General features: G+C 59.8%; 46 protein-coding genes (2 of these 46 only partly in view). 26 read left to right on the top strand and 20 right to left on the bottom strand.

Going from position 1 to position 57,671, the window contains the following annotated elements; all coding sequences use genetic code 11:
* Together ACILSR_RS20685 and ACILSR_RS20680 are read left to right on the top strand one after the other, a co-directional pair.
* Positions 1-140, top strand: partial view of an MIP/aquaporin family protein gene (locus ACILSR_RS20685; protein WP_395751692.1) — the 3' portion only. Its footprint begins 532 nt before the window's first position; only the last 140 of its 672 coding nucleotides appear in the window; its start codon lies off the left edge, out of view; it ends in the stop codon at positions 138-140.
* 34 nt (positions 141-174) lie between these two features.
* Complete coding sequence (locus ACILSR_RS20680; protein WP_395751691.1) at positions 175-612, top strand: arsenate reductase ArsC; 438 nt, start codon at positions 175-177, stop codon at positions 610-612.
* Here ACILSR_RS20680 and ACILSR_RS20675 read toward each other — a convergent pair whose 3' ends face one another.
* Both ACILSR_RS20675 and ACILSR_RS20670 read right to left on the bottom strand, forming a co-directional pair.
* Positions 613-2,265, bottom strand: a complete 1,653-nt coding sequence (locus ACILSR_RS20675; RefSeq protein WP_395751690.1) for a sulfatase-like hydrolase/transferase — start codon at positions 2,263-2,265, stop codon at positions 613-615. It lies immediately after the preceding gene.
* 134 nt (positions 2,266-2,399) lie between these two features.
* A complete protein-coding gene (locus ACILSR_RS20670) occupies positions 2,400-2,723 on the bottom strand; it encodes an ArsR/SmtB family transcription factor (protein ID WP_395751689.1) in 324 nt (107 codons plus the stop codon).
* Between the two features lie 105 nt (positions 2,724-2,828).
* Between ACILSR_RS20670 and ACILSR_RS20665 the strand changes: the two genes are divergently transcribed.
* The 3 genes from ACILSR_RS20665 (at position 2,829) to ACILSR_RS20655 (ending at position 7,087) form a co-directional block, all read left to right on the top strand.
* Positions 2,829-5,021 (top strand): TonB-dependent receptor, encoded by a 2,193-nt coding sequence (locus ACILSR_RS20665; protein WP_395751688.1) that lies wholly within the window; start codon positions 2,829-2,831, stop codon positions 5,019-5,021.
* An 87-nt stretch (positions 5,022-5,108) separates the two neighbouring features.
* Entirely contained in the window at positions 5,109-5,870 is a 762-nt protein-coding gene (locus ACILSR_RS20660; protein WP_395751687.1) for a phytanoyl-CoA dioxygenase family protein, read from the top strand.
* Positions 5,867-7,087: a nitrate/nitrite transporter gene (locus tag ACILSR_RS20655; RefSeq protein ID WP_395751686.1), complete on the top strand. Its 1,221-nt coding sequence runs from the start codon at positions 5,867-5,869 to the stop codon at positions 7,085-7,087. Before ACILSR_RS20660 ends, ACILSR_RS20655 begins: the two co-directional genes overlap by 4 nt.
* Positions 7,088-7,375: 288 nt before the next feature.
* Here ACILSR_RS20655 and ACILSR_RS20650 read toward each other — a convergent pair whose 3' ends face one another.
* The 3 genes from ACILSR_RS20650 to ACILSR_RS20640 form a co-directional block, all read right to left on the bottom strand.
* Complete coding sequence (locus ACILSR_RS20650) at positions 7,376-7,771, bottom strand: ACP phosphodiesterase (RefSeq protein ID WP_395751685.1); 396 nt, start codon at positions 7,769-7,771, stop codon at positions 7,376-7,378.
* 1,118 nt (positions 7,772-8,889) lie between these two features.
* Entirely contained in the window at positions 8,890-9,393 is a 504-nt protein-coding gene (locus tag ACILSR_RS20645; RefSeq protein WP_395751684.1) for a YfbM family protein, read from the bottom strand.
* Positions 9,394-9,499: 106 nt separating this feature from the next.
* Complete coding sequence (locus ACILSR_RS20640) at positions 9,500-10,678, bottom strand: Gfo/Idh/MocA family protein (RefSeq protein WP_395751683.1); 1,179 nt, start codon at positions 10,676-10,678, stop codon at positions 9,500-9,502.
* 433 nt (positions 10,679-11,111) lie between these two features.
* Here ACILSR_RS20640 and ACILSR_RS20635 point away from each other — a divergent pair, with 433 nt between their 5' ends.
* The 6 genes from ACILSR_RS20635 to ACILSR_RS20610 all read left to right on the top strand — a co-directional run bounded on the left by ACILSR_RS20635 (position 11,112) and on the right by ACILSR_RS20610 (position 20,800).
* Positions 11,112-13,724 (top strand): serine/threonine protein kinase, encoded by a 2,613-nt coding sequence (locus ACILSR_RS20635; RefSeq protein ID WP_395751682.1) that lies wholly within the window; start codon positions 11,112-11,114, stop codon positions 13,722-13,724.
* Positions 13,725-14,535: 811 nt separating this feature from the next.
* Entirely contained in the window at positions 14,536-15,873 is a 1,338-nt protein-coding gene (locus tag ACILSR_RS20630; RefSeq protein ID WP_395751681.1) for a metallophosphoesterase family protein, read from the top strand.
* Complete coding sequence (locus tag ACILSR_RS20625) at positions 15,866-16,948, top strand: GTPase-associated system all-helical protein GASH (RefSeq protein ID WP_395751680.1); 1,083 nt, start codon at positions 15,866-15,868, stop codon at positions 16,946-16,948. Before ACILSR_RS20630 ends, ACILSR_RS20625 begins: the two co-directional genes overlap by 8 nt.
* Before the next feature lie 192 nt (positions 16,949-17,140).
* Complete coding sequence (locus tag ACILSR_RS20620; protein ID WP_395751679.1) at positions 17,141-17,950, top strand: TRAFAC clade GTPase domain-containing protein; 810 nt, start codon at positions 17,141-17,143, stop codon at positions 17,948-17,950.
* On the top strand, positions 17,932-18,801 hold the full coding sequence (locus ACILSR_RS20615; RefSeq protein ID WP_395751678.1) for a hypothetical protein: 870 nt from the start codon (positions 17,932-17,934) through the stop codon (positions 18,799-18,801). The genes ACILSR_RS20620 and ACILSR_RS20615 overlap by 19 nt, the downstream gene beginning before the upstream one ends.
* A gap of 13 nt (positions 18,802-18,814) precedes the next feature.
* Positions 18,815-20,800 (top strand): hypothetical protein, encoded by a 1,986-nt coding sequence (locus tag ACILSR_RS20610; protein WP_395751677.1) that lies wholly within the window; start codon positions 18,815-18,817, stop codon positions 20,798-20,800.
* A 24-nt stretch (positions 20,801-20,824) separates the two neighbouring features.
* On the opposite strand, the gene ACILSR_RS20605 is transcribed toward ACILSR_RS20610, so the two are convergent.
* Positions 20,825-22,387 carry a glycerol-3-phosphate dehydrogenase/oxidase gene (locus tag ACILSR_RS20605; protein ID WP_395751676.1) on the bottom strand — a complete coding sequence of 521 codons (1,563 nt, stop codon included), beginning with the start codon at positions 22,385-22,387 and terminating at the stop codon, positions 20,825-20,827.
* A gap of 383 nt (positions 22,388-22,770) precedes the next feature.
* Between ACILSR_RS20605 and ACILSR_RS20600 the strand changes: the two genes are divergently transcribed.
* Positions 22,771-23,244, top strand: coding sequence for an FKBP-type peptidyl-prolyl cis-trans isomerase (locus tag ACILSR_RS20600; protein ID WP_395751726.1), 474 nt, complete (start codon positions 22,771-22,773; stop codon positions 23,242-23,244).
* A gap of 246 nt (positions 23,245-23,490) precedes the next feature.
* Here the strand turns inward: ACILSR_RS20600 and ACILSR_RS20595 are convergent, their stop codons facing one another.
* Together ACILSR_RS20595 and ACILSR_RS20590 are read right to left on the bottom strand one after the other, a co-directional pair.
* Complete coding sequence (locus tag ACILSR_RS20595) at positions 23,491-23,904, bottom strand: HNH endonuclease (protein ID WP_395751675.1); 414 nt, start codon at positions 23,902-23,904, stop codon at positions 23,491-23,493.
* A complete protein-coding gene (locus ACILSR_RS20590; RefSeq protein WP_395751674.1) occupies positions 23,901-24,125 on the bottom strand; it encodes a hypothetical protein in 225 nt (74 codons plus the stop codon). The genes ACILSR_RS20595 and ACILSR_RS20590 overlap by 4 nt, the downstream gene beginning before the upstream one ends.
* 335 nt (positions 24,126-24,460) lie before the next feature.
* On the opposite strand from ACILSR_RS20590, the gene ACILSR_RS20585 reads away from it, so the two are divergent.
* From ACILSR_RS20585 to uvrB, 3 genes are all read left to right on the top strand, one after another.
* Positions 24,461-25,897, top strand: a complete 1,437-nt coding sequence (locus ACILSR_RS20585) for a sulfatase-like hydrolase/transferase (protein ID WP_395751673.1) — start codon at positions 24,461-24,463, stop codon at positions 25,895-25,897.
* Between the two features lie 324 nt (positions 25,898-26,221).
* A complete protein-coding gene (locus ACILSR_RS20580) occupies positions 26,222-27,340 on the top strand; it encodes a fatty acid desaturase (RefSeq protein ID WP_395751672.1) in 1,119 nt (372 codons plus the stop codon).
* A 147-nt stretch (positions 27,341-27,487) separates the two neighbouring features.
* Positions 27,488-29,665, top strand: coding sequence for an excinuclease ABC subunit UvrB (gene uvrB, locus ACILSR_RS20575; protein WP_395751671.1), 2,178 nt, complete (start codon positions 27,488-27,490; stop codon positions 29,663-29,665).
* An 87-nt stretch (positions 29,666-29,752) separates the two neighbouring features.
* Here uvrB and ACILSR_RS20570 read toward each other — a convergent pair whose 3' ends face one another.
* The gene (locus ACILSR_RS20570; RefSeq protein ID WP_395751670.1) at positions 29,753-30,499 is read right to left on the bottom strand and encodes a DUF998 domain-containing protein; all 747 of its coding nucleotides are present in this window, start codon (positions 30,497-30,499) and stop codon (positions 29,753-29,755) included.
* Positions 30,500-31,046: 547 nt separating this feature from the next.
* Here ACILSR_RS20570 and ACILSR_RS20565 point away from each other — a divergent pair.
* The 3 genes from ACILSR_RS20565 (at position 31,047) to ACILSR_RS20555 (ending at position 33,663) form a co-directional block, all read left to right on the top strand.
* On the top strand, positions 31,047-32,087 hold the full coding sequence (locus ACILSR_RS20565) for a hypothetical protein (protein WP_395751669.1): 1,041 nt from the start codon (positions 31,047-31,049) through the stop codon (positions 32,085-32,087).
* Between the two features lie 314 nt (positions 32,088-32,401).
* Positions 32,402-32,764 carry a GntR family transcriptional regulator gene (locus tag ACILSR_RS20560; protein ID WP_395751668.1) on the top strand — a complete coding sequence of 121 codons (363 nt, stop codon included), beginning with the start codon at positions 32,402-32,404 and terminating at the stop codon, positions 32,762-32,764.
* The gene (locus ACILSR_RS20555; protein ID WP_395751667.1) at positions 32,761-33,663 is read left to right on the top strand and encodes an ABC transporter ATP-binding protein; all 903 of its coding nucleotides are present in this window, start codon (positions 32,761-32,763) and stop codon (positions 33,661-33,663) included. Before ACILSR_RS20560 ends, ACILSR_RS20555 begins: the two co-directional genes overlap by 4 nt.
* A 9-nt stretch (positions 33,664-33,672) precedes the next feature.
* On the opposite strand, the gene ACILSR_RS20550 is transcribed toward ACILSR_RS20555, so the two are convergent.
* Positions 33,673-34,095, bottom strand: a complete 423-nt coding sequence (locus tag ACILSR_RS20550; protein WP_395751666.1) for a type II toxin-antitoxin system VapC family toxin — start codon at positions 34,093-34,095, stop codon at positions 33,673-33,675.
* A gap of 7 nt (positions 34,096-34,102) precedes the next feature.
* Positions 34,103-34,315 carry a hypothetical protein gene (locus ACILSR_RS20545; protein WP_395751665.1) on the bottom strand — a complete coding sequence of 71 codons (213 nt, stop codon included), beginning with the start codon at positions 34,313-34,315 and terminating at the stop codon, positions 34,103-34,105.
* 109 nt (positions 34,316-34,424) lie between these two features.
* Here ACILSR_RS20545 and ACILSR_RS20540 point away from each other — a divergent pair, with 109 nt between their 5' ends.
* From ACILSR_RS20540 to ACILSR_RS20505, 8 genes are all read left to right on the top strand, one after another.
* Positions 34,425-36,962, top strand: a complete 2,538-nt coding sequence (locus ACILSR_RS20540) for a hypothetical protein (RefSeq protein ID WP_395751664.1) — start codon at positions 34,425-34,427, stop codon at positions 36,960-36,962.
* On the top strand, positions 36,959-38,704 hold the full coding sequence (locus tag ACILSR_RS20535; RefSeq protein WP_395751663.1) for a hypothetical protein: 1,746 nt from the start codon (positions 36,959-36,961) through the stop codon (positions 38,702-38,704). Before ACILSR_RS20540 ends, ACILSR_RS20535 begins: the two co-directional genes overlap by 4 nt.
* Positions 38,701-41,250: a hypothetical protein gene (locus ACILSR_RS20530; RefSeq protein WP_395751662.1), complete on the top strand. Its 2,550-nt coding sequence runs from the start codon at positions 38,701-38,703 to the stop codon at positions 41,248-41,250. Before ACILSR_RS20535 ends, ACILSR_RS20530 begins: the two co-directional genes overlap by 4 nt.
* A complete protein-coding gene (locus ACILSR_RS20525) occupies positions 41,247-42,950 on the top strand; it encodes a hypothetical protein (RefSeq protein ID WP_395751661.1) in 1,704 nt (567 codons plus the stop codon). The genes ACILSR_RS20530 and ACILSR_RS20525 overlap by 4 nt, the downstream gene beginning before the upstream one ends.
* Positions 42,947-45,577, top strand: coding sequence for a hypothetical protein (locus ACILSR_RS20520; RefSeq protein WP_395751660.1), 2,631 nt, complete (start codon positions 42,947-42,949; stop codon positions 45,575-45,577). Before ACILSR_RS20525 ends, ACILSR_RS20520 begins: the two co-directional genes overlap by 4 nt.
* Positions 45,574-47,166, top strand: a complete 1,593-nt coding sequence (locus ACILSR_RS20515; RefSeq protein WP_395751659.1) for a hypothetical protein — start codon at positions 45,574-45,576, stop codon at positions 47,164-47,166. The genes ACILSR_RS20520 and ACILSR_RS20515 overlap by 4 nt, the downstream gene beginning before the upstream one ends.
* A gap of 159 nt (positions 47,167-47,325) precedes the next feature.
* On the top strand, positions 47,326-47,526 hold the full coding sequence (locus ACILSR_RS20510; RefSeq protein ID WP_395751658.1) for a hypothetical protein: 201 nt from the start codon (positions 47,326-47,328) through the stop codon (positions 47,524-47,526).
* A gap of 214 nt (positions 47,527-47,740) precedes the next feature.
* Positions 47,741-48,760 (top strand): Gfo/Idh/MocA family protein, encoded by a 1,020-nt coding sequence (locus tag ACILSR_RS20505; protein ID WP_395751657.1) that lies wholly within the window; start codon positions 47,741-47,743, stop codon positions 48,758-48,760.
* Positions 48,761-49,175: 415 nt separating this feature from the next.
* Here the strand turns inward: ACILSR_RS20505 and ACILSR_RS20500 are convergent, their stop codons facing one another.
* From ACILSR_RS20500 to ACILSR_RS20460, 9 genes are all read right to left on the bottom strand, one after another.
* Positions 49,176-49,973, bottom strand: coding sequence for an ABC transporter permease (locus ACILSR_RS20500; RefSeq protein WP_395751656.1), 798 nt, complete (start codon positions 49,971-49,973; stop codon positions 49,176-49,178).
* A complete protein-coding gene (locus ACILSR_RS20495; protein ID WP_395751655.1) occupies positions 49,970-50,752 on the bottom strand; it encodes an ABC transporter ATP-binding protein in 783 nt (260 codons plus the stop codon). The genes ACILSR_RS20500 and ACILSR_RS20495 overlap by 4 nt, the downstream gene beginning before the upstream one ends.
* Positions 50,753-51,080: 328 nt before the next feature.
* Positions 51,081-51,314, bottom strand: coding sequence for an addiction module protein (locus tag ACILSR_RS20490; RefSeq protein WP_395751654.1), 234 nt, complete (start codon positions 51,312-51,314; stop codon positions 51,081-51,083).
* Between the two features lie 47 nt (positions 51,315-51,361).
* Positions 51,362-52,120 carry an inositol monophosphatase family protein gene (locus ACILSR_RS20485; protein ID WP_395751653.1) on the bottom strand — a complete coding sequence of 253 codons (759 nt, stop codon included), beginning with the start codon at positions 52,118-52,120 and terminating at the stop codon, positions 51,362-51,364.
* A complete protein-coding gene (locus ACILSR_RS20480; protein WP_395751652.1) occupies positions 52,120-52,773 on the bottom strand; it encodes a phosphopantothenoylcysteine decarboxylase in 654 nt (217 codons plus the stop codon). The genes ACILSR_RS20485 and ACILSR_RS20480 overlap by 1 nt, the downstream gene beginning before the upstream one ends.
* A gap of 200 nt (positions 52,774-52,973) precedes the next feature.
* Positions 52,974-53,663, bottom strand: a complete 690-nt coding sequence (locus tag ACILSR_RS20475) for an SDR family oxidoreductase (protein WP_395751651.1) — start codon at positions 53,661-53,663, stop codon at positions 52,974-52,976.
* 208 nt (positions 53,664-53,871) lie between these two features.
* Positions 53,872-54,366 carry a hypothetical protein gene (locus ACILSR_RS20470; RefSeq protein ID WP_395751650.1) on the bottom strand — a complete coding sequence of 165 codons (495 nt, stop codon included), beginning with the start codon at positions 54,364-54,366 and terminating at the stop codon, positions 53,872-53,874.
* 67 nt (positions 54,367-54,433) lie between these two features.
* Positions 54,434-56,047 carry a peptide chain release factor 3 gene (locus ACILSR_RS20465; protein WP_395751649.1) on the bottom strand — a complete coding sequence of 538 codons (1,614 nt, stop codon included), beginning with the start codon at positions 56,045-56,047 and terminating at the stop codon, positions 54,434-54,436.
* A 718-nt stretch (positions 56,048-56,765) separates the two neighbouring features.
* Positions 56,766-57,671, bottom strand: the 3' portion of a protein-coding gene (locus tag ACILSR_RS20460) for a glutathionylspermidine synthase family protein (RefSeq protein ID WP_395751648.1). The gene runs 210 nt beyond the window's last position; the window shows 906 of its 1,116 coding nt (coding positions 211-1,116); its start codon lies off the right edge, out of view — the gene reads right to left on this strand; the stop codon is at positions 56,766-56,768.

Genomic DNA, 57,671 nt, shown 5'->3' with positions numbered 1-57,671 from the left:
TCGCACCAGCCCTCGTCTCCGGCCATCTCTCCCACCTCTGGCTCTACCTCATCGCCCCCACGCTCGGCGCCCTCCTCGCCGTCCCCCTCTGCCTCTGTGTCCGCGATTCCACCTGCTGCTCCCCGCCTCCGGCTTCATAAATCATAATTCATCATTCATCATTCATAATTCTCCGTGAAGCCTCTCGTCCTCATCCTCTGCACCGGAAACTCCTGCCGTTCCCACCTTGCCGAAGGTATCCTGCGCTCCGTGGCAGGAGACATCCTCGAAGTCGCCAGCGCCGGCTCGAAGCCCGCCGGTTACGTCCATCCGCTCGGCATCGCCGCCATGCAGGAAATCGGCATCGACATCTCCTCACATCACAGCAAGCACATGAACGAGTTTCTCGACCGCAAAGTCGAGACCGTCATCACCGTCTGCGGCAATGCCGATCAGGCCTGCCCTCTCTTCCCGGGCCAGCTCAACCGCCACCACTGGCCCTTCGACGATCCCGCCCACGCCACCGGCACCGACGCCGAAATCCTCGCCGTCTTCCGCCGCGTGCGCGATGAGATCAAAGCCGTCTTCACCGCCTATGCCGACGGCCGGCGCGACCAGATGAAGCAGCGCTGATCACTTCTTCCCGCCCTTGATAAACTCCTCACGGCTCAGCACTCCGTTGCCATCCGTGTCAAATTTCGGAAACCTCTTCGGCGCTTCCTCCGGATCCGGCTGCTTCAGCAAAAACTCTTCCTTCGTCAGCTGCCCGTCTTTGTTCTGGTCCCGCTGGTCAAACATCTTGCCGCGGTCCTGCACCGGCCTCGTCGGCGCCGCCTCCGGCTTGCTGGCGATCTGCGGCCGCGCCTCCGGATGTTTCGCCAGAAACTGCCGCAGCACTTTCACGATCGCAGGCTGCTCCATCGCGAGATTCTTCGTCTCTGCGGGATCCGCCTCATAGTCATACAGCTCCAGCACTGCTGTCTCTGGCGCAGCCCCCGGCTTCTTCCATTCCACCAGCCGATGCCGCTGCGTGCGGATCGCGCGCCCAATGAGTCCCTGGCCGCGAGGATAAACATGGATCACATGATCTCGCACGCTCGTTTCTGGCTTTTGCAGAACCTCCGCAAAGCTGCGCCCGTCCCCCTGCGGCGGCGCTGGCAGCTGCGCCAGTTCCGCCAGCGTTGGATAGATGTCACAGGACTCAATCAGCGCCTGCGTCCGCGCCGGCGAGATCCCGGGCCCCGCCACGATCACCGGGATGCGCGCCGCCTGCTCATAGTTCGTATGCTTGCACCACATCCCATGGTCCCCCAGGTGCCAGCCGTGGTCACCCCACAGCGCGATGATCGTGTTTTCGGCCAGACCGCTCGCATCCAGTGCATCCAGCACTTTGCCCACCTGCGCATCCATGTAGCTCGTGGCCGCATGGTAGCCGTGGATGAGATGCAGCGCCTGCTCCTTCGTCAGCGGCCCCGTTTCCGGAATGTCGCGATACTGCCTCAGCTCACCCCAGGTCGTCGGTGCAAATTCAGGCGCGCCTGCAGGCGCCGTTTGCAGCGCGGGCAGCTTGAAGGCGCTGGGATCATACAGATCCCAGTACTTCTTCGGCGCCACAAACGGCAGGTGCGGCTTTAAAAATCCCACCGCCAGAAAAAGCGGCTCGCCCGGCTTCTGCTTCGCCGCCGCGATCCGCTTCACCGCCTCATCAGCGATCATCCCATCCCCATATTGATTGTCCGCCACGTCGGCAGACTCCGCTGCCGCGCCCCGCGGCAGCTTCCACGCCTCCTTCTTGTTATCAAACAACGCCTGCTCCCGGGTGGATTCCGGCGGATTGTTCTCCTTCAGCGCATAGCTGATCGTCTTCGGTGTGAAATGCGGCACGCTCCAGGAAGCCTCGTCATTCACATTGCCATGCCCCACATGGAAAATCTTGCCCAGTCCTTCCGCGCGATAACCGTTCGCCTTGAAGTGCTGCGGCAGTGTCACCGACTCCGGAACCGATTTCCGAAAATTTGTGCTCAGCTCATAGATCCCCAGCGACTGCGGCCTCAGTCCCGTCAGCAGCGCATTGCGCGAGGGCGAGCACACCGCCTGGTTGCAAAACGCCTTTTCAAACATCACCCCGCGCTTCGCCAGCCGGTCAATGTTCGGCGACTTCACCACATTGTCCCCATAGCACCCCAGAAGCGGTTTCAAATCATCCACGCAGATGAGCACTACATTGGGCTTGGCGGCAAAAAGCGAAGAACCACAGAGAAGCAGGAAGGTAAAAGAGCGGAACATGGGAAATAGAGACCGAGTCAAAAGGTCAGGCAGTCAAGACGTCAAGACCACGATATTCTGTCTAAAAGAACCCCGCTTGACAATACTTGACCGAGTCTTGACGGCGCAGCCACCTTGATCCGGCTCCTTCTCTCTCACTCCGGCAGCTTGTCGAAATGAAACTGGCAGCACCCCAGGTCGAGGGTGTTGGAGTTGCGCACCAGCTTCTCGCTGAAGGCCGCTGCCAGCGCGTAGATGCGCTGCTGGCCCTGCTTCTCCACCTGCAGAAGCCCCGCCTCCTTCAGCACCCTCAGGTGCTTGGACACATTGTAGGGCGTCACCTGCAGCGTTTCACACAGCTCGGTCACTGGCTTTGCTCCGCCGATCAGCGCTCTTACCAGGCGCAGCCGTGTCGGCTCGCCCAGCGCGCGCATGGCGGTCAGGCAGTCGAAGGAGCGTGTCACGGTGCGTGATGGCATGCAAAAAGGTTTAGCAGATCAGCCTCTATCCGCAAGAACCCCTCTGGTCCCAATGGCGAAATAATAATTGCCAATTTGCGCAAGTAAGATAAAACACGCGCCGCCATGACTCTCCCGAATCATTCCCTTCGCCGTGCGCTGCCGCGCCTCCTTGCCGCCAGTGCTCTCATGTCCGCCTGCTCCGCCTTCGCTCAGCAGGCAGACGAGAAGAAGGACGATCCCTCCAGGCTCATCGATCTCAATGAGATCGTCATTTCCGCACCGAAGCTCTCGGACAAAACCCTGCTTGAGGCGCCCATCAGCGCCACCGCCGTCCCACGCAGGACCCTGCAGGACGCCGCCATATACACCGTGAAGGACGCCGCCATGTACGCGCCCAATACCGTCTTCACCGAGTTCAGCGCACGCGCCATCAGCACTCCGCGCTTCCGCGGCATCGGCGGCTCCCCCACCAATCCCGGCGTCACCACTTACATCGACGGCGTGCCCCAGTTCAACGCCTACTCCGCCAGCATCATGCTGATTGACGTTGACCAGGTCGACATGGTGCGCGGCCCCGTCGGCGCACTCTACGGCCGCAATACCGCCGGCGGTCTCATCAGCATCACCAGCCGCAAGCCGCTCATGAGAGGCTGGGAAGGCGAAGCCCAGACCATGATCGGCAATTACAATCTCCAGGACTACCGCGCACGCGTCAGCGGCGCCCTCATTGATGACGTCCTCGGCGTCAGCGCCATGTTTGGCTACAATCAACGCGACGGCTACACCAAGAACACGGTCAATGGCCAGCCCATCGACAACCGCGGCTCCTGGTTCGGCAAGACCCAGTTCCTCTGGACTCCGTCCAAGGAGCTGGAAGTCCGCCTCATCATCGCCGGTGAATCCGCTCGCGATGGCGACTACGCCCTCAATGATCTGGCTTCCCTCCGCGCCACCCCGCGCCAGTCCGCCCGTGATTTCGCCGGCGGCACCAAGCGCGATGTCCTCATGCCCACTCTCCAGGTCACCTGGCATGGCAGCAAGTTCGACCTCACCTCCACCACCGGCCTCGTCTGGTGGAAAGAAGAAGACACCACCGACCTCGACTACTCCACCTTCAACTTTGTACCCGGCAGCACCTTCCTCCTGCGCAACAACCGCCAGCAGCAGACCACCTGGAGCCAGGAGTTCCGCTTCTCCAGTCCCAAGGGCGCGCCCATCGTCATCAATGAGCAGGCCACCCTCGCCTGGCAGGCCGGTGCGTTCTTCTTCGATCAGACCTTCCAGCAGACCACCTTCCAGAATCAGGACAACGTCTTCTTCCCCGTCTTCATTCCGGCCAGCACCACCAACACTCGCGCCAATCTCCACGACCAGGGCATGGGCATCTACGCCCAGACCACCCTCACCGCCTGGAAGAAGCTCGACTTCACCACGGGTCTGCGCTGGGACCTTGAGCACAAGCAGGCGGACCTCTCCGCCAACCGCGGCCCGGTGGCACCGCCCTTCCTCCCTTCGCTGGACGCCTCCTCGCGCGGCTCCAGGTCGTTCAATCAGGTCACCCCTCAGTCCTCCATCGCCTATCGCTTCACTCCCGGTCTCATGGCCTACTTCGGCTTCGCCGGCGGCTACAAGGCGGGTGGTTTCAACACAGCCTCCGTCACCGGCCGCAACAGCTACGACCAGGAGCGCACCTGGAACTATGAATTCGGTGTCAAAGGCAAGGCCCTGCAGGACAAGCTCGGCTTCCAGCTCGCCCTCTTCTACACCGACTGGCGCAATCTCCAGCTCAATACTCCCAACGGCGCCTCCCTCGCCACCTTCGACATCATCAATGCTGGCAATGCCGCCTCCAAAGGCATCGAGCTCAACTTGAACTACCAGGCCACTTCAAGCTGGACCCTCTTTGGCAGCGCCGGTCTTCAGACCGCCCGCTTCCTCTCCGGCAGCATGGACAACGGTGCCAACATCGGTGGCAACAAAGTCCCCTACACACCGAACTACACCGCCGCCGTCGGTTCACAGTACAACTGGGAACTCCCCCGCGGCTGGACCGTCTATGCACGTGCCGATGTGCAGTTCCTCGGCGGCTTCGTCTATGACAGCACCAACGCCGCCGGTCAGAACGCCTACACCCTCGCCAATTTCCGCCTCGGCCTGCGCCGTCAGTCCTGGTACTCGGAGTTATTCATGAACAACGCCTTCAACACCCGCTACGTCCCCATCGCCATCCCGTTCCCCGGCCTCGCAGCCTCCGGCTACGTCGGCGAAAGCGGCGCCCCCATGACCTTCGGCGTCCGCGCCGGCATCAAGTTTTAGTCCACCCACCCACACAGCAGTTTCATCGGCGGTTGTTGGCTCTGAAACGCCATCAGCCGCCGTTGTGCGTTCCCTTTCTTCTTCCCCATGCCTCTCTCCCCAGATCAAATCGCCGCCTATCACCGCGATGGCTTCGTCACCGCCCCAGGCATCTTCGCCGCTGAAGCCGCCGAGCTCCAGACCGAAGCCGCGCGCCTCACCGGCCTCACTCACCTCATCGACGTCAACAACATCCGCTGCCGCTGGCAAAACCATGCCGAGACCGGCGAGTGCCGCTTCGACTGCTTCGACCCCGTCATCGACATCAGCCCCGTCTGCGAGCGCATCGCCCGCTCCCCTATCCTCAGCGAGATGGCCGCGCAGCTCTACGGCGAGCCCGCCTTCCTTTTCAAAGACAAGCTCATCTTCAAGCCCTCCGGCGCCAAAGGCTACGACATGCACCAGGACTACATCTCCTGGGACAGCTTTCCCGAGTCCTTCCTCACCGTCATCGTCGCCATCGATCCCTCAGACGCCAGCAGCGGCGCCACCGAAGTCTTCCCCGGCTACCATCAGCAAGGCTGCATGAGTCCGCGCGATGGCATGTATCACACGCTAAAAGACGACCAAGTGGACCGCAGCAAAGGCGTCGTCCTCGAACTCCAGCCCGGAGACGTCGCCTTCTTCAGCGGATTCACGCCCCACTGTTCCGCCCCCAACACATCCCCCCACTCCCGCCGCCTCCTCTACCTCAGCTTCAATGCCGCCCGTGACGGCGGAGATCTCCGCACCGCGCACTACCAGTTCTTCCACGAGTGGCTGCAGGAGCGCTATGCCGAGTACGGAAAAACCGAAACCTACTTCCGATGAGCGAGAACAACGCAAGCGCCGCATCCCGTTCCCCCGCCGTCTGGACCCAGGTCATCGCCGGGTCCTTCCTCATGCTCGCCACCTTGCCGGGCCGCACACAAGGTCTCGGACTCATCACCGAACCGCTGCTGAAGGAGTTGCAGCTCTCCAAAGCCAGCTACGCCCACATCAATCTCTGGGCCACCCTCCTCGGCTCTCTCGCCTGCCTCCCCGTCGGCTGGTGGCTCGACCGCCGCGGCCCCCGCCTCGCCACTGCCGTTCTGCTCGTCGGATTGTCAGCCGTCGTGTGGGCCATCAGCGCCTATCCCTCGCCGCCACCGCAGTCCGTCGTCATGCAGCTCTTTGGCCTCATCCTCCTCACTCGCGCATTCGGTCAGAGCGCCCTCTCCGTCGTCAGCATCGGCGTCGCTGGCGCAGCCTTCCGCCAGGGCCGCAGCGGTGCCGCCGCCACCTACACGATCCTGCTCTCCGTGCTCTTCATGGTGGCCTTCGGCATTATTGGCAAAATCATCGTCCTGTCCGGCTGGCGCGTTGCATGGGCAGACATCGCCATCGCCTTGCTCGTCCTCACCCCGCTCATCTTCATTTTGCCGAATCGGATACACAAAGACGAATCCCAGACCACATCCGAGTCCGGCTTCACCCTGGCAGAATCCCTCCGTCAGCCCGCCTTCTGGCTCTACAGCGCCGGCATCGCCCTCTTCGCCGGAGTGCAGGCAGGCATCGGCCTCTTCAATGAAGCCCTCCTCGCCGAGCGCGGATTCGATCGCGCTACTTATCATCAGTTCCTCGCCGGCACCGCCATCATCTCCCTCATCGGCCAGGGCCTCGGCGGCGGCACACGTTGGATGCCATTGCACAAATGGCTCGGCCTCGCCCTCATCGCGCAGGCCATCGGTCTCTCCTCCTTCTCCATCATTTCCGGTACCACCCAGCTTTGGGTCCTCGCCGCCATCATGGGCATCTCCGCCGGCATCATCACCGTCGCCTTCTTCGCCATCTGGCCCGAAGTCTTCGGCAAGCGCCACCTCGGCCGCATCATGGGCGTCGCCCAGACCCTCACCGTCCTCGCCTCCGCCCTCGGCCCCCTCCTCCTCGAACGCGGAGCCTCCCTCACCGGCACCTTCACCCACACCCTCCTCTACCTCGCCGCCCCCATCTCCTTCTTCTTGGGCCTCCTCACCCTCTGGCTCCGCCCCCAGTCTCCACCCCCCTGACCCCGCAGCCAACCAGCCCCATTTGGAACCGAAGCGCAGCTAGTGCTTTCCGCAGGCCTCTCCGCCTGTCTCCCTCTCCTCCGCATCCGGCAGCACTACGCCTCGCCCCCCTCTGAAATTCTCTGCGGTGTTGCAATCCGGTCATCACTTCCTCAAGCCCTTCGGTTCCTTGATGAGTGCCCCATGAGTGTCCGATGAATGGTCCAAAATCCGGCCCATCAAGCTTGCCGGCGCAACAACGGCCTCCTCATCAGGCCAGGATGGAAATCGTCCTGATCCCCATCCCCACTAAGCGATCAAACACTCCTTCCGCACCTCCGGAAAAAACGCCTCAAAGTCCTCCCTGAACCCCTCATACTCCTTCTCCAGCACCTCCACCGCCGCCGCCAGATCAAACGGCCTCCTCAGCCTCCTGCTCATCCTTCTCAGCGTCATCTCAATCCCCGTCACCGTCGCATAAGACCCCAGCCAGTCCGCCCGCCGCATGTGCTCCAGCACCTCCCACGCCTGCGCCGGCACACTCTCCCGCACCGCCTCCACCGACTCATAGAATCCGCTCACAAACTCCCCCAGCGGCGGCGCCTCCGCACAATGCCCGCACCATCCCGCCGCCAGAAAGTGATCATAAAACACATCCGTCAGCACCGCCCCATACCTTCGAAACGGCCGCTCAAACCTCCTCACACTCCTCCTCACCATTGGATGCGCATCCGTAAACGCATCAATCCTCCGATGCCTCTTTATCCCCCTCTGAAACCCCTCCCCCAACCCCACCAACTCCAAAGGCCCCACCCAGTCCGGCAACAAATTCCCCACCCGAAACTCCACCCCCGCCTCCGACAAGTAAAGATGCGCCAGCCAGTTCATGAAAACAAAGTGCCCTCATTCTCCCAAAAAATCGAGCACCTCTTCAATAGCCCCACGCTCACGAGAGCGCGACAGCGTTTTGGAGTGCGGTGGGAAGCGCAGCGCCACACCGCTTTTCGCAGGCCGGACGGTGGTCTGCATCCACAGACCGCCGCACCAGCACAGATAGACACTCTTGTCTGTCACTCAGCACTCCCCCATCCTCCCCAGCCCTTCATCTTCCACAATAAACATCAATGCGCTAAGGAATCGACGAAATGTCGATCTCACCTCGGCCAAGACGGCCTCCCGCATCCCGACCATCCCAATAAGCTAGCTTTCTGGGATCCGTAGGCCTCCCCCACACGCAAAAAACATCAGGCTCAAAATAGCCGTCGATCACCCCTTTCCGATACCTCCGCGCCACGCGGCGTTCAGGGTAGAGCTTGGAGATCTGCTTCAGCAACTCATGGCGGGAATAGGGAAAACGAACATCCCGATAGACCCTTTTCACTGCCATCCTGATAAGTGCCGCAGGCAGCGTGATGGGGAATGTAAGACAATCCCTCAAAATGTAAAGCCAGTAAGCCACCTCCTCGCGCACCCGCACAGACAAACGGCGTTTCCAGCAAGGCGCGCAGCGGCCATGATAAATCGATGCCGTCATAGCCATAATCGACGTGCCACACTTGCAACAGACTGTCTTCTCGGATCTCATTTTTTAATCTTGGATCTACGCACGCGCCCCAATCTTGCCCCCATCTCTATCCGAAACTCTGCCTCTGACAAATAAAGATGCGCCAGCCATTTGGAGTGCGGTCGCGCAGCGAGGCACGAGCGCAGCTACCGCTTTCGAACAGGTGAAGAGCACTCATAGTCCCGAGAACTCACGTCCGCCACAAGATGCTCTGCTTGACCGTGCTAAACTGCCAGCGAACAAGCGCTCGGCTTGGGGCTCATCCAATATAAACTAGAAGCGCCAGATCCTTCTCGGCAGCCTCCCTCACAAATGCGATGGTGTCTTCTAAGCCACCTTCAAAATAAGGCCACTCTTCCTCCACCTTTTCGTCACCTTTCCAGGGGCCTGGATAGATCTCGAATTTCTTCATTAGCGCCGGCTTCAGACGGTCTCGCACCGCCGCTGGCTTCAGGTTCGTCAAAAACTGTGAGATCTGCTTTACCTCCCGCGGCGTGAAAGATCTGGCTGGGCCATAGCCCACATCCACATCACCCACTGGTTCGCCACACGATAACAAAAACCCCGCCGGAAAACCTCCGTCCCAGGCAAAACCTGTGAACAGGAAATGCAGCACATGCCAAGTCTTGTCGATGTCGAGGTCATCGTCTTCAGCCACGCGTTCCTCTTCAAAGTCCGAATAAAGAAGCTCCTCAATTTTTTCCGGTTCGGCATGCAAGAGCACCCGGGTTTCCTCGGGTATGCGCACCAGATGTCCGATCATGCTCATAATTTCTCACAGATAAAATCTTCGATGCATCCCCCTCTCACCTTCACTCGACTCTTGACCACTACTTGAACTTTGACAGCTCAGCAGGAGCCATCTTGACCTACACCCTCACCCACTTCCCCGTCTCCGTACTCTCCAGCATCGCCTCGCACAGCTTGATCTCGTGGTGCCCGTCCTCCGCTGTCGCAAACAGCACCGGCGTCTGCTTCCCGCTCGCGATGTGCTCATACACGGCGCGGTACTGCATCTTGTGTGCATCGCTAAAACCCTCCGCATGCCCTGGCGGATAGTCCGTGTAGTTCGCCACATCCTCCAGAAACCCCGGCGTCCCGCGATGCATGATCTGGTTCGGCTCATCACGCCGTCCCACCAGCAGCTCATTCGGCTGATCCAGGCTCCACCTCACGCTCCCCTTCGTCCCATACACGCCAAAGCTCAGGCTGCACTTCCACCCCGCCGCCACCTGCGAGATGAACGCATTCGCATGCACCCCCTCCGCAAAGCCATGCTTCGCCTTGCCAAATTTTAAGAGCACACTGCCGAAATCCTCCGTGTCCACCTTGTAGTCCACCATCTTCTTCGGGTCCACCTTCGCAAACGTCTTCACCTCGCCCTTCGGCCGCTTCCGCGTCTTGTGAAACGTCTCCACATGCGCAAACACACTCTGCGTCTTCGCGCCCAGCACAAAGCTCACCGCGTCGATCCAGTGCGTCCCCACATCCCCCACCGCGCGCAGCTTCCCGCCCTCGCTCGCCAGCACGCGCCAGTTGTAGTCCGTCTCATACATCAGCCAGTCCTGAAAAAAGTGCCCCTGCACATGCATGATCTTCCCCAGGTCACCCCGCGCCACCATCGCCCGCATCTGCAAAATCGCCGGGAAAAACCGGCACATGTAGTTCACCGCAAACACCGGCCCCTTCTTCCCGCCCTTCTTCACCGCATCCACCACCAGCTGCGTGTCCTTCGCCGTCATTCCCAGCGGCTTCTCGCAGATCACATGCTTCCCCATCTCCAGCGCCTGCAAGCACTGCTCCACATGCACCTTGTTGGGCGAGGTGATGTGCACCACATCGATGTTCGGGCTCGCATACATCGCCTCATGATCATAGTCCCCGTAGATCTCCGGAATCCCCCACAGATTCCCCACCTCCCTCGCACTCTTCGTCGACCCACAGATCCCGTTCACCGTCACCCCCAGCCGCTTCAGCGCCTCGATATGAACAGGTCCGATAAATCCGGTGCCGATAACACCCGCGCGAAGTTGATGAAGAGGAGTCATGAGAAACCTCAGTGAAGCGCGTGCATCCCGCCGGTCAATCCATCAAACACCCCGCCCCACCTTTTGCCAAAGCCCCCCATAGCCAAAACCAGCCCCCATCGCCATCCCCCCCTCCTCAAAAATCTTTTACCCCCCATCTTTTACCAGCCCCTCTCCCACCCCCTCCTCACCCCAGTACGCAGTTCGGGGCTCGCTTCGCGGCTTCGCAGTAGCCCGCTCCGGTCATCCGCCGGCACCTCATCGCCCACCGCTTCCTATCCCCATCCCTCATCTCTGCGGTCTTCTAATCTCTCGCGTTGTAACATCTCCCCTCCCGCACCCACTCCACCCGCTAAGCCATTTCTTTACTCGCCTCCTTTTCACCTCATTCACGCTCAAGCCCTGTTGTTTTTCCAGCAAACCGCCCGTTCTTAAGGATAATAGGCCGTCGCCCATGCCCCCTCCTTCCTCGTCATTCTCCGATTCAGCCGCCGCGGCCCTGTTTGAGGACGGCATGGAGCCCGATCCCTCTCCCCTGGAATCCGGCGATGAAAAGCCCGGCGACCTCCTCGGCCCCTACCGCCTCATCGAAAAGCTCGGTGAAGGCGGCTTCGGCCTCGTCTGGCGCGCCGAGCAGTCTCACCCCGTCAAACGCGAAGTCGCTTTAAAGCTCCTCAAGCGCGGCATGGACTCCCGCCAGGTCCTCGCCCGGTTCGAGCAGGAGCACCGCATGCTCGCCGCCATGGAGCACCCCTGCATCGCCACCATTCTCGATGCCGGCATGTCCCCAGACGGCCGCCCCTTCTTCGTCATGGAGCTCCTCCGCGGCCGCCCCATCACCGCCTACTGCGAAGAGCACCACCTCCCCCTCCGCGACCGCATCGCCCTCTTCCGCGAAGTCTGCAGCGGCGTCCAGCACGCCCACCAGAAAGGCGTCATCCACCGCGACCTCAAGCCCACCAACATCCTTGTCACCGAAGTGGACGGCCGCCCCGTCCCCAAGATCATCGACTTCGGCATCGCCAAGGCCCTCTCCACCGGCGGCATCGAGGCCATGACCTTCGCCACCCAGGCCCACTTCATCCTCGGCACCCCCCAGTACATGTCCCCGGAGCAAATCGAGGACGTCGGCAGTGTCGATACCCGCAGCGATATCTACGCCCTCGGCACCGTCCTCTACGAGCTACTCACCGGCAGCCCCCCCTTCGCCGAGATCACCCGCCACGGCCAGACCCGCCAGCAATTCTGGCGCCTCATCCGCGACAAAGACCCGCCCCGTCCCTCCACCAATTTCGAGACCCGTACCCTCGAAGCCCCCGCCTCCCCCCTCCCGGAGCGGCGCATGGACGTCTCCAGGCTCCCCGCCGATCTCGACTGGATCACCCTCCGCGCCCTCGAAAAAGAGCCCCAGCGCCGATATCAAAGCGCCGCCGAATTCGCCGCCGATCTGCAGTGCTTCCTCCAGGGCGCCCCCGTCTCCGCCCATCCTCCCAGCACCGCCTACATCGCCTCTCGCTGGATCCGCCGCCACCGCGTCGCCTTCGCCGCCGCGTGCATCAGCGTCCTCGCCCTCCTCACCGGCGCCGGCGTTGCCATCTGGCAGGCAAAGCTCGCCATGGAGGCCCAGGCCCGCGCCGAGGCCCAATCCCTCCGCAGCCAGGAGAGCGCCGCCTTCCTCACCAGCCTCCTCTCCGAGATCGCCCTCGAAGTCCGCCTCGGCCGCAACCCCGAAGCCCTCCGCCTCGCCCTCATTTCCAGCCAGAAACGCATCGAGGACATGCGCCAGGACCCCGATCTCCAGATCGAGCTCATGGGCCAGGTCGCCCGCCTCTACGATGCCATGAGCGACCGCCGGCTCTCCCTCGAGGCCCTCCGCCGCACCGCCGAGCTCGCCGCCGCACGCCTCGGCCCCCAGCACCCCACCGCCCGCGAAGCCGCCTTCCAGCACATCATGATGGCCGTGGACCACGGCTCCCGCATTGAGGCCGTCGATCTCCTCACCAGCCTCCGCAGCCATATCGAGCAGCACGAAGGCCGTGGCAGCCCGGAATGGTTCCGCGCCCAGAGCTGGATCGTCCGCGTCTGGATGAAGCTCCGCCGGGGCAAAGACGCCGCCCAGGCCGCCGCCGAAGCCGTCGCCGAGGCCCGCCAGCGCCACCTCACCGGCATGCCCCTCCATACCATCCTCATGGACAACGCCGCCGCGCTGGAATCCGCCCGCGACTTCACCACCTCCGAAAAGCAGATCCAGGAGTGCGTCACCCTCGCCAAAAACGGCGGCTACTACGAAGACCGCCGCTGGGAGTTTGAGAACCGCCTCGTCGAGCTCCAGCTCCACGCCGGAGACTTCGCCCGCGCCGCGGAAATGCAGGCCGCCATCGCCCAGCGCCTCACCCAGACCCAGCCCGAAGCCCCCAATCTCCCCCACCAGTACGTCTTCCTTGCCGAGATCGAAAACCGCGCCCGCCTCCACCAGCAGGCCGTCGCCCATGCAGACAAAGCCCTCGCCCTCATCCAGGCCCGCACCGCCACCCTCGCCACGGACGAAGCCCGCGCCCACACCCTCCGGGAGGACGCCATCATCGCCCTTGAGATCAAATCCGCCGCCCAGCGCGCCCTGCGGCAGCCAGACGCCGCCATCGCCACAGCCCAGGAAGGCCTCCGCGTCGCCCGCCAGGGTGGCAATGAGATCCTCCTCACCCGCGCCCTTGCCGCCCTCGCCGCCTCCCAGGAGTCCGCCGGCAATCTCGAAGAAGCCTGGCAGCTCCACCACCAGATCTACCAGGACCACGCCGACCACAACGCCAGCTACAAAAACCGCATCGACGACCTCCGCGAGCTCGCCCGCCTCCGCCTCCGCCAGAAGCGCTATGAAGACGCCCTCGCCCACACCCAGGACGCCTGGCACCAGACCCTCGCCGAACCCTCCTCCAAGCTGGAGCCCGACTACCTCCAATACATCGCCGAATTCGCCCTCAAGACCTGGAAAACCATCAAAGCCGCCTCCCCCACCACCCCCCGCCCCGAAGAAGCCGACGCCTGGGCCAAAGCCGCGTTAGCCAAGTAGCCCCGTTGCGCCGCAACTGGGTCGGCCCCCCCGCCCAGCGCCCCCGAGGTAGGGAGGCTTGTCCCCAAGCCTCCGCCCGCCGGAAGCCCCCAATCCCCATCCGCCGGAAAGTCTGTGACCGGAGCTGGCCCCCGCGACCGCGCCAGCGTGCCCCATGGCCCGAGCCCGCCACCGATCCGTTTGACGGTTTGAGGCGGATTTGGGGGTGGGAAGGGGGACGACCGGGAGGATGTCCGGGTCAAGAATTGTCATGCCGGTTGCACCCCTTTTTCCCGCGCCAAAATAGCCGAGTTGTGTGTCGGATTCGGCAATCCTGCAAGCTGGTTGCGGTTTGGTGGAGTGGCTGATTTTTGAGCCGCTGAGATGAGGCTGGTGAGATGCTGATGGCGGCGGTGCGGAATCCGGGAGTTTCAAGCCGGAGGCCGGGCGAGGCTGAGAGGCTGATGAAGGGATTCGGCGGGGTGGAGAAACCACGGAATGCACGGGATGAGGGGAGTTATAAAGACACCCGATACCCGCCCGTGCCGAAAGCGCAACGCAGTGAATGGGGAACGGACGGACGGGACCAAAGGATTAATGAGGCGGCGATTTTGAATGACGAGGAACTCCAGGAATATGAGGAGGATGAGAGTGGCCCGCATGTGTTGGGCGGCGTGTGTGCGTCTGTCCTCCTATGTAGATATACTATATTACCTGGATTTTCACCCAGACTATGCGCCGCCTCACTTGAATTTTGCACCAAGGCATAAGATATGAATTCACTACGCAAATTATTCTTGTTACTTAAGCGTAAAGAGCTAGCCTTCGCAGAATGTTAACATTTATCCACCTATCCGATATTCATTTTGCGAAAGGAGACGATGAAAGTCAGTTCGACCTGAACCAGCAGATTAGATCGGCCTTGCTTGACGATTTGGCGCTCAATCCAACAGGAAGCGCGAAGTATGACGCTGTGCTGATATGCGGTGATATTGCGTTCAGCGGAGCCAAAACTGAATACGATAAAGCCAAGCTATTCTTGAATGAGGTCTTCAGTCGAACCAGCTTGTCCATGAAAGAAACTTACGTCGTGCCAGGAAACCACGACGTCGACCGCAACCATGTAAAACCGACCTTTCCGTTATGGGCTTCGCACGCAGAAATCAGGCGCAATCCCGACCGAGTTCATTGGCATAAAATTGTCGAAACACAACTCACCAAGGATCCCGCGCAACTTCTCCTTACCCCCCTTCGCACCTATAATGATTTCGCTCAGGGTTGTGGCTGTCAAACTAAAGCCGACGCACTTGCATGGCAAAACGACTTCCCCAAGCAGTTGGAGTTCAACCATACTGTTCGTTTGCACGGGTTAAATTCAGCATTGATCTCTGACGAGGCAGATACGCCAGGCAATCTGCTTGTCTCTGAGTTCCAGACATCGCATCTCCGATCAATTCCAGGTATCGTGAACGTGGTGATGTGTCACCATCCAACTGATTGGCTAATGGACAAGTCTCAGGTGCGTCTTGCTCTTCGAAACTTTGCTCCGGTAGCACTTTTCGGCCATGAACACAATGTCCGAATTAATAAGGATGAAAAACAAATCCAACTATTCGCAGGAGCGGTTCAACCTCCTCGTAACGAGCCCGATTGGTGCCCAGTTTATCACATCCTTCAAATTGCCATTGAAGGATCGCTGGAACAACCGGTTTTGAAGGTCCGAGTCCTAACTCGGGAGTATTCCAATTTCAAGTTTCGTGCCTGGCGTGATGAGAATAACAATGAGTTCACCGAGCACCGTGTGGTCCTGCCTCCGGTAACCAAACCGCGTTGTGATATTCAATCACCGACCTCGCTAAAACAGCAGCCTGTGGTAGGTTCAGCCTTCATCATGCCAGACAATGAATTAACGATCGGGAAAGCAGATGCCATGAGAGAACTGGTTGTGAATTTCTTTCAACTCAGCACGCCGCTACGCTATCAAGCAGCGTTCAACGCGGGCTTGTTACGGGATGGCGACGATGCTCTGGATCCTCAGGTTATGTGGGCCGAAGTATTTCAGCGTGCGACAAATGAAAACAGCTGTAGCATTTTTTGGGAAAAAGTAGCAGAACACTCGCCCACAATTAAGGATAAACAAAACCCATTCACCCATAGCGACAATGCATAAACACACAATTGATTGGTTCAGGCAAATCAATATCACTGCTGACCAAGCACTTGCTCAGAGAAGATGGTCTGCGGCTGAAGCCGTTGCGAAAAAAGTCAGCCGTCCTAGTATTGTCGGGTTATTGAAATTATTCCTATTTCCAAATTCAGACACCGCCTTCGCAACATCTTTCACCGATGAACTTGTCGCATTAGATCCCGAATTCCCAGTTAGCCAAAATCATCAAGAATTAAGGCTGATGGCTGGTTTGGTAATGGTCACTACATTCTCGAAATCATCGAGTATAGCTGATGCCTTCGGGTTGGGATTGTGCGCTGCGAATTTTCCCACGGGCCGTGTCAGTCCCGCTCAAGCGGGAATGGTCGCTGAAGCACTGTCATATCTTCAGAATGAGTCCGCCCGCTTAAGACCAAACGCATTTGCAAGCAGCGTTGAAACAGCAACGAAAAAAATTGCACAAAAGGAAGCGCTTCTTGTTGAGGTTGAAGCTACCGAGGACCCAGTCAAACTTAAAGCTGTAACCTCTGCTTACAGGAAAACAATATCTGAGGCAATTACCTTCGCTCATGGCGAGCTTGACAAACGAGTTCAACAACTTGCCGAAGAAACCGGTCTTCTTTGGTGGGTTTTATCTGAATACAGTGAGAGCCTAAATCTTCCTGTATGTGAAATTGCGCCGGAAGCTTACGCGCTTGTCGCGGCGGCAGAAGCAGCGACGCGGACTTTTCTAATGCCTCCTCCTCCATCTATTAAACCTTTGCTTTCACGTGTATTGAAGCTTTGTAAAAGGGAAAAAAAGAATGCCACGCTCGCAGACTACCTCGGAGAAACAGACTCGGCGTGGCGTGCTAACCAAGTTAAAACAACATCGATAGCAGACTGCCGTGACATTGTTCCCATATTTACTGCACTAGAAAAAACCGAAGAAATAAACGAAGTTTCAACGGTGCTAAAATTGCTTCCAAAGCTTTGTGTTGGTTTTAATGGCGACATTCAGCTTACAGCATCAGCAGCTGCGAAGCAATATTACAACGAAATTGTGTTTATCCGCGCACTTGAACAAGCATTCTCTTAAGATTGTCATATGCTCAAATGTAAGATAGTAAACTGCCCCTTTGAAAAGGATGGAAGGTGCCTCGAGAACCGTGGCGAAGAGTGTCCAAACTTGTTAAAGGATACACAGGCACCGCCGCCTTCGTTGGCGGCTGAATCACTCAAACCTGAGGCCAATTCTTCTACTGTCATATATGAACAATTACCCAAAGTCTTGCCTTTAGAGGTCAACGAAGCTCGTCAGTTTACAAGACGTGGTCGGTCGATAGTTGTTACTTTAGTTGGAATGAGAGAATGTGGTAAGACATCGTTGCTCGCGCGCTTGCATCAGCTATTCCAGTCGGGACCTATTGAAGAATTCGTATTTGCTGGGAGTAGATCACTTCCGTATCTGGAAGAACTAAATTGGTTAGCTACAGTTGAGAGCGGAGCGAACAAAGTAACGATGACTCGAAGCTCTACACAGTTTGACAATTGCTTTATTCATCTCGCTGTTCGTTCAGACAAAACCACCGAACTTACGGATTTGCTTATAAATGACGTTACAGGCGAAACTTTTGAGGCTGCAATAGCAGACCAAGGAACATGTGAAAAGCTGATTGCCCTCGCTCGAGCTGACCATCTTGTAGTATTGCTGGATGGATCGTCTCTGGCGAACCGTGGAACAAGACACCATCACTTCGGACAAGTCCGAGATTTTGTGCAGCGTGTTATACAAAGCGGGCAATGTGGTAAAAAAACGTCACTACATTTCGTGATATCGAAGATGGATGAATTAAAATCTCAGGAAGCGATTGCGGATAAAATTGAAGCGGATTTAACCACAAATTTTAAATCAAGCATGGCTGAACTTAGGCATTGGCGGATAGCTGCCCGTCCGATGGATGGAAGCACTCCAACGGTGAAGTTGCTCAACGAGCTGTTTGCTTCTTGGCTGCGAGTCACGCATCGATATGACCTAGTAGAGCCCGGCCCGCTATCAACCGGCTTGTTCACCCGGGATTTTTGCAAATTAAGTATTTAAATTTATTTATGAGTATTGAGGTGCAGCGAGTGCTAGTTATTGGATTGCCGGAAACCGGCAAATCCAGTTTCATTCATGCTTTAGACGAGGTATTGAAGAACCCGGCTAGCGAAGCCGACCTTCGCTCATATGGTCTCGCACGTGACCGCAGCTACCTTCAGAAGGAAAAAGCACAGTTTTTGGCGGGCGAAGTTCTCGGCCGCACTTTTCTCCCCGAAGACGACACGAACGTTGAGATGTGGTTTGAAGATCCCTTAACTGGGCGGAAGGGGGAACTTCATTTACCGGACAAAAAGGGAGAAGTCTTTCGTGATCAGTGGATCAATCGACAATGGGAACAAGAATATCGGAATAGCCTATCCGAAATTTCGGGGGCATTGCTCTTCGTCCGTGCGGATCTTAAATCGAGAAATGATGAGCGAATTGGAATATTAGCAACCGATGTTGGGGCAACGAATACTCCTGCAAAAGCATGGGATATGAAAGAAGCAAGCGCACAGGTGCAAGTGGTAGATATACTTCAATTTATCTCAGAACATAGCAGGGTGCGTAAACCGCTACGAATCGCTGTGATGATATCAGCATGGGACACTGTGGGCCGCTCAGGAGACCTCCGGCCTAAAGAGCCGCTACAATTCCTTCGCACTGAGTGGGCCTTGCTTTTTCAGTATTTAAGTGCGAATCCCGAAAGTTTCACGATGAAGGCATATGGAGTAAGTGCCTACGGTGGGCCGCCGGGTGCACTTGGAGACCTTCTTGACGATGCCCCGCATGAGCGCGCCTCGCTCACAGAGGAAAAGACAAAAAACAATAAACTCACTATCCCATTGCGTTGGTTGTTGGGATGGTAATTATTTAATTTGCGTGAAATTCACAATCAATCAGGCTCTTTTCGGCTACGATGGCGGGCATCAATTGCTTACGTCCTCAATTAAGCTCCCAATTGAGGCAAGACAGTTCCTTGCTAAGGCAACCGATATCTCTGGTTCCGCTCCGGCCGCTGGGTTTGAGAGTAGTTATACTGGTGTGCCGCTGACGGGGACCAATCTTTATGCGTTTTTTTGCACCTGGCTTGCTCCTGAAATGCCTCGGCCTGGATGTGTTTGGAGTCATGTGTTGCTCATTGAGCTAACAGATCTTGCTGAGATTGGTGATCTTGGCGGCTTGCGTGACCTTTTCTTGAGGCCTGCAAATCCGCCAATGCTGGAAGAGTTCACACGGCCATTGCTGTTTAATTCTCGTCCGGAGAAGTCCTTACTATTGCCAGATGAAGATGATAAACTGGCGGCGGCTATATTATGGGGGCTCTATTCCCAGGACAAAGAGACGCTAGTCGTCTCGTCCGTTCAGTCTACGCAATTCGAGGAATTGTTGATTGCTATCTGGTCGCAGCAGTGGCCGAGGCTTCGACGCAACTTTCTTTTCTCGACGGGATCATTTGCAGACCGCGGTCGTGGAGGGCGATTTTATGACATACAAATTGCCCCAAAATCAAGCCTGCGCGCGTGGTCGCGGAACGAGGTAATTTTGTTGGACGAATACGGTCTTAAAGATCCCAACCTATTGGCAAATTTACAAGACCCGTGGATTCAAGCCGCACTAGACGACTTGCGTCGACCTGATGCAAAAGGTTTTCGATCTTTTCTAAGAAAATTCGGTGCGGACGTTGGTGAGCCTCGAATTGCTTATGGTAAGTTATCCAAATTGCAGTTTTGTATTTCAGGGGGAGATGGAACTGCTTGGGGGGAAATACTCCAACAAATCGCTTCCTATTTTCCATCTCCAGATGAGGCGGGATTTTTGAAGCAGGCATGTCTCTCAAATAAGATAGTATATAGTGACATACAGCAACAACGAGAACTTGAGTGCATCACCTTCTTGTGTCTGCAAGATGTTAATCAAGCATTCGTGCGAGTTAGCTTTAATTTCGTGGAAGCTGTTGCAGGATTGTGGCCTGACAAACGCGAAGCCATTATTGAGATTCTCTCCAAACCTCCCCTGACTGAGGGCCGATGGACTGAACTACTATCGGCTGTTACTGGGCAAATTTTAGCGGCTGAATTTCCTTGGCTGTGGAACAACCGCCCTGAGCTTTTAGCTCCTCTTATTAAAAATAAACCAAAACTAGCAGCTGCTCATTACGTCTGGCAACTTCCAGAGCGCGCTCAATGGAACGCTTTGGAAGCATTAGAGAGCGTCACGATTGATAATCAGACATGGTCCGGCATTGTTCGTTCCATGTTAGAGGCTGGAACTACCGTTGCAGTTCGAGAAGTTGTTGAACTAGCTGGACACTCAGCGTTCGAGGGATTTGCAGATTGGTTGAAGTTAACATCTCCGGCTGTTTTTCCACTGCCGGTGTGGCGTGATGCGCTTCGACCAGTGGCAGAGAAACGGCTGAGGGAAGGGGGGCTGTCACCGTTGGATTTGGCATTATGCATGGCGGTTGCGCCAAGCGCTGTAATCAAACGCATGAATGGTTTGAGTTCTGAATTACTGACTTTAGCCTCGGTGCCTTTGGATGTTTTACCGGCTGCGATCAGGCTTTCCACAGCCTTCTTGCTTGTAACTATCGGGCTTCAATCAGAGGAAGAAGTTGGTGAAAGACTACTATCCTCTTCATTTTTTCATGCACATTCGGCCTTGGAAGGAGAAGAGGAGCCGCCAGAGGCGTGGAGGATTTTGCAGCCGTATTTGCCAAAACTTTGGCCGTGGCAAGAATGGGATAGATGTAAAAAAATGCGTCGTGCGTTCAAAATATGGATTGAAAATCATCCCCGATCACTTGCATTCCTTATTGAGAGAGCCAAGACCCGCGAAGAGCGGCAATGGCTTGAAAAGCGTCGATAGGTCCAACCGGAGCACTTTCTGAGCTTACCCCTCCAGAATGTAGCCGATGGCGAGTTTTTGGAAGTGGTCGATTTCGTGGGTGGTTTTGGCGGGGTCCCAGTGGAGTTCGGAGGCCATGAGGGCGCCGACTCTTGGGGCGGCGGACATGCTCGACTGCGCATCCAGCAGCAGACTGCGGCTTCTGCGCGCAAGAACGTCCTCGACCGTCCGCGCCATCTCGTGGCGGGTGTGGAAGATCACCTCGGCACAGGTGAGGTCGAGGCGGGGGTGGACTTTGCCGGCCCATTCGGGTTCGTGGGCGGCGAGGGTGCGGATCTCGGCGGCATCGCTGCCATACACGGCGAGGGGATCGTGGGGGTCCAGCACGGTGGAAGAACCATGAATCATGAGGCTTTGAGTGGCACAGTGTTGCATGCCGAAGCCGCCGACCATCTCGGCGTGGTCCACCACATCCTCCGCCATGCGGCGGTAGGTGGTCCACTTGCCGCCGGTGATGGTGATGAGGCCGGATTCCGCCACGAGGATCGTGTGGTCGCGGGAGAGGGCGGCGGTGCTCTCGGCATTCTTCATGGCCACCAGCGGCCGCAGGCCGGCATAGACACTGAGCACATCGCTCGGCTTGGGGTCCCGCGTGAGGTATCGCGCCGCGTGCGTCATGAGGAAGGCGATTTCATCTGGCAAAGCGCGCGGTTCCAGGGCGGCATGATGCACCGGGGTGTCGGTGGTGCCGATGATGACGCGGCCATGCCACGGGACGGCGAAGAGGACGCGGCCGTCGTCGGTCTTGGGGATCATGATGGCGGAATCGCCCGGCAGAAACTCCCGGGGCAGCACCAGGTGCACCCCCTGGCTGGGCGCCACCATCGTCTCCGCCTTCGCATCGTCCATCTGCCGCACCGCATCCACAAACACTCCCGTGGCGTTGATGACCGCATGCGCGCGGATCTCAAACTGCCTGCCGCTTTCCACACACTCCGCCTTCACGCCGATGATGTGGCCCTTCTCCTTCATGAGCCCGCAGGCCCGGGTGTGGTTCAGCACGATCGCCCCATGGTTCACCGCCGTGCGCGCGAGGTGGATGGCCAGCCGCGCGTCATCAAACTGCCCGTCGTGATACACCACGCCCCCTGACAGCCCCTCCGTCTCCAGCGTTGGCAGCAGCTCAACGATCTCATCGCGAGAGAGATAGCGGGAAGGCTCCAGCCCGAGCTGCCCCGCCAGGGTGTCGTACACCTTCATGCCGATGCCATAAAACGGCCCCTCCCACCAGTGATAGCTGGGGATGACAAACGGCAGGCTGTGCACCAGGTGCGGCGCATTCTTCACCAGCAGCCCCCGCTCCCGCAGCGCCTCCAGCACCAACGACACATTCCCCTGCTTCAGATACCGCACCCCCCCGTGAACCAGCTTCGTGCTGCGGCTGGAAGTCCCCTTCGCAAAGTCGCACTGCTCGATGAGGACGACGGAGTGGCCGCGTGAGGCGGCATCGACCGCAGCACCGAGGCCGGTGGCCCCGCCGCCGATGATCGCGATATCGAAGGGGCCGGTGTGGGCGGAGAGCTTGGAGAAGAGATGCTCGCGATTCATGGGGGGAGTGTAAGGGGGCGAGGGGGGAGTTGGCGAGATGTTTGCGGTGGTTGGCGGTGGTTGGCGGTGGTTGGCGGTGGTTGGCGGTGGTTGGCGGTGGTTGGCGGTGGTTGGCGGTGGTTGGCGGTGGTTTGCGGGGTGGCGGACTGGGCAAAACTCGAGGCATTACGGAGGGAACCACAGAGGCACGATGGAACACAGAGTTTCCAATCCGATTCTATTTCCGATCTCTGTGTGCCATCGTGGTTCGCTTCGCGGCTTCGCAGCTGTGGTTGTTTCAGGGAGGCTTTGATCCAACGCGAATGAAGAGGAATGACCGCGAATTAGCACGAATTAGCACGAATGACGTAGCCAAGGGTGGCATTCGTCATTCCGCACTCCGCATTCCCCATTCGACATTTTCCCCCATCTCTCTACCCTCCTCGCTCTCTCACAAACCAACCCCCAACCCACCCAAACTCATGTCCGACATCGCACTCGCCAAAGGTGAAAAATTCCTTGAAGACAACGCCAAGAAAGAAGGCGTGGTCGTGACCCCCAGCGGCCTTCAGTACAAAGTCATCACCCCCGGCACCGGCAAGAGCCCGAAGGCCACCGATACCGTGGAAGTGCACTACGAAGGCACGCTGATCAATGGGACGGTGTTTGACAGCAGCTACCGCCGCAAGGAGTCGATCGAGTTTCCGCTGAATCGCGTGATCGCCGGCTGGACGGAAGGTGTGCAGCTGATGCAGGAAGGGGCGAAGTATCGCTTCTTCATTCCGTCGAAGCTGGCTTACGGGCCGCGTGGCGCGGGACGGGACATCGGGCCGAATGAGGCGCTGATTTTCGACGTGGAGCTGATCAAGGTGAAGTAAGCCGAAAAAGGGGAACGGATGGCCTACGGAACACACGGAATACTCGGAAAAAACTCTCCCAACAGCCCACTCCAAAGGTGAGGCATAGGGTTTGGGTTTTAATCTGATTTTCCGTTTGTTCCGTGTATTCCGCGAACCCGCGCCATGAGTGGGGATCAAGATGATCCCCCTCCGGTGCTGGGTTGCGGCTTTCTGTGTTTTTAGCTATCCGTAAGAGGGTCTTTTGAGGAGGCGGAGTCTTTGGAATTAGCCGGGTGGGGGGAAGAGATTGAAGAGGGCTTCGGCGGAGCGAATGCGTTGGCGGCGGGCGTGATCGAGGTCGAGGGCGCTAATGGTGGCCCGGCCTGTCGGAGTGAGGCCGACGATGAAGGTTTCTCGCCAGGCGAAGTGATCTGACCAACGATGCTGACGCGGATGGTAAAGAGGTTCGGTGCGGTCCGTTTCGGGATCGGTGCCGTGAGAACGGTCTGATTTGTGCAGATTGCAGCCGGGACAGGCGAGAGCCAGATTCTCGGGCGAGGTTTCCCCGCCGCAGGTGCGCGGGATGATGTGCTCGAAATGAAAGGTGGCCCCTTGGAGCGACTGGCTCATGCGGCAGTACTCGCAGCGTTCGCCAGAGCGTGCCTTGACCAAGGCGGCCAGTGAAGCCGGGAGGCTCATGCGGGCCGCTGGCCAAGCAGCTGAAGGGCTTCTGCACGCAGCAAGGATACCTCCTCGCTCCAGGCGGCCAGCGCCGCGAGCTCCTGCTTTTGCGCGGGCTGGAGAAGGCCGTCGTTGTTGCGGTCCATCAGGTCCTGCAGGTGCCGGTCTGTTTCTGGGGGCAGTTTTAAATCACCGATGGAGCGGATCCATGCCTCAGGCGCTGGGATGGTGGCGATCATGGGCTAAAATCGAAGAGACGTTTCCTTTGTCAATGGCCATCCACCCGCAGCCCAACCGTCCCGGTTGCTCCTGCCAAAGGCACCAAGCGCACCCCCGCCAACATCCATCCCCCCCCCGGGAACCACCTCCTCCGTTGTTAGACCAACTCTCAAAAATCTTGTCACATTGCCCGGACGGCGGAGCGGCCCCATTGGCTGCGTTAGTCGCTTGCCTGTTATTTTCAAATAGCAGGCGGCGCTCCCGCCTTGCCACCGGGACCGCTGCGCTCGCCGGTCAAAATGACAATCTTTTCGAGAACTGGTCTAAAAGCGCTCCCTCCCCGCGTTATCCGCACATGCTTACCCGCCTCGCCGCCCTCGCCTTTGTCCCCCTCCTCACGGTGCTGACAGCCCTCCCAAACAGCGCCCAAGCCGCCCAGGCCGACACCAAGTCCAGGCCCAACATCGTCCTCATCGTGAGCGATGACCAAGGCTACCCCGATCTCGGCTGCATTGGCAGCAAGCCGCTGATCACGCCGAATCTGGACAAGCTGGCGGCGGAGGGGGTGAGGGGGACGAGTTTTTACGTGACCTGGCCGGCGTGTACGCCTTCGCGGGGGAGCATCCTGACGGGGCGGTATCCGCAACGGAATGGGCTGTATGACATGGTCCGCAACGACTTGGTCAATTTCGGGCATCGCTTTGATGCGGAGGAGTATGCGGTTTCGCCTGAAATGACCCTGGGCCTGGATGTGCGTGAAGTCACCTTAGGCGACATGATGCACCAGGCGGGGTATGTGACGGGTTGCGTGGGGAAATGGGACATGGGGCAGGCGAAGCGGTTCCTGCCGCTGCAGCGGGGCTTCGACTTTTTCTACGGACACGGCAACAACGGCATCGACTACTACACCCACGAACGCTACGGCGTGCCTTCGCTGTTCCGGGGGAATGGGCGGACGGAGGAGGACAAGGGGAAGTACGTGACGGAGGTTTTTGAGCGGGAGGCGCTCTCGTTCATCGATCAGCACCTGAACAAAAACCCCTTCTTCCTCTATCTGCCCTTCAATGCCCCTCACGGCGCCTCCAGCTTCGGGGAGGGGACGGCGGAGGGCGGGAAAAAGGTGACGGAGGGGGTGCAAGCGCCCGAGAAATACGTGGCGATGTATCGCGGCAAAGTGAAGGACGAGAAACTGGCGCGCTATTGCGGCGCGGTGACGTGCATGGACGAAGCCATCGGTGCCGTGATGGAGGCGGTGGAGAAAGCCGGCCAGACGGGGAACACGATCTTTGTGTTTTTGTCTGACAACGGCGGCAGCGGGAACGGGGGGAATGCGCCGCTGCGGGGCCAGAAGAGCACGATGTGGGAGGGGGGGCTGCGGGTGCCGTTTATCATGCGCTGGCCAGGGAAGGTGCCGGCGGGGAAAGTGACGGACGAGTTTCTTACCTCGCTGGAGCTGGTGCCGACGCTGCTGGCGGCGACGGGCGGAAAAGCGCCGCAAGGGGTGAAGCTCGACGGCTTCGACATGCTGCCGGTGCTGCGCGGGGAGAAGAAGTCGCCACGGACAGAGATGTTCTGGCAGCGCCGCGCCGACAAGGCCGCCCGGGTGGAAAACTGGAAGTGGGTGGAGTCGGCCAAAGGCGGCGGATTGTTTGATTTGAGTACGGACCTGGGGGAGACGAAGGACCTGAGCGGCGAGAAGCCGGAGGTGGCGAAGCTGATGCGGGAGAGGTTTGAGAGATGGCGGAAGGAGATGGATGAGACGGAGCCGCGGGGGCCGTTTCGGGACTATTGAGGTTCTTGATTGGGGTGTGGTGCGCGAGGGCTGAGGGGCCGGGGAAGGTCTGTCGGCTGCCGCTTTCGGTGGAGGCTTGGTATTTGTGCACCGTCCTGACCGCCGAAAGCGGTAGCTGCGTTCGTGCCTCACTTCGCGACCGCACTCCAAAAGGGCTGGCGCGGGTTTAGGGGGTGGCTTGGAATTATTAAAATTTAGATGATTGTGGATGAGTGGTTTGGATAAGGGAGGGGTAGGGCGTCAACACAGAAGATGAGAACATTTTAACAAATTGAGTGCAGGACGAATGCCGGATTCGTGTTATTGATAGTGCTCCACCCAACTATGATGAGTTCCAGCGCCCCTGAGATGTCTTCACCCAAGCCGCAGGCCACGATTTCCGAATGGAAAAAAATAGTCGCCCCTTTCACAGTCCCCTCGATCCCTCGTGCCACCTGGCAGATTGTGAACACCTTTGTCCCGTATGCGCTGTTGTGGTGGGCGATGTATTGGAGCCTCTCGGTTTCCTACTGGCTGACCCTGGCGATCGCGGCGGTCACGGGTCTGCTGCTGGTGCGCATTTTCATCATTTTTCATGACTGCGGCCACGGTTCGTTTTTCAAATCGAAGCGCGCCAACAGCTTCCTGGGCTTCATCTGCGGGATGCTGACCTTCACCCCCTATTCGCACTGGACCTGGCAGCATTCGGTGCACCACCAGACCTCAGGCGACCTGAGCCGCCGTGGCGACGGTGACATCTGGACGATGACGGTGAAGGAATACCAGGCGTCCAGCCCGCGCTGGCAGTGGTTTTACCGGCTGATCCGCAACCCGATCACGCTGTTTGTGGTGGGACCGCTGGCGCTGTTCCTGATCCATCAGCGCTTCCCCTCGCCGCGTGCGAAGGGCAAGGACCGCAAGTCCGTCATGACCATGAACATCGCCCTGGTGGCAATGATTGTGGCGCTGAGCTTCCTGTTTGGCTTCAAGAACTACGTGATGATGCAGATCCCGGTGACTATGTTTGCGGGGATCGCAGGCATCTGGATGTTCTATGTGCAGCACCAGTATGAAGACGTGTACTGGGAGCATAAGGAGGAATGGGACTACACGACCGCGGCGCTGGAGGGGAGCTCCTTCTACAAGCTGCCGAAGATTTTCCAGTGGTTCACCGGCAACATCGGCTTCCACCATGTGCATCACCTGAGCTCCCGGATCCCGAACTACTACCTGGAAAAGTGCCACAATTCGCACCCCTTGTTCTACTCGATCAAGCCCCTGTATTTCTGGGAAAGCCTGAAGTGCATGAATCTGCGCGTCTATGACGAGAGCGATCGCAGCCTGATCACCTGGAAGGAATACCGCAAGCGCTACGGCGCGGAGGCTCCTGCAGCGGCGGCGGTGGAAGAGGTGGATCCGGCGGATCTGCCCGTGCCGAGCGAGATCGGTTCCGGCATGTCCTAATGGGGCGGCAGGGAGGCCGGATTTTGCACCGCAGAGAGGGGAAAAACGCAGAGGTATTGTTTTTACAACCTTGAGGTGTTTTCGTTTCTATTTGCGTCTGTGCAAAATTATTCAGCGCATTGCTGAGCTGCGGTCGTACGTTTTATCATGTCTGTTTTTCGGCTTAACACGGAGTACCAACCCCAGGGGGATCAGGCGCAGGCGATTGCGAAGCTGACGAAGTCCGTGCGCGCAGGGAACCGGCACCAGACGCTGATGGGAGTGACGGGCTCGGGGAAGACTTTCACGATGGCGAACATCATCGCGGAGGTGGGGAGGCCGGCGCTGGTGTTTTCGCATAACAAGACGCTGGCAGCGCAGCTGTATTCGGAGTTTAAGAACTTTTTTCCGGAGAACGCGGTGGAGTATTTCGTGAGCTACTTCGACTACTACCAGCCGGAGGCATACATCGCGCGGACGGACACGTACATTGAGAAGGACAGCGCGGTGAATGATGAGATCGAGCGGCTGCGGCTTTCGAGCATGGGGGCGCTGATCACACGGCAGGACACGATCATCGTGGCGAGTGTGTCGTGCATTTACGGCTTGGGTTCGCCGGAGGATTATGAGGGGATGATGCTGCCGCTGAATGTGGGACAGCAGATGAGCCGGGAGACACTGCTGACGCGGCTAGTGGACATGCTGTATGAGCGGAATGACGTTCAGCTGACGCGTGGGAAGTTTCGGGCGCGCGGGGATGTGATCGAGATCGTGCCGGCGTATCTGGAGAATGAGGCGATCCGGGTGGAGTTTTTTGGCGATGAGATTGATCGGATCAGCGCGGTGGATGTGCTGACGGGGACGGTGACGCTGAAGCTGCCGAGCTACACGATTTTCCCAGCGAAGCAGTTCGTGACGCCGGGGGACAAGATGCGAAACGCGATCGTGAAGATCCGCGCGGAGATGGAGGAGCGGGTGGCGTGGTTTGAGAAGGAGGGGAAGCTGCTGGAGGCACAGCGGATCAAGATGCGGACGCAGTATGACATTGAGATGATGCAGGAGATGGGCTTCTGCCAGGGGATCGAAAACTACAGCCGGCACCTGACGGGGCGCGCGCCAGGGGCGACGCCGGGCACGCTGCTGGATTTTTTCAAGGAGCCGCCGCTGATGTTCATCGACGAGAGCCATGTGACGATTCCGCAGATCGGCGGGATGTATGAGGGGGACAAGTCGCGCAAGACGGTGCTGGTGGAGCATGGGTTCCGGCTGCCGAGTGCGCTGGACAACCGGCCGCTGAGGTTTGAGGAGTTCATGGGGAAGGTAGGGCAGCTGGTGTATGTGAGCGCGACGCCGGCACGGTTTGAGATTGAGAACAGTGTGGTGGGAAATACCAGCTATGTGGCGAAGGCGACGGATGCGCTGCCGATGACGCGCAATGTGCGAATTAGCGGAAGTGCGGAGCCGATTGAGAAGTTTGACGTGACGACGAAAGGCCGTGCGCTGGTGGTGGAGCAGGTCATCCGGCCAACGGGTCTGCTGGACCCGGTGATCACTGTGAAGCCGCTGAAGGGGCAGATTGATGAAACGATCGAGCTGTGCCGGCAGCGGGTGGAGAAGCATGAGCGTGTGCTGGTGACGACGCTGACGAAGCGGACGGCCGAGGATTTGACGGACTATCTGCGCAATCTGGATTTCAAGGTGCGGTATCTGCACAGCGACATCGATGCGATTGAGCGCGTGGAGATTTTGCGCAGTTTGCGCGCTGGGGATTGCGATGTGCTGGTGGGGATCAATCTGCTGCGTGAGGGGCTGGATCTGCCCGAGGTGAGCCTGGTGTGCATTTTGGATGCGGACAAGGAAGGCTTTCTGCGGAGTGAGTCGTCATTGATTCAAACGGCGGGACGTGCGGCGCGGCATGTGAATGGCGAGGTGGTGCTGTTTGCGGATCTACAGACGAAGAGCATTCAGGCGCTCCTGAGCATCAGCGGGTATCGGCGGCAGGTGCAGACGGAGCACAATGAGAAGCACGGGATCACGCCGCAGACGGTGCAGCGCGCGGTGCAGGAGAGTCTTCAGATATTGGGCAAGGCACGTGACGTGGAAGAGAGCGTGGTGCGCGAAGCGGGCGGTGATTTTGCGATCACGGAGACGATCCGCGAGCTGGAGCAGGAGATGGCGGAGGCGGCGATGAAGCTGGAGTATGAGCGTGCGGCGCTGCTGCGGGATCAGATTCGTGAGCTGAAGAAGCGCGCGGGGCTGAATGCGGATGATTCGGGTGCGCTGCCGGCGCAGAGGAAGAATGTGACGTATGGGAAGCCGAAGAGGGGTGGGAGGAAGGGGAGGTAGCAGGCTGTTAGAGAGCCAGCTTTCAGCCGTGGCGGCGTTGTCTGGCCTCGAACAACATGGGTGGATTGGTGTGCGTCTCCATCTTGTTCAGGAATTCTGCGGGATAGTTTCTGCGAGGGTTTTGGCGCGCAGGAAATACACGCTGCGGACCAGCCAAAAGGCGATGAGCAGAAGCACGGCGCGTTGAGGCACGCCCGGGACCAAAGTGCCGCGTGAAAGCCACGCAGTGAAGAGGCCGGTGGCGATTAAAAGAAAGAGGCTCGTGGCCACTTCAGCCCAGGCTTTTCTTTTTGCTTCAATCAGCATCAGGACGCTTGCTGCGACGGCAAAGGCGGTGATGAACAGGTGAAAGCCGAGGTTGTGATACCAGCGCATGCTCCATTCCTGCGAAGAACGGGGTACCAGCTCAAGGCTTGGTCCGGCGCCCAGCAGCTTCCTGAACCAGCCAGGCTGCACTTCCGCGTAACGGTCTGGAAGCATGTCGAAGAGAACCACGAGGAGGACTCCGCCAATCATGGCGCCGGCTACAAAGAGCCAGAACAGGCGGGCGGGAAGCAGCCAGTTTCCTCGTGCCAGCCCACTTATCGCCAAGTCGCAGAACCAGGCGATCGCCAGGCAGAAGCAGAGGATGCCAGCTTTGATCCACAGTCCTTCCGGCCACTTTGCAGCATAGTCGCTGACGTAAAAGGTGAGAGGATGGAAAGTGGTGCCGCTGTGCCTTCCATAAGTCTGTCCGTGAATGAGCAGGTGACCCGCAGTTAGGAGGGCCAGCGAGGTGAGGATGAGAGTCCAAAAGACGGAGAGGTGTCGGACCTTGTTGCTCAAATGGCTCATGTGAAGGCACTGTTAAGTGCGGTGCGCGAATGGTGCGGGATGTTGGCCGAGCAGTATCGAGGTGCAAGTCGGTTCGTTGGAAATAGGAGAACCGAATGAGCAGTGGGAGCGTGGTGGGTGAGGAGTTGAATATGGGTGGCCAGTGCTGGCATCGCTACGCGATGCGCGTGGATTTGAGGGGAGCTGTTTCGGCAAACAAGGGGTGTCGCTGCGCTCAACTCCTTGCTACAGGCTGGGATGGCTACGCCATCGGAGGAGGCGTGTGGTGGGCTTGACCGTGGAGATGTGAAATGGGCAGGATCGGAGGACGGTTGATGTGATGTACTTTTTGTCTGTGAGTCATCCTCTTGCTTTGGGCTGGAATGGCCATGCCATGGGGTGGGGGTGTTGTGGGCTTGACCGGGGAGGGTGGAGTGGGCAGGATCGGAAGATGGTGGACTTGCTTTTCCTTTTCTTTGCAGCTCTCGGGATGGGATGGGGATGGCGTGTTTGGAATGAGAGGCGTCAGATAGCGGCATTGACTCCGGAAGACGGGGAGCTGGTAAGATTGCTGACTCGGGCAGCTGCGGCGATGAAGAAGGGGGATGCGGAGGAGGGGAGTGAGGTGCTCAAAGCGGTGGGTGCGCTTGGCACCGGGGCATCGGTGCCGTTCATTGCAGACTGGCTTTGCACGCGGAGTCTCAGCGTCTTGTGGCCGGACCTGCTGGAGGGCATCGTAGAGGGAGCGGAGCATGCGGATGCGAAGTGGAGGGAGGGTGTCTTTCGAGTGCATGAAAAGGGGCTGGCCAATCCTGCGACGCCGGATCGTTTTCGTGGTTGGCCGGGGGTTTCGTGGCCGACGGTGATGATGGCGGTGGATGAGAAGCGCGCGCTTCAAGTGTTTGCCAAGCAAGGGCTGCTGGTGCTGGGAGCGGAGGGATTTGCTGCCGCAGTGGATGCGATCAATGATTCGCCTACGGCTGTGGTGCCTGCGGAGATTGCGGCACAGTGGCTGCCGAGGGGGATGCCGGATCTAAGCAAGAAGGGCATGGGAGAGCAGTATCTGCTGATGCTGCGTGCGCATGCTGAGCATGATCTGCCGGAAGCTAAACGGCGGCTGTGGGAGCTGGTGGAGAGAGGAGAGATGGCCTTGGATGCCGCGAAGCTGCTGCTGAAGGCTGAGGGGCTGCCTGATCCTGTGTGGAAGCTGAGCAGCCGGGTGGATGAAGTGGGGCTCGACAAGGTGAGTCCCGCTGAGCGGACGGTGTGGCTGGTGGGGAACTGCTTTGTCTTTGCCACGGCCGGGTCCGGGTTTGAGGCTTACGCGGCGAGCAGTGAGGCGGATCACCTGCCGGAGATTGTGGAGGCGTTGAAGGAGATCGGGGCGCCGGTGACGGCGCGGTGTTTGCAGGAATGGGCGCGGTTGTTTGGTGCTGAGTGGCCTGCCGACTATGATGATCGCGAAACGATCATCGATGAACGCGGGCTTGAGCCGCAGGCGCATTGGAACAAGGTTTGCGCGGGTGCGGGACAGCTGGAGAATGTGGTGCTGCTGAATTTGAGGTATGAGCTGGAGCATGCGGATGAGTTTGAGAGGGAGGAGATTTGAAGGGGCGGTGGCCTCCAGGGGCAACGATGAGAGATGCCGCTTTCGGGAGGCTCGTGTCTCACGCGAGCAGGAGCGCTTTTGAAGAGTCACTGGCTTCCGCCTTCGCAGGGTTCATGGCCTGCCTCGCAGTGCGGCACGGCGAAAGCGGTAGCTGCGTTCATTCTTCACTTCGCGACCGCACTCCAAATGTCGCTGGCTTCCTCGATGAAGTCTGAGCGGCAAGTGATCGTTTGGATGGGCGGCTAAAAACCTCAAGTGCAAATTTCGGTTGCTAGTGTAACAGTTGTGCTGTTACAGTAAGAACACCTGAGCGCATGCTGCCGTTTTCGATCCAGCTTCAAGATGGGAGTCCGGTCTCTGACCAGATTCTTGGGGCTGTGCGCAAGGCGTTGCTGACGGGGCAGATGAGGGCGGGGGATGCGTTTCCGAGTGTGCGGACGCTGAGCCAGGAGCTGCGCATCAGCCCGACGACGGCGCACAAGGTGGTGCTGCTGCTGAAAGATGCGGGCTGGCTGAATTCACGACCTGGGATCGGGATGGTCGTGACGGTGCCGGATCAGCCTGATCTGAAGGAGCGGCTGGAGCAGATCACGCCGGAGTGCCGGGCGCTGCTGAAGGAGGCTGCTGATCTCAATCTCACACTCGAACAAGTCATCAAACATCTCAAAAGCCTATGATCACGATCAACGATCTGCATAAACGATTTCGTAAAACTGAAGCTGTGGCCGGTTTGAGCCTGGAGGTGCCGGAGGGGCAAGTGACGGCGTTTCTGGGGCCGAATGGCGCTGGGAAGAGCACGACGATCAAGTGTCTGCTGAATTTGCACAGGCCGGACAGCGGGACGATTACGGTACTGGGCGGGGATTCGCGGAAGCTGGGTCCGGCGCAGTTTACGCAGATTGGTTATGTGTCTGAAAACATGGAGCTGCCGCTGTGGATGACGGTGAAGCAGTTCATGGATTACTGCCGGCCGCTGTATCCGAACTGGGACGCGGGGTTTGAGAAGCAGCTCATGAAGCAGTTTGATCTGCCGACGGGGACGAAGCTGAAGGATCTCTCACGTGGGATGCGGATGAAGGCGGCGCTGCTGAGCAGCCTGGCGTACCGGCCGAAGCTGGTGGTGCTGGATGAGCCGTTCAGCGGACTGGATCCGCTGGTGCGGGATGAGTTTATCCGTGGCCTGCTGGAGCTGACGGAGCAGGAGGGGTGGACGGTGTTTGTGTCGTCGCATGACATTGAAGAAGTGCAGCGGCTGGCGGACCGGGTGGCGATCATCAATCGTGGCAAGCTGGCGCTGAATGAAACGAGCGACAGCTTGCAGGCGCGATTTCGTGCGGTGGAGGTGGTGCTACCCGATGATGGCAGGGCGCCGGTGAATCTGCCGAATGACTGGCTGCATGCGGAGCAGGCAGGGCGAACGCTGAGGTTTACGGCGAGCCGGTTTGGGAATGAGGAGGCATTTGCTGCGGCGCTGCGTGAGGCGATGCCAGGGGCGGCACATCATGAGGTGCGGGCAATGAGCCTGCGGGAGATCTTTGTGGCGCTGGCGAGGGCTTACCGACTGGAAGGGAAATGAATTATGCGCTCAATCCAACCAGTTCTCAACCCGAAGGCCGGGAACCTTCACGAAATCGACGAGGTTTCGGGTGAGGATCGTGGCGCCGTATTCGAGAGCAATGCATGCGATGCGCATGTCGAGGGTGCCGATATTGATTCTGGAGGTTTTCAAGCTGTCAAAGATGTCGGCAGAGTCGGTGCTCCAGGGAAGGCAGGTCCAGCGCTGCAAGTCGGCCAGGCTCTCCTGAAACTGGGCGTAAGAACTCACACCCCGATCCAACTGCCGATGCGGTTGAATTTCAGCGAGCCAGCCTCTCAGGACTTCCTGAGGTGTGATGATGGTGAGAAAAAAATCGTCCACGTTAGACAGTTCCATTCGATCTCTCAATCGAAGGCCCGCAGCACTCTTCCGAACGAATTCGGAATAGTGATTGGTGTCGAGGAGGAACATTCAGGGTTTAGGACTCGCCACGGTTCACCCGATCACGCCATTCCGCGCCGAGACGGACGGCCTCATCAAAATGTTCGCTGCCTTCCATGCTGCCGAAAGACTGCTTCCATGCGGTTCGAGGGGCCACGTGAACCCCGAGCCGCTTCAGTTTCTCGACCATGGCGGCATACCTCTCGTCCTGTGACAAGGCTGGAAGCGCTGAATTCCCGAGTGCATTCATGGCGGGAGTCTAACCGGCTGGCGAGGGTCTGCCAACCGCCATTTCTAAGACGGGCGCCGCACTGCGGGCGCGAGGCCAGAGAATTTGAACTCATTCATTCTTGCTGTCCATGACGCTGCATCACTTCTGCAAAGAGTTTCGCTACCTGCGGCTGCGCTGGTTTGCGTTTCTGGCACTGCTGGGGTTTGACCTGGCGGTGAATCTGGAGTGGGTGTTTGCGCCGCAATGGGGAGAGGAAATGCCGTCGTGGATCTTCTTTGTCCCCATGGTGACGGCTTTGGCGGCACTGAGCCTGGTGGAGGGTTGTCCGGAAGACAGGCCTGGCAATGATCTTCGCTTTATTGGGACGAGGCCGCTTTCGCGGCGGAGCTACTGGCTGGCGGCCTTGTTGACGGGGCTGGTGCTGATCGTGGTGCCGGCGGCGGTGCAGAACGGGTTGTATTTGTGGTTGTCGGCACGACCGATGGCGGATGTGCTACGTGGGATGGGTGAGCGGGCGTTTTTCATCATTGGCCTGGGGCTCTGGATGCTGCCGGTGCGGGCGCTGACTTTGGAGCGGGAAAAATGGCTGACGGGTGGGGTCGGACTGCTCATCGCAATCGGGGGTGTTTTTGGGCTGCCGATTCTGCTGCGGTTGATTGATGAGGATGCGCCGGGATTTGATCTGCCGCCGAGCAGCTGGATTTTTGCCACGCTTACATTGGCGCTCGCGTTCACTTTGCTGGCGTGGGTGCATCATCGACGGCCGCTGAAGCCGCAGGTGCGGCTTGGTACGATGGCGCTGCTGTTTGTGGGTGGGCTGATGTTGTGTCTTTACTGGCCGATGCGGACGGCACCGATGGAGGATCGTGATCCGGCGCGTGTGGCGGCGCTGGCGCCTGCATTTAATCCCTCGGTCCATCTTGAAGAGGTCAGCTTTCATGACTGGGGGCGCTCGGCGGAGAGCAGCGGCAGTTTGTATCTGCGCAGTCGCATTTACCCTGCGGCACCTGGCATTCACGTGGGGCTGACACCGAAAGGTGCGCGTGTGCAGCAGGGGGTTACCGTGACCGATGATTGGTGGGTGCCTTGGAGCAACCCTTCGCGAGTGAGTGGAAATCTCCATCGGGTGGACGCGAATCTCGCGGCGTTTTTTCCTGAGCGGACCTTGTTCGTGCAGCAGTCGGAGAAGCAGGATCGCTGGAGCGGCGTGCTCAATTCCACCAGCAATGCTTTTGCGGGCCTCAGTTCATCCTTTGACCTTGAGCAAGCGGTGAAGGTGCAAGCGCGCTTTCGCGCTGACTGGTGGGAGCGTGAGAAGCTGCTGGACTCCGCCTGTGTGGCAGGGACGACGGCCTCGGTGCCGGATGTCACATGGACGCTGGTGGAAGCGCTGCCGCATCAGATCATGGGGGAGAAGAACGAACTTGTGTCCAAGCGCGGAGCCTTCAGTCTGCGACTGCGGCTGAACACGCGGCGGCATTGGGACCATGGACTGGCGACGGCTTTCATCCTGCACTCGCCGCAGCGTCGGCTGGCATGGGTGGGTGCATTGGAAACGCTCCATGATGTGAGAGGCGGCGGCACGGGGCTGGAACGTCAGACCATCACCCTCAGCTGGCAGGACATCTTAAATTATGCCGATGGCGAGGACGCGAAGGTCGATCCTGCACAGCTGCGTCTCGTGCTGATCAGTGGCCGGCATCTTGGCGAAAGCACCTGGACGTGGGATGCGCCGCCGCTGGTGCCGCTTGATCACTTCAGTGAGTCGAATTATCGAAACAGCCTTGGGATGATTCGCGGCAGCGGTGACCGAAACAGTTTTCGTGAACGCATTGCAAGCCTGAAGCCGCTGACAGCGGAGAGCAGCGAGGTGGAAGTGCAGCGCTATCTCTACGATGTCCTGATGGCGATCCAAAGTAACTGGCCGGGAAAAAACAAGGCGGAGGAGCAGGACGAGGAGGCGGCGCTGAAGCCCTTGTTTGAGCATCACCTCGGCATGCTGCTCGATGTGCCACGGCATCTGTGGAATTGGGGGAGGGACAGTGTGGGAGAGCGAATGCTGATCAAGTACCTCACCGAGGAGAACCGCGATGCTGTGATCCAGCGTCTGGGGAAATCGCCTCATCTCATCCGTGTGGTGCTGCAGCGGGGGTGGGCGGAGGCCGCGCGTGATTATTGGCATGACCGCCTGATGCGCAGCACGCATCTTGACCAAGATTTCATCCCGCTGCTACTCGCGTGGGGAGATGAGGCCTCGATGGACCGGATCGTCACAGCGATGTCCTACCGGCTGGACAGCTATTATTTTATTGGCGAGGACGGCAAGCGTCCGGCCCAGCTGATTGCGCGGCTGCGCCCGCTGGCCGATGAGCAGTTCCGTGCCACCATTCCGTTCGCGAATGCGATGTCGGAGTCCGCACGCCCGCTGGCCACTGCGGCGGATTTTGGCAATGTGGCGGCCATGGAGATGTGTCTGCGTCAGCTCGCGCTGGATGGCGAGGCCGACCGCTTCAACGCGCCGCTGCCGCATCTGCGTGACGGTCAGGAGAAACGCATCGGGATGTCCTTTGAGGACCCTGAGTCGAACACGAAACTCTTCCGCCATCGTGCGGTCGCGAACTTTGAGTATGTGCCGGAGCAACTTGCCTGGAGGACTTTGCCATGATCAACGCCCTGTCATTCAGCGGACGTGTTTTGCATCAGCTCCGCACCGAGGTGAGGCATCATGGTTTCACGATTTTGTTTTGGGTCCTGTGGCTCATGCTGCGGCTGTGGCTGCGCCATGACGGCGTGCTGGGGCGGCATGATGAAATGCTGACGCCCTTCGTCGAAGGGATCACGGCGTGCCTCGGCATCAGCCTCATTCATCGCTGCGTGCATGCGGATGCGCCGGCGAATCCGGACACAGCGAGTCTCACGCGGCCCATCGGGCGAGAGGCTGTGTTGACGGGAAAATTTGTGTTTCTGCTGCTCGGGGTACTGCTGCCTTTCGTGGTGGCGGAAAGCGTGCTGTGGCGTGGTTTTGAGCATGGGTGGGGACAGTGGCTGGCGCTGACAGCGGGAGCGCTGCTTGCAGGTGGGTTCATTCTGGTGCTGGCCGTGGTCATCAGTGCGAGCAGCCGCACGCGGGGGCAGGCGCTTGGGCTGGGCTTTGGCGTGCTGGCGCTGGTGGGTGTCATGACCTTCGGTGTGCGAAGTCTTGAGCGGCACGGGCTGCCATGGCTGAAAAGCATGTACGACAGTGCGATGTTCATGCGCATGAACAGCGGGATCATCGCGAGTGTGTTCGCGCTGATTTTGTGCGGGGCGGGTGTGTGGCTGTGTTTTGTGCCGAGGCGACGTGGGTGGGCGCTAATGCTGGTGCTGTGTGCGTTTATGCAGGAGCCGCTGACCACGTCCATGCGGCAGCATGACTGGTTTCGTGGTTGCGACTGGCTGCAACTGCCGGAGCGTCGCTACGGCGGAGAGCTCACGCTTCACACGGGACTGAAAGGCCCGAATGAAACAGCGCCGGAACAAACGATCTGGCCCACGCTGAGAATCAGCGGCCTGCGGGATGATGAAGCGGCGAGCATCATTGCCCTGGCGCCGATCAAGCCGTCGGAGCCCAGGCATCTGTGGCCTTCCGAAGTCTTTTACACCGATACTCCGCTCAAGGTGGGCGGCGGCGATGTGTGGGCGAACAATGATCATGTGCGAGTGCTGATGAGGCAGGCTCCTGCGGCGACGCTCTGGCTGCAAGGCAGCTACGACAAAAACAACGACCGGCGCTGGATCGACAGCGACTTCAAACAGTTTCAGCTCGACCGCAGACTGCCGCAGACGGAGAGATGGAGGCTGCGTCTGGCGATCCATGGTGTGAAGCGCATCGCGAGTGTGCCGCTGCGAGAGCTCTGGGAGAAGCCGCAGACCTTTCTGCTGCATCCAGGGCTTCGCCTGGAATGTGAGACCATCACTGACCGGTTCACCAGCGGTGAAACATGGATGCTCTGTGGGCGGCTGCATCTGAATCGCTCCGCTTTGATTCCTGCGGGAACGCATCAAAGCAGTGGAACGGTGACTGGCCGTCCGCTGCCTCCTGCTTTGATGCTGGTGCTGGAGGACTCGGAACTGCGGGAGCGCCGAGTGCATGACCTCAGGCTGGCCACTCCGTCCCACCCGAGCAACACGCCGAATTATGACCGCAGCTATGCATGGCAGATTGACACTGCCACGGGCTTTCATGTGCAGATCACCAAGCCCGACGCGCAGTACCGACTGCTGCACAAGACGAGAGCGGACTGGATCTCCCGCAGCACGGCGAGCTTCTACGAGCTGGAAGACCGCGGCATCGTGGAGCTGGAGCTCAGCCCGGAGCAGATGACCCAGGTGCTGGCGGAAACGAAAGAGGAGGAGGACAAATCATGAGCCTGATGGTGCATCACTTCCGCAAGGAGTTTCAATATCTGCGGCTGCGCTGGTTTGCGTTTCTGGGGCTGCTGGGGCTGGACCTAGTGGTGAATCTGGAATGGGTGATGCCGCTGCGGGTGGGGGTGGAGGTGCCGGGGTGGCTGGCGTATATCCCGACGCTGCTGATGCTGGCTGGGTTCAGCCTGATGGGATCGGCCCCGGAGGACAAGCCGGGGAGTGATCGCAGTTTTATCAGCACACGACCGCTGCCGATGCGTTCGTATTGGATGGCGCGCATCGCGCTGTGGCTGGGGCTGGTGGTGGTGCCGGTGATGCTGCAAAATGCGATCTATCTGCTGCTCTCGCACCGGCCCGCGTGGGAGGTTTGCACAGGGGCTTTGTGGAAGGGGATGAAGACGATCGGGCTGACGGCATGGGTGCTGCCGATGACGGCGCTGTGGCGGCGCGGGGAATTTTGGCTGGCGTTTGGCTGCCTTGCGGCCGGGTTGTTCCTGGTGGACCGGGTGGCAGAATTTGCGGCGCTCAAGTGGTTGTACACGTCTGTGATCTACCGTCCAAACGATGTGGGCCTGGCTGTGGCGGAGATGATGTTTGCAGCGGGAGTGTTTTGGATGGCATGGCGGCATCAGTCCGGCTGCGTGAGAACATTCCGGAGGCGAGTGGGTGTGATGATGGGTCTTGCAACGGTGTGCCTGATACTGGGCCGGTTCTGGCCGTGGAACGATGAGGACAGGCCGCATAATCAGAAACGGGTGAATGAGCTGGCGCCCAGCCTGGAGGTGAACATCGATCTGGGCAGGCTGCAGTTTACTAGCTTTGCGGATGATCAGCAGCGTCGGCTGTACCTGCCGATCCGGACGCAAACAGCGGATCCGCGTGTGTCCGTGGTGCTGCGTCCACAATCCAGCGTGACGACACAAGGTGAGCGAGCAAGCCGAGCCGCATCCGACTACTGGCTGCGCAGCCGAAGCTTCAATCTGCAGCCGTTCTCGAAGACTCTCATGAATCCGGACAGAGTCCTGCGTGATTTATTTCCGAAAGGCACACTCTTCACCGCCAGTCTGGAATATTCAGACTGGAGCAGGCTGGTGGACGAATCGACGTGCCTCGGCAAATTTGATCCACCATTTCCTGATCCTGCGAAGACGCTGCGGATAACCACGGATTATGAGGTGGACTGGTTTCAGCGGGAGATCGCGCTGGACCTGCCGCTGGAGGCCGGTGCGCAGGGAGAGTCCGACGGGGATGAAGTGAGAATCCTGCAGGTGCATCAAAATCAAAATGAGAGCGGTGCGGCGAGCCTGGGTGGTGTGAGCGTGGAACTGCATGTGAGCACGCGACATCAGCCAGCGGGGCCGATGAACGGCACGACGATGCTGCTCTATTCCCCGGAAAGGCGTCTGGTGTGGCTGGAGCCGGTGTTTCAAAAACATCAGCTGATGCGTGGCAATGAAGCAGGATGGAGCCGCCATGCGGTGCATCTGGGCTGGCGCAATGTGCTGAACTTTGCGGACGGTGAAGACGCCGGGGTGGATGTGACGAAGCTCCGACTGATGATGCTGCGCAGCCGGTTTCTTGGTACGACGGAGTGGACGTGGAAGTCTCCGGACATCAGGCTGGCGGATCATCCTTCGCGCAACGAAGCGCCCCGGTTGTGGAAACAGGAGATCTATAGCGGGCGAGAGGTGAAGGCCTTCCAAGAACGTCTGGCGACCTTGAAAGCGCCGACGGCGGAGAGTTCTGAAGCAGAAGCAAGGCGCTACCTTTATGATCTGCTGGCGACCGTGACCATCACGGGAGCGCAAAACAAGCATGCCGCGCAAAAGGACATGGGAGAGGCATTCCGCCCGCTGATGCAGCACTATCTCCCGCTGATGCTGGCGCTGCCTGAATCACTCTGGCCTGGCTGGAACAACTACCCGCCGAGGAGTCTGCTGAACGAGTATCTCGGTGATGCTCAGAAAGACATGGCCATTGACCTGACGCTGAAAAACACGGTGCTGGCGGACACGATCGTCCGCAAGGGGTGGAGCGAGGAAGCACGGCGTCTGCAGCCGCGCCTGCTGTCGCTGCCCAGGCTGCCGAGCGGCATCGACGTGCTGATGCTGAAATGGGGGGACAAGGCCTCGCTGGAAAAGCTGATGGATGAACTGAGGCACAAGGACAGCCTGAACGGTTACGCAGGGCTGGACAAATTTGCCGAGATGCGTCCGCGGCTGGAGGCGCTGGCGCGGGAGAGCATCGCGCAGGAAATTCCTGTTCTGCGAAATGGAAACCACTGGACGGCCTATGAGTACAAATACGCCGCCGAATACGGAAGCAGCGAGGCGCTGGAGATGAGCCTGCGCTGGATGGGGCTGGGGGGAGACGTGCCTTCGCGCAACTCGAGCATGCCCACGGTGCATCTGCTGAAGGCGGACGGCAGCGAGCTGTGGGATGCGGAAGTGGACGTTGAGAAACAGTGGCCGCGCTACCGGCACCTGCACGCGTCTGATTTTGAGTACCTGCCTGAACAACGTTCCTGGAGGCTCCGCAAACCATGACTGCCACCCTGCCTTTTCGAGTCGCGCATCAGTTCCGCACGGAGTGGCGGCAACATCGGGCCTGGGTGCTGGCATGGACCGCGTGGGTGGTGCTGCACCGGTACTTTGGCAGCGCTAGGAACCATGGCGACCTTGGCTCTGTGTTCTTCGTGTTTGCGCTTTTGATGACGAAGCTGCCGCCAGCGGCGATGGCGTGGCTTTGCATCCGCGGAGACTCGCCATCGAACACAGACTGCGCCACGCTCACACGGCCGATGGGGCAGGGTGCGCTGTGGCTGGGGAAGGGGGCGTTTCTGTGCTGTGGTGTGATCCTGCCGCTGCTGCTGGCGGAGAGCATGGGCTGGACGGGCTTCCGACTGGGCGCGGGGAGCTGGCTGGCGCTTGGCGGCGGTTTGATTTTGTGCGCGGGACTGGTGGTGGGAACCACCAGTGCTCTGACGGCGCTCACGAGCAGCTCACGGCAGGTGATCGCCATCGCGGTGCTGGGGGTGCTGGCGGCTGGGCTGTGGATGGCGAGCGGAGAGATCTTCCTGGTGGCCCTGTGGGGGCCGGGCAAACACGATGCGGCTGCCGATGCAGTGAAGGAATGTGGCTGGATGGCTGCGGGCGGGATCGCCTTTCTGGGCGTGATGACTGCGTGGTGGATGGTGACCGTGCCGCGGCGTCGAGCGGCTGCGGCGGCACTGCTGGTGCTGAGTCTGCTGCAGGCGCCGTTTGTTGCGGCGGTGTGGAAGGTGGACTGGATCACGCCGCCGGCGCTGAGTTACGCCAGCAAGAATCTGGGCGTGAAAACGGGCAAGGCGGATCCGGCGGAAAAGGCGCCTGGACGCAGCCTGTGGCCCACGCTGAGGATTACCGGACTGGGCAAGGATGAGGTGGCCAGTGTGATCGAACTAGCGCCGATAGGCGAAAGTCAAAAGGAGTGGCCACCCCTGGGCAGTTATTCTGATCTGACGGTGGACTCCAGCGGCTATGACACATGGTTGCACCCGGATCATCTGCGTGCGCTGCTCAAATACAGTGCGCCCACCACGCTGTGGCGGCACCGGTTGTACGGCAATGGTCTCTACAATGGGAGGCCGAGAATCCATGAGGCGCTCAAGCCCCTTCACCTGGATCCGCAAACGATGCCAGAGCGCTGGAGACTGCGGCTGGCGGTGCACGAGATGAAGCGCGTGGGCAGCGTGCCCTTCAGGGAACTTTGGGCGCATGGCGCGGAATTTCCGGTGCGCGAAGGGCTGCGAGTGGAGTTCATGCCCTTCAGCTCGCTGGCAGGCGCGTGGCAATCCGAGGGCTGGCTGCACTACCTTCATCCGCTGGCGCTACCACCGCGCGATCACCGGGCTGCGGAGGCGCGCGGACGCACGCTTGCGGACGGTTTTCTTCTCGTGCTGGAAGATCCCATGCTGCAGGAGAATGAGGCTTTCGATCTCGGACTGCGGCAGCAGCAATATGGCATGGAGCGCTACCTGAGCCTCTCCTTGCAGGATGATTACTCGCGGAGCTTTGAGGTCCGGCTGTGGACGCCGGTGGTGCAGCATGAACTGCTGAAGACGACGCATGAAGACTGGGTGAACCGGCTGAATGCCACATTGTGGTATGCGGAGGAGCGGGGAACGGTGGATATGGAACTGACGGCGGCGCAGATGGCGGAGGTGCTGGCGGAGCCGGAACAGAAAACGGAGGTGAAGAAACCATGAGGCATACGTGGCATCAGTTTGGCAAAGAGTTCCGCTACCTGCGGGTGCGGTGGTTTGTGCTGCTGGCGGTGGTGCTGCTGGATCTGGCAGTGCAGATGGAGTGGGTGCTGCCGATGAGGGCGCTTGTGCCTGGGGGGACTGATGGCATCTCTTTTGCGAGTGACATCCTGATGCGGGTGCTGCTGTGGATGGTGGTGTGGTGGTTCATGCTGAGCGTGCCGCCGGAGGAGGGGGCGGGCAGCGGGCAGAGCTATGCGCAGACGCGGCCGCTCTCCCGCATGAGCCATTGGATGGCGAGGCTGCTGGTGTGGACGGTGCTGGTGCTGCTGCCGCTGATGCTGGAGAGCGCGGCGTATTTACTGCTGCAAGGGAGGCCTTTTTCAGATGTGGCTCTGGGGATGGCGGAGCGAGCGTGGGCAGCGGGAGCGATGACGCTGTGGGTGCTGCCGCTCCCGCTTTTGCTGCGGGGATGGGAGCGGTATGCGATGATCGTGCTGGTGATTTTGTCTGCGGAGTCGCCGCTGTCCCGAGCGACGGGGAAGGTCTTTGAGGCGCTGCATCTGGAGTACCATCCGCCGCAGATGGCGATGGAGTTTGGGCGAAATGTGCAGGCGGCGTGGCTGGTGGGGCTGCTGGTGCCGCTGCTGGTGATGTGGCACCAGCGCAGGGCGCTGGGAATGCCGGCGCGAATGGGCGGGCTGCTGCTGCTGACGGTGCTGCAAGCGGGCGTGGCGGCTTCCTCGCTGTTTTCAAATGCCTATGAGAAGCCGAGCGATCCTAAACTGATCCAAAAACTGGCGGCGGGAGGCAAGGTGGTGATCCCCGAGCGTGACCGGAGATTTCAGCTGGAGCTCGACAAGAGAGGCGGGAAATACATTCTATTCCGTGCGCATGCGCGGCTGGAGGGCGTGCCGGATGAGTTTGTGCCGTTGTGGCGGGCGAGCTCAAAGACCCTGATGCAGAACGGAGGGGCGATGCCTGCGCCACCGAAGGAGGAGATGCTGCGGAAGCCGTTTTATGGTCTGGCCTATCTCTGCCAGTACTACCCCATGGCATCCGCGCTGCCGGGAGGAAGGCCGCCAGGGATGTTCTCTCTGGACGTCAGCGTACAGACGCAGAACCTGCAAGCCTGGCTGCCCCAGCCGGCCAAGCTGGATGTGCCGGTGGATGCGAGGCTGGGCCTCACGGCAGAGTGGGCACGGGTGCGCAACCTTGGCGAAATGCCGATCCGTGCCGGGGCGAAACTGGCGGCGCCTGATTTCAAGGTAGAACTGCTGGAGGTGAGGCCCAACATGGACGGTCAAGGAAACAAGAGCACCGGGTGCGTGACTGTGGTGTACCGGATGTCCGCGCGCAGCTTTGAATGGCGGAATGATCTGCTGCCGCTGTCTCCGCATGCCTGCATCGTTTCGGAGAAGAACCGGCTGATGTGGCAGTTTGTGGTGCATTCTGGTTATGAGCAGATGCGCGGTGCGAACCTGGGGTGGTGCCAGATGATCCAGCAGCAAACGTATCAGCGGGTGCTGGGACCTGGCACGGGCGTGACGGCGGAGAATCTGGCCGAACAGAAGCTGATGTGGCTGAAGCCGGAGTATGTGGGCAGCTCTGAGCATGCCTTTGAGATGAAGGATGTGACGATGGAGGGGTATGTGCACCAAGAGAATGAGTGGCCGAAGAGCCAGCCTTCGACTTACGCGGGGAATCCGCGGGAGGGTTTTCTGAAGCAGGTGCGCGAGATGGTACGCCCGGGAGAAGAGGCTGGGCGTGAAGAGATCGCGCGATATGTGGCGGGGGTGTATCAGGCATCGCAGGTGTTTGTCCGCAGGACTGAACGGGGGAATGATGGGGAGCTGAAATGGCCGGGGAGCGAACGGGAGGTGCATGTGCTGCTGGCGCCCTTTTTGCTGAAGGCGCCGGAGGTGTTTCGCGCGGGGCTGGCGCATGACAACGCGGAGCTGACGCAGGGGGTGGTGCGTGAGGCGGTGCTGCAGGCGGGCATCCCGGGGATCGCCCGGTCTGAGAAAACGGGTGAGCCGAGATATGAGCGGGAGGTGCCGGTGCAGGACAAGCCGGGGCAGACGACGAAGCGGACGATGGAGACGCTGTGGCTGGCATCTTATGACCGGAGCTTTGAGGCGTACCTGGAGGCGATCCGGAAGCGCTCGGATGAGCCGCTGTGGCCGCTGATGGATGAGAAGCCGCGGAGCGCGGAGGAGGTGCTGGCGGATTTTGCGAAGACGTTTGACTGTGGTGAGCTGCGCTGGCTGATGAAACAGCCTGACGTGAAATATCGGGAGGAAGCGGAGCGGCTGACGCGTGAGGCGTTTGCGCAACTGCCGCCGGCGATGGGGGTGAACCGCTCGCATGAGGGGCCGCTGTTTTCGGCGGTGGCACTGGGCCTGCCGGAGGCGCTGGACTGGCTGCTGCGCGTCGTGGTGCTGAAGGAGGATGAAGATGCGCGTGGGCTGCTGCTGCAGCACAACGCGATTTTTGGCCAGCCGGAGAAAGGACAGCCGGATGTGAAGACGCTGAAGCAATTTCTCCAGGATGCGCGCCGGCATACGGCGAAGGATTACCGCTATGACGCGGCGAAAATGATCTGGGAACTGCTGCCTGACCAACCATGAACCCGATGCGTGCTCCTTCCTTTGCTTTTCGTGTGTGGCATCAGTTCACGCTGGAGTGGCGTGCGCAGTGGCTGATGGTGCTGGTGTGGCTGGTGGCGCTGGCGACGGGCTGCTGGCAGTCGCTGCAGGACGATCCCACGGCGCTTTCCATGCCCGGATATTTGCCGGGGCTGCTTGCGCTGATGATTGTGGTGAGATCGGTGCGGGCGGATGCGCCGGGAAATGCGGATGTGGGAGCGCATGCGAGGCCACTGGGGCGCGGGGCGGTGTGGCTGGCGAAGGTGATCTTTTTCAAGATGGCGCTGCTGCTGCCGTGGCTGGTGTGCGCGTGGCCGGAGGATCGTGGCTATGGATATGGCGTGGTGGAGTGGGTGGCGGACGTGGCGGGGCGCGCGCTGCCTGCGGTGCTGTGGGGTGCGTTTGCTGCGCTGGTGGCTAGCTGGAGCGGGGAGACGCGGAAAAACCGGATGCTGGGAGGAGGCAGTGCCGTGGTGGTGGCGCTGCTGCTGTGGAAGCTGAACTCGATGGGGAAGGATGATTCGGAGCGCTGCGTGCTAGCGGTGGCCGGCTGTGTGCTGAGCATAACTCTGGTGCTGGCATGGTGGCAGACGACGCTGACGCGGCGCGCGTGGCTGACGCTGGTCGTCGGTGGACTGGCGACGGTGCTGGTGGTGAATTTCGGGCACTGGAACTGGCGCGCGAAACCTGAGCGAAGCTACGCAGAGACGAAGCTGGCGCTGCATTGCGGGACAAGGCCGGAGGTCGCGGCTCTGGAGCTGTGGCCGGGAGTTTATGTGACGGGGCTGCCGGCGGATCATGCGGTGTCTGTGGTGGCCTTTGCGCCGGTGGGTGAAGCGTGGCCGCCGCAGACGGCGTTCTCAGACTATACCTGGATGGATGATGCGCAGCAGGGGAAGGTGCATCATCGCAGGCACTGGATGACGATGGCGCACACGCGCGCGCTGGTGCCGCACTATTCCACGGGAGCGCTGTGGCATGGGAATGAGGATGCGGAGCGGGTGGAGACGCTGAAGAAGGTGGTGGGAAACGATGTGGCCAAGCCATGGCGACTACGGCTGGCGGTGCAGCGAATGACGCGTGTGATGTCGATGCCGCTGAGTGAGGCGATCCGTGGGGAAAAACGCCTGGTGCTGGACACGGGACGCCGGCTGGATTTTGAAATGAGTGCGCTGAATTATGACAGCGAGATGCATTTCTGGGCGAAGCTGCGCCGCAGGTATCCGCTGCTGGCACCGGTGGGCGAGCAGGAGCGGATGAAAGTGGCGGGAGCGTTTCCGGAGGAGGATTTTCTGGTGCTGCTGCACTCGTCAGGGATTCATGAGGTGAGCACGGCGTGTGAGGGGGACTATAACTATTATTTCGCGGACGGAATTCTGCACCGTGTCCATAACCGGGATGTGGCTTTTCGTTTTCCAAATCCACGGGCGCAGATGGACATGGCCGGACTGAAGCTGAAGGAATGGGTGGCCGGGACGACGCTGGATGTGTGGTGGCCGGAGGAGAGAGGCGTGGTGGATCTGGAGGTGAGCGCGGAGGAGATGGGGAGGGTGATGAGCGGTGGGCGGTAGACGGTGGGCAGTGGGCAGTGGGCAGTGGGCAGTGGGCAGTGGGCAGTGGGCAGTGCGCGGTGGCCAGTGCGCGGTGGGCGGTTGAGTGTGTGATTGGGGCGATGGGAGCATGCAGAGGATCAATGAGGGGATTGGCTGGAGTCAGGGCATGCTCTGGCCATGAAAACGAAACTTGCTCGCGCTCTCCTTTTTCTCGTTGTGGGTTTGAACCTGAGCAGCTGCGCCAGTGCGGGCCTGGAGTTTAAGAACTCGTTCCGAGGGAATGTGACGCCGGGGCAGAGGGTGGCGGCGGGGGCGTTTGATGTGGTGACGCTGCCGGTGCAACTACCGGTTATTGTGGCGATGAAGCTTTCGGAGTGAGAGGAGGCAATGAGTCAATGCGACGGCGCTGGCTGATGCTTCGATTGTTTTGTGGTGTTCATGAGGTGAGCGGCCTGCGGAAAGCGGTAGTTGCGCTCGTGCCTCGCTGCGCGACCGCACTCCAAATAAATCTGCGGCTTTCGCAACGGTTCTTGGTTTGCGGCGGATCTTGGTGTGAAGAATAGGGCGCTCGTGGCGTTTGAGACGGACTACTATGATGAAACGACGCGCCTTTATTCTTGCCTGTAGTTCGACTGCATTTGCCTCTGCTGCGAGTGGCGGAGGGAGGCTGAAGATTGGGCAGATCGGGACGGAGCATGCGCATGCGGCGGGGAAGATGGCGGCGATGCGGGCTTTGCCTGAGCTTTGGGAGGTGGTGGGAGTGGTGGCGAAGGAGAAGGGGTATGAAGGAGTGCCGACGCTGACGGAGGAGAAGCTGCTGGGCATGCCGGATTTAAAAGCGGTGGCGGTGGAGACGCGGATGGAGGATTCGTGCGCGACGGCGCTGCGGTGCATTCAGGCGGGGAAGCATGTGCATCTGGACAAGCCGGGGGCGCTGCAGCATGAGGAATTTAAGACGATGCGGCTGGAGGCGGAGAAGCGCGGGCTGACGGTGCAGATGGGATATATGCTGCGCTATAACCCGGCGTTTGTGCTGCTGTTTCAGGCGGTGCGCGAGGGGTGGCTGGGAGAGATCACTGAGATCGATGCGGCGATGGGGAAGCTGGGGGATGCGAAGCAGCGTGGGATCATTGGCGCGTTGCCGGGCGGCGGGTTGTTTGAACTGGGCTGCCATGTGATCGATGCGGTGACGACGATCTTGGGCAAGCCGCAGTCGGTGTCGGCTTTTTCAACGCCGACGCAGAGTGATAGCGTGAAGGACAACCAGATGGCGGTGCTGCAGTATGCGAAGGCGACAGCGGTGGTGCGGGTGAATCATGCGGACCCGTTTGGCGGGCCGAGGCGGCGCTTCAATGTGACGGGGACAGAGGGGACGTTTGAGATTCTGCCGATGGAGAGCGGGAAGGTGAATCTGTCGCTGACGAAGGCGCGGGGGAGCTACAAGAAGGGGGTGCAGTCGTTTCAACTGGAGGTGCCGAAGGACCGGTATGTGGGTGAGTTTACGGATCTGGCGAAGGTGGTGCGCGGGGAGAAGAAGCTGGCGTGGGATGCGGCGCATGACATCAGCGTGCATGAGACGGTGCTGAGGGCGGCGGGGGTGTGGGGGAAGTGAGGGGGGAGTTGACGGTGGTTTACGGTTGTTGACCGTGGCTGAACGGTTGTTTGGGGGAGGGCGTGGGTTTGCGGTTGCTTTTCTCACTGCGTTGTCGCGGTCCGAAGGGGCTGCAATTGTGCGAGGATGATTTGGAGTGCGGCACGCGAAGCCGCCGCTTTCGAGCGGCCGGCGGCGGACGCGTGCTCAATGGGCTGTGAGTGATCACTGGCTGCCGCTTTCGGAATTTCGGTGGTATTCGTGCGCAGTGCTGCACGACGAAAGCGGTAGCTGCGTTCGTGCCTCACTGCGCGACCGCAGTCCAAATGGGGGGCTGATCCGGCGTTCCAGCAGGGGGCAGGAATGCCCCCATTGCTTGGAGGGGGCGCTGGGTGTTCGCGAGAGCGCTGTTGCGGGCAGGAGTGCCGCATCACTTTTACTGAGTCGCAAACTTCGTTAGCAGGCCGCGTTTGCGGGTGAGATTGAGGACCCAGACGAAGAGCCAGCCGGCGAGGGCGAGGTAGATGATGTTGAGGCCGGCGGCGAGCCAGAGGTGGTGCCAGTGCATGGTGCCGGTTTTCATGACTTCGCGCATGCCTTCAAAGATGGGGGTGGCGGGGAAGAGCCAGGCGATGGGGCGGGACCAGGCGGGCATGTCCTCGACACGGTAGAAGACGCAGACGACGGGCTGGATGAAGAAGGGGACGGCCCAGGCGAGGGATTCGGCGGCCTGACCCCAGCGGAGGATGAGTGCGGTGGAGATCATGCCGAGGGCCCAGCCGAAGACCATGAGATTGAGGAAGAAGGGGATGAGCCACCACTGGAGCTGGAAGATGTTGAAGGAGTAGCCGATGTAAGACACGAGGCTCATGACGACGCAGGTGACGAGGATGCGCAGGAAGCCGACGACAAAGGTGGCGCCGAGGTACTCGGCGGTGCGCACGGGGGCGACGAACACGTTGAGGAGATTGCGGGTCCAGACGTCTTCAAGGAAGGAGATGGCGACGCCCTGCTGGGCGCGGAAGAGCACGTCCCAGAGGATCATGGCGCCGAGGAAAAAGAGGATGAACTCGCCGAATTTGGCATCGCTGTTTTTCTGGATGAAGACGGTGACGTTTCCCCAGACAACGAGATCGACGAGGGGCCAGAAGATGAGCTCCACGAGGCGCATGGGAGTGCGGGAGTAGAGGAAGAGGTAGCGCATCACGAGGGCGCTGATGATGCGGAGATTCATGGGGCGGAGTCTTTTTTGGGTTCGTCGAGGATTTCGCCGTCTCGGGCGATCTTGATGAAGACGTCTTCGAGGTTGTCGCTGCTGGACTGGGCGACGATGTCGGCTGGAGTGCCTTCGCGGACGATTTTGCCTTTGTGGAGGAAGATGACGCGGTCGCAGACTTCCTCGATGTCGCGCATGTTGTGGGAGGTGTAGAGGATGGCGATGCTGCGCTCGCGCTGGACCTTGCGGACGACTTTGCGGACCTTGTCGGCGATGTCGGGGTCGAGGCTGGCGGTGGGCTCGTCGAGCATCAGGAGCTCGGGGTCGTTGAGGAAGGCTTTGACGAGATTGACGCGGGTGGATTCGCCGGCGGAGAGCTGGCCGGTGACGCGTTTGCTGAGGTGGGAGATTTCGAGGAGCTCCATGAGCTCGGCGATTTTTTTCTTCGGATTGGGCACGCCGTAGATGCGGGCGAAGACCAGGAGGTTTTGCCACACGAGGAGATTGCCGGGGAGGGCGGTGTAGGCGGAGGAGAAATTGGAGCGCTGGAGGATGCTGATGCGATTGGCCTGCAGGGGGAGGCCGAAGGCATTGAGCTCGCCGGAGGTCGGCAGAGTGAGGCCGAGGAGGCAGTTCATGGCGGTGGTCTTGCCGGCGCCGTTGGCACCGAGTAGACCGAGGACCTCGCCGCGATGCAGCTTGAAGCTGAAGCGGTCGAGCGCCTTCACGCCGTCGAACTCACGGGTGAGCTCGCGGGCTTCAAGGATGACTTCGCGGGGGTCTGGAGAGGGGGGCATGCGCGTGGGTTAGTTCGCAGGGGGTGAGTCAGTTGTCATGCTGGAAAAGATGAAAACCTTTTGGGAGTGGGATCAGCGGCGGAGAAGGTGGAGCGGAGTGCAGCCTGATCGCGGAGACGATGCGCGGCGGGGCTTTTTGCAGACGCTGCTGGGGGCCGCTGTGTGTGGCGAAGTTGTGGGTTTGCTTCCCCGATTACTGGCCGGTTACCCAGGGTCGTCTCGCTTAGGCTCGACTGACCCTGGGCTGAGTCCGCAGCCCCTTCAGGGCTCGTGTGTGGCGGAGCGAAGTGGTGGCTGCGGGCGCCTGGTTAAAAAGCAAACGTTATGATTAGCGGCGCTCGGCGAGAGACAGCTGAATCTCACGAAAAACTTGTTCGCCGGGAATGGTGCTGACACGTCCGCTGCGAACTTCATCGATGCGCCGTTGCACTTCTTGAATCTGCTCCGCCTCCAGATCAGGGGTGATGTGGAGGGTGGGGATCAAGCTTTCCACCAATTGAAGCCTGCGGTCTTCTGACAAAGACAGCGCCTCTGCAAGCACAGTGTCGAAAGTGGCAATCATGGGGTGAGGTTAGCTGCGGCTGATGAAAAAAAACTAGGCGCGAAGGCTTACAGGTAGTCCTCGATGGGGAGCTTGCCGTTGGAGGCGCAGATGAACATGGTGCCGGGCTTGGTGGTGCTGGGCTTGAGCATGACTTTGCCGCCGCCCATTTCGACCATGAGCTGGCCGGCGGCGATGTCCCAGAGGCTGATTTGTTCTTCGACGTAGGCATCAAGGCGGCCGGTGGCGATGTAGGCCATGGCGAGGGCGGCGCTGCCGAGCATGCGGGTTTTGCGGACTTCGTAGGCGATGCGTTTGTAGCGCTCGAAGCCGAGATCGAGGGCTTCTTTGCTTTTGGAGAAGCCGACGGTGACGACGGCTTCGGCCATTTCGGCGCGATTGCTGACGGCGATGGGTTTGCCGTTGAGCTGGGCTTTTTCGCCGCGAATGACGGTCCAGGTTTCATTCTGCATGGGGTCGAAGATGACGCCGCTGAGGAGCTCTTTGGATTCGCGGTTGCGGGCGGCGATGGAGACGCAGAAGTGGGGGATGCCGAAGAAGTAGTTCACGGTGCCGTCGATGGGATCGACGATCCATTCGATGTCGCCGTTGCCGCCGGTTTCGCCGCCTTCTTCGCCGAGGATGGCGTGGTCGGGAAAGCGGGCGAGGATCATGTCGGTGATGAGCTGCTGGCTGCGGACATCGAGCTCGAGCTTGATGTCGTGGCGCTGCATTTCGTTGACGGTGAGTTCGGAGCCGAAGTTTTCGGTGATGAGTTTTCCGGCGGCGTGGGCGGCTTCGGTGGCGGTGGCGAGGAGTTCTTTCACTAGATGCTGGATGCTGGGGACTGGATTCTCGATGAAATGATATGGATCAGTTCATGCGCGAGGGCGGTTTTTGACTGCCGGGGGAGGGCAGTTGTTTTGCCGAGGGGGAAGCAGAGGGTGACTTCGTTTTCGGTGCTGTCAAACCCGATGCCGGATTGGGAAACGTCGTTGGCGATGATGAGGTCGCAGCCTTTGCGCTGGAGCTTGTCCTGGGCGTGGGCGATGAGGTTTTCGGTTTCTGCGGCGAAGCCGACGAGGAAGCCGGTGAAGGCGAACTGGGAGCGGACGGAGCCGAGGATGTCTTCGGTGCGCTCGAGTTCGAGGGTGAGGGTGGTGGCGGACTTTTTGATTTTTTGGGTGGCGGCCTGGGCGGGGCGGTAGTCGGCGACGGCGGCGCTGAAGATGGCGGCGGCACAGCCGGGGAGGTGAGCCTGGACGGCGTTGTACATTTCGCGGGCGGTTTCGATGCGGACTAGCTGGACGCCGAGGGGTGGGGAGATGGTGACGGGGCCGGAGATGAGGAGGACTTCGTGACCTGCGGCGTGGGCGGCCTCGGCGAGGGCGTAGCCCATGCGGCCGGAGGAGCGGTTGGAGAGGAAGCGCACGGGGTCGATGGGCTCGCGGGTGGGGCCGGCGGTGATGAGGATGCGCATGGGGGGAGAGACTGATTTTTACACCGCAGATTAGAAAAACGCAGAGGTTTGAATCAGTAGATTTGGGCGGATTTGCAGGGGGAGGACCGGACCGGCTGAAGCCGGTACTACAATACGTGCGATGGGGTTAGCGGAGGCGGCGTGGCGAATTTGATAACGGGCAAAGGCGGGACGCCTTGATCCGGAGACAGGCTGGAAGCCTATCCTCCGGGGACGGTGAGGGGTTTGCCGTTGTCTTTGGGGGTGAGTTTGATGAAGTAGGGGACGGCGCGTTTTGCCCAAGCTTCGGCATTGGGGAAGTCGCCGGCTGTGGAGCCGAAGGTGCTGCGGAGCATGTCGGTGTCGATGATGCCGGGGTTCATGGGGATGATGGCGACTTTGCCGCGGGTGTCCTGGGCGGTGGCCATGGAGAGGCCTTCGATGGCGTATTTGGTGGCGCAGTAGGGGGCGACGTCGGAGGCGGTGCAGCGGCCCCAGCCGGAGGAGAAGTTGACGATGACGCCGCTGCCGCGTTTGAGCATGGCGGGGAGGAGGTGGCGCATCATGGCGGCGGGGCCTTTGATGTTGATGTCGATGATGCGGCTGAAGTCTTCGGCACTGGTTTCCCAGAAGGGCGCGTTGGGGGTGATGATGGCGGCGTTGTTGAGGACGAGGTCGGCCGGGCCGGAGTGTTTGAGGATGGCGGCGCAGAAGGAGGCGATGTCGGACTCGCTGGAGACGTCGCAGGTGTGGAAGAGGTGGGGCGCGGGGAACGCGCGGGAGAGTTCGGCGATCTGGGCGGCGTTGCGGCCGCAGCCGATGACGGTCCACCCGGCTTTGATGAAGAGCGGGACCATGGCGCGGCCGAGTCCGCGGGTGCAGCCGGTGATGACGACGGTTTTGGGGAGCATGCAGGCGGGAGCTTTGGGTTGCGCGGTGCTGTTTTGACAGGATTTACAGGATTGGAGGATTCACAAGATTTGCGCGGGGGAGGCTTGAGAGTGGCGTCTCGGAAATGAGCTCTTTTGTTCAGGGTGAGCCGTGCTGCATCATCCTGTAATCTTGTGAATCCTGTCTTAGAAAACGCTGTCCGACTTTTGCTCCACCGCGTTCAATGTCTTAGGGAGGAGCAAATGTGGGAGGGTTTGTCTGTTTTTTCTGCAGGCAGGAGCGGAAATCGTTGACGGCCATCTTGATGCTATAGATTCCAAACAGGCACATCCCCGCAGCAAAAAACCTAAGGAATACCGATGGTTCCTCAAAATCAGTGGGCAGGCCAGGATCAGTGATTCGCATGACCGTGGGATTGCTGGGGAGGTAGCGAATGGAAATATCCCCTGAGGCATAAAGGCCGCCAAAGGTATATTTGCGATACACTGATTCGGAAACCTCCCCTCCGCTTTTGTAAGGACGCCCACCGATCTTGTAACTTACTTTCAGCCAATAGAAGGTCTGTCCTCGCCTGGTGCTCGATGATGCACCGTCGATATGAGCGAGCAGCGGCTGCCCTTCACGCTTAAGCGCCGAAACCTCCTGGGCATCACCCACTTGATGAATAAAAGCAGCAATTCCGAAGCATATTCCCAGCAGACCGATGATGAAATTTTTTATCATGGCGGCTTCACCTGATTTGTGTGAGTTACTGCTGCTTCAACGCTCTATAGTGTGAATCCAGCCGACGTTAAGCGAGCTTCGCTTTTTCCACTTCATCCCATGGGATGGTGGAGAGTTCGGCGTTGGGGTTGCGGCGTTCGAAGTAGTTGATGGCCCATTGGTCGGAGAAGAAGACGACCCAGCGTTCTTCGCTGTCCTGGGCGGTGGCGACGCCGCTGGGGATGTCGAAGTCTTCGATGGCGCCGCCGTCTTTGGTGCGGACCCAGCGGAGGACGGTGTAGGGGGCGTTTTCGATCCGGCTCTGGGCGTTGTATTCGCTTTCGAGGCGGAACTGCACGACTTCAAACTGGAGGGGGCCGACGGCACCGAGGAGCGGCACGCGCTGACCGGCGTGGGGCTGGATGAACTGCTGCACGACGCCTTCGCTGAGGAGCTGCTCGAGGCCGTCGCGGAAGCGTTTGTAGTGCGCGGTGCTGGGGTTGTGCAGGTAGGCGAAGACTTCGGGGGCGAAGCGGGGGATTTCGTCGAACCGCAGTTTGGGATCGACGGCGAGGGTGTCGCCTATGCCGAAGCCGTGATTGCCGACGATGCCGACGACGTCGCCTGCGTAGGCTTCGTTTACGGTTTCGCGGTCCTGGGCGAAGAGTTTTTGGGAGTTGGCGAGGCGGACGGTTTTGCCGGTGCGGGTGTGGGTGACCTGCATGTCGCGCTCGAACTTGCCGCTGACGATGCGGACAAAGCTCATGCGGTCGCGGTGGCGGGGGTCCATGTTGGCCTGGATCTTGAAGACGAAGCCGGAGAAGCCTTCGTCGGTGGGCTCGATGACGCGGCCATCGGCGGCCATGCGGGGCTCGGGTGGCGGGGCGAGTTCGAGGAAGCCGTCGAGGAGCATCTGGACGCCGAAGTTGTTGCTGGCGCTGCCGAAAAAGACGGGGGTGAGCTCGCCGCGATCGATCTTGGTGCGGTCGTAGGCGTGGCCTGCGCCGTCGAGCATTTCGAGTTCCATCTTGGCCTGTTCGAGGGCTTCGGGGACGGTGTGCTTGGCGACGAAGTCGTCATCGAGGCCGCCTACTTTTTCGGGGGCGCGGTAGGCGCCGTGGACGGTGCGCTCGAAAAGGTGGACGTCGTTTTTGCGGCGGTCATAAACGCCACGGAACTGCTGGCCGAGGCCGAGGGGCCAGTTGATGGCGCAGGCACCGATGCCGAGGACGGTTTCGAGTTCGTCGAGGAGGGTGAGAGGCTCGCGCGCAGGGCGGTCGAGCTTGTTCATGAAGGTGAAGATGGGGACGCCACGGCGGCGGCAGACTTCGAAGAGCTTGCGGGTCTGGGCCTCGATGCCTTTGCCGGCGTCGATGACCATGATGGCGGCATCGACGGCGGTGAGGACGCGGTAGGTGTCTTCGGAAAAGTCTTTGTGACCGGGGGTGTCGAGGAGGTTTACGACGCTGCCTTTGTACTCGAACTGGAGGACGGTGGAGCTGACGGAAATGCCACGCTGCTTTTCCAGCTCCATCCAGTCGGAGGTGGTGGCGCGCTGGTTTTTGCGCGCGGTGACGGAGCCTGCGAGCGCAACGGCGCCGCCGTAGAGCAGGAGCTTTTCGGTGAGCGTCGTTTTACCGGCGTCGGGGTGCGAGATGATCGCGAAGGAACGACGGCGGGCGATTTGGGCTTCGTGGGGCATGGGGGGCGGTTTACATGCCTCAAGGAGGTGGGGGGTTCAAATGAGGAATGAGGGGAAGGGGAAGTTTACGGTGGTTGACAGTTGTTGACGGTGGCTGAACGGTTGTTTGGGAGGCCTTGGGTGTGAGAGGATGAGGGGGTGAGGAAAGCGATGGCGGCAGGCGTGTGGCGGGGCGATTTGCAGACGCTGCTGGCGCCCGCTGTGTGAGTGAGAGGCGCTGGGTTTGCTTTCCGGATTTGTTGGCGGAAAACCCTGGGCGGCGCTCGCCGAGGCTCGCTCTGCCCAGGGCTGCGATAGGCCGCACCTTTGGTGCTGGGAGATGTTGGCGCAGGGCTTACGCATGAAGGGGTGGCGAAGGCGAAGGGTCATGCGAAAGGACAAGGACAGAAAGGACAGAAAGGACAGAAACGACCGAAAGGACGCGGCGCTCCGTGGCAGCTAGAAATTTGGGCGCTGTTTATGCGTAAGCCCTGATGCTGGCGACAAGGTTTCGAGAGAATGATTGACGATTTGTTTTCCGTTCAGCACGTCGAAGGACAGAAGGTCAATTCCCGAACTGGTGAGCGACTTGGGCGGGCGTGATTGGCGATTCATCCTTCGCTCTGCGAGCTTCGGAGAACGCGTTGATGAGCAATCGATTTTTGATTTTTGAAGTGACGGGCCTGTGAGAAGGCAGGGGGGCGGAGGGATGAGTGAGCTGTGGCTTTGCGCTGCTTCTTTAAAACCAATGCGGGATGAAGCGGCTGGTGTTGGCGGTGATGAGGGAGGTGTCTTCGCGGATGCCGATGCCGGCGGGCTGGCCGCCGATGATCCAGGAGCCGATGATGGGGTGATTGCCGTCAAAGGAAACTTCGGGATGGAGCTCCTGATAGACTTTGGGCTGGGACTGCCAGGGGCCGTCGCTGCTTTCCAGGAGGTCGTTGTTGCGGATGAGGCGGACGTTGGTGCCTTCGCGGCCGAAGAAGGGTTTTTCGACGTGGCTGGGCATGCCGTCGGAGGTGAAGGAGGCGCGGAGGAGATTGGGGTGGCCTTCGAACATTTCCCAGAGGAGGACGAGGAAGGCTTTGTTGCTCCAGAGCATTTTCCAGACGGGTTCGAGGAAGCGCTGGCATCTGCCGGAGAGATGGCGGGAGAAATCCTCCTGCCACATCCATTCCCATGGGTAGAGCTTGAAGAGGAGGTCCATGGGGCGGTCCTGGTGATCGACGAAGTTTTGCATGCCTTGGTTCCAGCCGATGTCTTCGACGGCGAGGTCGATGGTGGTTTTGCCGGACTGCTGGCAGGTGTCGATGAGATAGAGAAGGGTGCGCCAGTCTTCCTCGGCATCGCGCTGGGCGCAGAAGTGGATTTGTTTCTGCGGCCACGCGGGCCATGAGGCGAGGAGCTTTTCGTGGATGGAATTGAACTGGTCGGCGTTCGGGCGGGTCTGCTGGAGCCACTGCCACTGGACGACGGAGGCTTCGAGCAGGCCGGTGGGGGTGTCTGCGTTGTACTCGAGGAGCTTGGGGTGGCCGGCGCCGTCCCACATGAGATCAAAGCGGCCGTAAAGGGAGAGGTCGTCGCGCTCCCAGGATTGAATGATTTCCTGCCAGGCTGAGGGGGAGATGGCGAGGCGCGCGCGCCA

Source organism: Prosthecobacter sp. (assembly GCF_044222565.1).
Classification (GTDB): domain Bacteria; phylum Verrucomicrobiota; class Verrucomicrobiia; order Verrucomicrobiales; family Verrucomicrobiaceae; genus Prosthecobacter.
This window is presented reverse-complemented; position numbering and strand designations above follow the sequence as displayed.

What these genes read in the sequence shown, in the direction of transcription:
- ACILSR_RS20605 (WP_395751676.1), bottom strand. Translation starts at nt 22,387, where the DNA reads ATGAATCGCGAGCATCTCTTCTCCAAGCTCTCCGCCCACACCGGCCCC.
- ACILSR_RS20470 (WP_395751650.1), bottom strand. Translation starts at nt 54,366, where the DNA reads ATGATAAAAAATTTCATCATCGGTCTGCTGGGAATATGCTTCGGAATT.
- ACILSR_RS20495 (WP_395751655.1), bottom strand. Translation starts at nt 50,752, where the DNA reads ATGCCCCCCTCTCCAGACCCCCGCGAAGTCATCCTTGAAGCCCGCGAG.
- ACILSR_RS20505 (WP_395751657.1), top strand. Translation starts at nt 47,741, where the DNA reads ATGATGAAACGACGCGCCTTTATTCTTGCCTGTAGTTCGACTGCATTT.
- ACILSR_RS20475 (WP_395751651.1), bottom strand. Translation starts at nt 53,663, where the DNA reads ATGCTCCCCAAAACCGTCGTCATCACCGGCTGCACCCGCGGACTCGGC.
- ACILSR_RS20670 (WP_395751689.1), bottom strand. Translation starts at nt 2,723, where the DNA reads ATGCCATCACGCACCGTGACACGCTCCTTCGACTGCCTGACCGCCATG.
- ACILSR_RS20655 (WP_395751686.1), top strand. Translation starts at nt 5,867, where the DNA reads ATGAGCGAGAACAACGCAAGCGCCGCATCCCGTTCCCCCGCCGTCTGG.
- ACILSR_RS20570 (WP_395751670.1), bottom strand. Translation starts at nt 30,499, where the DNA reads ATGAGCCATTTGAGCAACAAGGTCCGACACCTCTCCGTCTTTTGGACT.
- ACILSR_RS20630 (WP_395751681.1), top strand. Translation starts at nt 14,536, where the DNA reads ATGTTAACATTTATCCACCTATCCGATATTCATTTTGCGAAAGGAGAC.
- ACILSR_RS20675 (WP_395751690.1), bottom strand. Translation starts at nt 2,265, where the DNA reads ATGTTCCGCTCTTTTACCTTCCTGCTTCTCTGTGGTTCTTCGCTTTTT.
- ACILSR_RS20500 (WP_395751656.1), bottom strand. Translation starts at nt 49,973, where the DNA reads ATGAATCTCCGCATCATCAGCGCCCTCGTGATGCGCTACCTCTTCCTC.
- ACILSR_RS20595 (WP_395751675.1), bottom strand. Translation starts at nt 23,904, where the DNA reads ATGAGCCTCCCGGCTTCACTGGCCGCCTTGGTCAAGGCACGCTCTGGC.
- ACILSR_RS20520 (WP_395751660.1), top strand. Translation starts at nt 42,947, where the DNA reads ATGAGGCATACGTGGCATCAGTTTGGCAAAGAGTTCCGCTACCTGCGG.
- ACILSR_RS20660 (WP_395751687.1), top strand. Translation starts at nt 5,109, where the DNA reads ATGCCTCTCTCCCCAGATCAAATCGCCGCCTATCACCGCGATGGCTTC.
- ACILSR_RS20525 (WP_395751661.1), top strand. Translation starts at nt 41,247, where the DNA reads ATGACTGCCACCCTGCCTTTTCGAGTCGCGCATCAGTTCCGCACGGAG.
- ACILSR_RS20550 (WP_395751666.1), bottom strand. Translation starts at nt 34,095, where the DNA reads ATGTTCCTCCTCGACACCAATCACTATTCCGAATTCGTTCGGAAGAGT.
- ACILSR_RS20580 (WP_395751672.1), top strand. Translation starts at nt 26,222, where the DNA reads ATGATGAGTTCCAGCGCCCCTGAGATGTCTTCACCCAAGCCGCAGGCC.
- ACILSR_RS20490 (WP_395751654.1), bottom strand. Translation starts at nt 51,314, where the DNA reads ATGATTGCCACTTTCGACACTGTGCTTGCAGAGGCGCTGTCTTTGTCA.
- ACILSR_RS20635 (WP_395751682.1), top strand. Translation starts at nt 11,112, where the DNA reads ATGCCCCCTCCTTCCTCGTCATTCTCCGATTCAGCCGCCGCGGCCCTG.
- ACILSR_RS20515 (WP_395751659.1), top strand. Translation starts at nt 45,574, where the DNA reads ATGAACCCGATGCGTGCTCCTTCCTTTGCTTTTCGTGTGTGGCATCAG.
- uvrB (WP_395751671.1), top strand. Translation starts at nt 27,488, where the DNA reads ATGTCTGTTTTTCGGCTTAACACGGAGTACCAACCCCAGGGGGATCAG.
- ACILSR_RS20560 (WP_395751668.1), top strand. Translation starts at nt 32,402, where the DNA reads ATGCTGCCGTTTTCGATCCAGCTTCAAGATGGGAGTCCGGTCTCTGAC.
- ACILSR_RS20510 (WP_395751658.1), top strand. Translation starts at nt 47,326, where the DNA reads ATGAAAACGAAACTTGCTCGCGCTCTCCTTTTTCTCGTTGTGGGTTTG.
- ACILSR_RS20640 (WP_395751683.1), bottom strand. Translation starts at nt 10,678, where the DNA reads ATGACTCCTCTTCATCAACTTCGCGCGGGTGTTATCGGCACCGGATTT.
- ACILSR_RS20540 (WP_395751664.1), top strand. Translation starts at nt 34,425, where the DNA reads ATGACGCTGCATCACTTCTGCAAAGAGTTTCGCTACCTGCGGCTGCGC.
- ACILSR_RS20530 (WP_395751662.1), top strand. Translation starts at nt 38,701, where the DNA reads ATGAGCCTGATGGTGCATCACTTCCGCAAGGAGTTTCAATATCTGCGG.
- ACILSR_RS20645 (WP_395751684.1), bottom strand. Translation starts at nt 9,393, where the DNA reads ATGATCGGACATCTGGTGCGCATACCCGAGGAAACCCGGGTGCTCTTG.
- ACILSR_RS20585 (WP_395751673.1), top strand. Translation starts at nt 24,461, where the DNA reads ATGCTTACCCGCCTCGCCGCCCTCGCCTTTGTCCCCCTCCTCACGGTG.
- ACILSR_RS20465 (WP_395751649.1), bottom strand. Translation starts at nt 56,047, where the DNA reads ATGCCCCACGAAGCCCAAATCGCCCGCCGTCGTTCCTTCGCGATCATC.
- ACILSR_RS20535 (WP_395751663.1), top strand. Translation starts at nt 36,959, where the DNA reads ATGATCAACGCCCTGTCATTCAGCGGACGTGTTTTGCATCAGCTCCGC.
- ACILSR_RS20625 (WP_395751680.1), top strand. Translation starts at nt 15,866, where the DNA reads ATGCATAAACACACAATTGATTGGTTCAGGCAAATCAATATCACTGCT.
- ACILSR_RS20555 (WP_395751667.1), top strand. Translation starts at nt 32,761, where the DNA reads ATGATCACGATCAACGATCTGCATAAACGATTTCGTAAAACTGAAGCT.
- ACILSR_RS20590 (WP_395751674.1), bottom strand. Translation starts at nt 24,125, where the DNA reads ATGATCGCCACCATCCCAGCGCCTGAGGCATGGATCCGCTCCATCGGT.
- ACILSR_RS20545 (WP_395751665.1), bottom strand. Translation starts at nt 34,315, where the DNA reads ATGAATGCACTCGGGAATTCAGCGCTTCCAGCCTTGTCACAGGACGAG.
- ACILSR_RS20665 (WP_395751688.1), top strand. Translation starts at nt 2,829, where the DNA reads ATGACTCTCCCGAATCATTCCCTTCGCCGTGCGCTGCCGCGCCTCCTT.
- ACILSR_RS20480 (WP_395751652.1), bottom strand. Translation starts at nt 52,773, where the DNA reads ATGCGCATCCTCATCACCGCCGGCCCCACCCGCGAGCCCATCGACCCC.